54 protein-coding genes and 1 pseudogene (1 of these 55 running past the window's edge) are annotated in these 54,647 nt (G+C 68.4%); 20 read left to right on the forward strand and 35 right to left on the reverse strand.

The window, feature by feature from the left end; all coding sequences use genetic code 11:
- Positions 1-133: pseudogene (locus Q8N10_RS02500) on the forward strand (ISAs1 family transposase); the annotation flags it as partial.
- A 404-nt stretch (positions 134-537) separates the two neighbouring features.
- Here the strand turns inward: Q8N10_RS02500 and Q8N10_RS02505 are convergent.
- From Q8N10_RS02505 to Q8N10_RS02530, 6 genes are all read right to left on the reverse strand, one after another.
- Positions 538-1,029, reverse strand: a complete 492-nt coding sequence (locus tag Q8N10_RS02505) for a CopG family ribbon-helix-helix protein (RefSeq protein ID WP_304776961.1) — start codon at positions 1,027-1,029, stop codon at positions 538-540.
- A gap of 111 nt (positions 1,030-1,140) precedes the next feature.
- Positions 1,141-1,869, reverse strand: coding sequence for a hypothetical protein (locus tag Q8N10_RS02510; protein WP_304776962.1), 729 nt, complete (start codon positions 1,867-1,869; stop codon positions 1,141-1,143).
- A gap of 2 nt (positions 1,870-1,871) precedes the next feature.
- Complete coding sequence (locus Q8N10_RS02515; protein ID WP_304776963.1) at positions 1,872-2,687, reverse strand: ABC transporter permease; 816 nt, start codon at positions 2,685-2,687, stop codon at positions 1,872-1,874.
- Positions 2,684-3,577 carry an ABC transporter permease gene (locus Q8N10_RS02520; RefSeq protein ID WP_304776964.1) on the reverse strand — a complete coding sequence of 298 codons (894 nt, stop codon included), beginning with the start codon at positions 3,575-3,577 and terminating at the stop codon, positions 2,684-2,686. The genes Q8N10_RS02515 and Q8N10_RS02520 overlap by 4 nt, the downstream gene beginning before the upstream one ends.
- Positions 3,574-4,626, reverse strand: a complete 1,053-nt coding sequence (locus Q8N10_RS02525; protein WP_304776965.1) for an ABC transporter ATP-binding protein — start codon at positions 4,624-4,626, stop codon at positions 3,574-3,576. Before Q8N10_RS02525 ends, Q8N10_RS02520 begins: the two co-directional genes overlap by 4 nt.
- 12 nt (positions 4,627-4,638) lie before the next feature.
- The gene (locus Q8N10_RS02530) at positions 4,639-5,733 is read right to left on the reverse strand and encodes a PotD/PotF family extracellular solute-binding protein (RefSeq protein ID WP_304776966.1); all 1,095 of its coding nucleotides are present in this window, start codon (positions 5,731-5,733) and stop codon (positions 4,639-4,641) included.
- 261 nt (positions 5,734-5,994) lie between these two features.
- Here Q8N10_RS02530 and Q8N10_RS02535 point away from each other — a divergent pair, with 261 nt between their 5' ends.
- Both Q8N10_RS02535 and Q8N10_RS02540 read left to right on the forward strand, forming a co-directional pair.
- The gene (locus Q8N10_RS02535) at positions 5,995-7,449 is read left to right on the forward strand and encodes an NAD-dependent succinate-semialdehyde dehydrogenase (protein WP_304776967.1); all 1,455 of its coding nucleotides are present in this window, start codon (positions 5,995-5,997) and stop codon (positions 7,447-7,449) included.
- Positions 7,450-7,518: 69 nt separating this feature from the next.
- A complete protein-coding gene (locus Q8N10_RS02540; RefSeq protein ID WP_304776968.1) occupies positions 7,519-9,243 on the forward strand; it encodes a hypothetical protein in 1,725 nt (574 codons plus the stop codon).
- Between the two features lie 25 nt (positions 9,244-9,268).
- Here Q8N10_RS02540 and Q8N10_RS02545 read toward each other — a convergent pair whose 3' ends face one another.
- Both Q8N10_RS02545 and Q8N10_RS02550 read right to left on the reverse strand, forming a co-directional pair.
- A complete protein-coding gene (locus tag Q8N10_RS02545; protein WP_304776969.1) occupies positions 9,269-10,453 on the reverse strand; it encodes an isopenicillin N synthase family oxygenase in 1,185 nt (394 codons plus the stop codon).
- 224 nt (positions 10,454-10,677) lie between these two features.
- Complete coding sequence (locus Q8N10_RS02550; protein WP_304776970.1) at positions 10,678-13,131, reverse strand: TonB-dependent receptor; 2,454 nt, start codon at positions 13,129-13,131, stop codon at positions 10,678-10,680.
- Between the two features lie 138 nt (positions 13,132-13,269).
- On the opposite strand from Q8N10_RS02550, the gene Q8N10_RS02555 reads away from it, so the two are divergent.
- Both Q8N10_RS02555 and Q8N10_RS02560 read left to right on the forward strand, forming a co-directional pair.
- Positions 13,270-14,850 carry a tetratricopeptide repeat-containing sulfotransferase family protein gene (locus Q8N10_RS02555; protein ID WP_304776971.1) on the forward strand — a complete coding sequence of 527 codons (1,581 nt, stop codon included), beginning with the start codon at positions 13,270-13,272 and terminating at the stop codon, positions 14,848-14,850.
- A complete protein-coding gene (locus Q8N10_RS02560) occupies positions 14,847-15,620 on the forward strand; it encodes an MBL fold metallo-hydrolase (protein WP_304776972.1) in 774 nt (257 codons plus the stop codon). Before Q8N10_RS02555 ends, Q8N10_RS02560 begins: the two co-directional genes overlap by 4 nt.
- Here Q8N10_RS02560 and Q8N10_RS02565 read toward each other — a convergent pair.
- From Q8N10_RS02565 to Q8N10_RS02620, 12 genes are read right to left on the reverse strand one after another with little or no spacing between them, the layout of a single operon-like run.
- A complete protein-coding gene (locus tag Q8N10_RS02565) occupies positions 15,617-16,069 on the reverse strand; it encodes a hypothetical protein (protein ID WP_304776973.1) in 453 nt (150 codons plus the stop codon). The two genes, Q8N10_RS02560 and Q8N10_RS02565, sit on opposite strands and share 4 nt — an antisense overlap.
- On the reverse strand, positions 16,066-16,662 hold the full coding sequence (locus Q8N10_RS02570; protein ID WP_304776974.1) for a response regulator: 597 nt from the start codon (positions 16,660-16,662) through the stop codon (positions 16,066-16,068). The genes Q8N10_RS02565 and Q8N10_RS02570 overlap by 4 nt, the downstream gene beginning before the upstream one ends.
- Before the next feature lie 27 nt (positions 16,663-16,689).
- Positions 16,690-17,055 carry a hypothetical protein gene (locus tag Q8N10_RS02575; RefSeq protein ID WP_304776975.1) on the reverse strand — a complete coding sequence of 122 codons (366 nt, stop codon included), beginning with the start codon at positions 17,053-17,055 and terminating at the stop codon, positions 16,690-16,692.
- Positions 17,055-17,612, reverse strand: coding sequence for a chemotaxis protein CheD (locus tag Q8N10_RS02580; RefSeq protein ID WP_304776976.1), 558 nt, complete (start codon positions 17,610-17,612; stop codon positions 17,055-17,057). The genes Q8N10_RS02575 and Q8N10_RS02580 overlap by 1 nt, the downstream gene beginning before the upstream one ends.
- Positions 17,609-17,998, reverse strand: a complete 390-nt coding sequence (locus Q8N10_RS02585; protein ID WP_215338423.1) for a response regulator — start codon at positions 17,996-17,998, stop codon at positions 17,609-17,611. The genes Q8N10_RS02580 and Q8N10_RS02585 overlap by 4 nt, the downstream gene beginning before the upstream one ends.
- Positions 17,998-19,047, reverse strand: coding sequence for a chemotaxis response regulator protein-glutamate methylesterase (locus Q8N10_RS02590; RefSeq protein ID WP_304776977.1), 1,050 nt, complete (start codon positions 19,045-19,047; stop codon positions 17,998-18,000). The genes Q8N10_RS02585 and Q8N10_RS02590 overlap by 1 nt, the downstream gene beginning before the upstream one ends.
- Positions 19,044-19,922, reverse strand: coding sequence for a protein-glutamate O-methyltransferase CheR (locus tag Q8N10_RS02595; RefSeq protein WP_304776978.1), 879 nt, complete (start codon positions 19,920-19,922; stop codon positions 19,044-19,046). The genes Q8N10_RS02590 and Q8N10_RS02595 overlap by 4 nt, the downstream gene beginning before the upstream one ends.
- Positions 19,919-20,386 carry a chemotaxis protein CheW gene (locus tag Q8N10_RS02600; protein WP_293496933.1) on the reverse strand — a complete coding sequence of 156 codons (468 nt, stop codon included), beginning with the start codon at positions 20,384-20,386 and terminating at the stop codon, positions 19,919-19,921. Before Q8N10_RS02600 ends, Q8N10_RS02595 begins: the two co-directional genes overlap by 4 nt.
- 2 nt (positions 20,387-20,388) lie before the next feature.
- Positions 20,389-22,740, reverse strand: coding sequence for a chemotaxis protein CheA (locus tag Q8N10_RS02605; RefSeq protein WP_304776979.1), 2,352 nt, complete (start codon positions 22,738-22,740; stop codon positions 20,389-20,391).
- A gap of 29 nt (positions 22,741-22,769) precedes the next feature.
- A complete protein-coding gene (locus tag Q8N10_RS02610; RefSeq protein ID WP_304776980.1) occupies positions 22,770-23,141 on the reverse strand; it encodes a response regulator in 372 nt (123 codons plus the stop codon).
- Positions 23,138-23,446: an STAS domain-containing protein gene (locus tag Q8N10_RS02615; RefSeq protein WP_304776981.1), complete on the reverse strand. Its 309-nt coding sequence runs from the start codon at positions 23,444-23,446 to the stop codon at positions 23,138-23,140. The genes Q8N10_RS02610 and Q8N10_RS02615 overlap by 4 nt, the downstream gene beginning before the upstream one ends.
- A complete protein-coding gene (locus Q8N10_RS02620) occupies positions 23,446-25,089 on the reverse strand; it encodes a globin-coupled sensor protein (protein WP_305663862.1) in 1,644 nt (547 codons plus the stop codon). The genes Q8N10_RS02615 and Q8N10_RS02620 overlap by 1 nt, the downstream gene beginning before the upstream one ends.
- A 408-nt stretch (positions 25,090-25,497) precedes the next feature.
- Between Q8N10_RS02620 and Q8N10_RS02625 the strand changes: the two genes are divergently transcribed.
- The gene (locus tag Q8N10_RS02625; RefSeq protein WP_304776983.1) at positions 25,498-26,754 is read left to right on the forward strand and encodes an acyl-CoA dehydrogenase family protein; all 1,257 of its coding nucleotides are present in this window, start codon (positions 25,498-25,500) and stop codon (positions 26,752-26,754) included.
- Entirely contained in the window at positions 26,754-27,836 is a 1,083-nt protein-coding gene (locus Q8N10_RS02630) for an acyl-CoA dehydrogenase family protein (RefSeq protein WP_304776984.1), read from the forward strand. The genes Q8N10_RS02625 and Q8N10_RS02630 overlap by 1 nt, the downstream gene beginning before the upstream one ends.
- Here Q8N10_RS02630 and Q8N10_RS02635 read toward each other — a convergent pair.
- Positions 27,833-28,147, reverse strand: coding sequence for a GNAT family N-acetyltransferase (locus Q8N10_RS02635; protein WP_304776985.1), 315 nt, complete (start codon positions 28,145-28,147; stop codon positions 27,833-27,835). The two genes, Q8N10_RS02630 and Q8N10_RS02635, sit on opposite strands and share 4 nt — an antisense overlap.
- A 160-nt stretch (positions 28,148-28,307) precedes the next feature.
- Here Q8N10_RS02635 and Q8N10_RS02640 point away from each other — a divergent pair, with 160 nt between their 5' ends.
- The 3 genes from Q8N10_RS02640 to Q8N10_RS02650 all read left to right on the forward strand — a co-directional run bounded on the left by Q8N10_RS02640 (position 28,308) and on the right by Q8N10_RS02650 (position 31,041).
- Complete coding sequence (locus tag Q8N10_RS02640; protein ID WP_304776986.1) at positions 28,308-28,835, forward strand: Spy/CpxP family protein refolding chaperone; 528 nt, start codon at positions 28,308-28,310, stop codon at positions 28,833-28,835.
- Positions 28,836-28,912: 77 nt separating this feature from the next.
- The gene (locus Q8N10_RS02645) at positions 28,913-29,644 is read left to right on the forward strand and encodes a response regulator (protein ID WP_304776987.1); all 732 of its coding nucleotides are present in this window, start codon (positions 28,913-28,915) and stop codon (positions 29,642-29,644) included.
- Positions 29,641-31,041 carry an ATP-binding protein gene (locus Q8N10_RS02650; protein ID WP_304776988.1) on the forward strand — a complete coding sequence of 467 codons (1,401 nt, stop codon included), beginning with the start codon at positions 29,641-29,643 and terminating at the stop codon, positions 31,039-31,041. Before Q8N10_RS02645 ends, Q8N10_RS02650 begins: the two co-directional genes overlap by 4 nt.
- Positions 31,042-31,219: 178 nt before the next feature.
- On the opposite strand, the gene Q8N10_RS02655 is transcribed toward Q8N10_RS02650, so the two are convergent.
- Entirely contained in the window at positions 31,220-31,780 is a 561-nt protein-coding gene (locus Q8N10_RS02655) for a metallophosphoesterase family protein (RefSeq protein ID WP_304776989.1), read from the reverse strand.
- A gap of 94 nt (positions 31,781-31,874) precedes the next feature.
- Positions 31,875-32,456 (reverse strand): TetR/AcrR family transcriptional regulator, encoded by a 582-nt coding sequence (locus Q8N10_RS02660; RefSeq protein ID WP_304776990.1) that lies wholly within the window; start codon positions 32,454-32,456, stop codon positions 31,875-31,877.
- Between the two features lie 94 nt (positions 32,457-32,550).
- Here Q8N10_RS02660 and Q8N10_RS02665 point away from each other — a divergent pair, with 94 nt between their 5' ends.
- The 5 genes from Q8N10_RS02665 to Q8N10_RS21000 all read left to right on the forward strand — a co-directional run bounded on the left by Q8N10_RS02665 (position 32,551) and on the right by Q8N10_RS21000 (position 36,960).
- Positions 32,551-33,291: a crotonase/enoyl-CoA hydratase family protein gene (locus tag Q8N10_RS02665; RefSeq protein ID WP_304776991.1), complete on the forward strand. Its 741-nt coding sequence runs from the start codon at positions 32,551-32,553 to the stop codon at positions 33,289-33,291.
- A 109-nt stretch (positions 33,292-33,400) separates the two neighbouring features.
- Positions 33,401-34,510 (forward strand): S-(hydroxymethyl)glutathione dehydrogenase/class III alcohol dehydrogenase, encoded by a 1,110-nt coding sequence (locus Q8N10_RS02670; protein WP_304776992.1) that lies wholly within the window; start codon positions 33,401-33,403, stop codon positions 34,508-34,510.
- Between the two features lie 2 nt (positions 34,511-34,512).
- Complete coding sequence (gene fghA / locus Q8N10_RS02675; RefSeq protein WP_304776993.1) at positions 34,513-35,337, forward strand: S-formylglutathione hydrolase; 825 nt, start codon at positions 34,513-34,515, stop codon at positions 35,335-35,337.
- Between the two features lie 57 nt (positions 35,338-35,394).
- The gene (locus Q8N10_RS20995; protein ID WP_370690190.1) at positions 35,395-36,105 is read left to right on the forward strand and encodes a carboxylesterase family protein; all 711 of its coding nucleotides are present in this window, start codon (positions 35,395-35,397) and stop codon (positions 36,103-36,105) included.
- Complete coding sequence (locus Q8N10_RS21000) at positions 36,106-36,960, forward strand: carboxylesterase family protein (RefSeq protein ID WP_370690191.1); 855 nt, start codon at positions 36,106-36,108, stop codon at positions 36,958-36,960.
- Here the strand turns inward: Q8N10_RS21000 and Q8N10_RS02685 are convergent.
- Entirely contained in the window at positions 36,957-37,454 is a 498-nt protein-coding gene (locus Q8N10_RS02685; RefSeq protein WP_304776994.1) for a hypothetical protein, read from the reverse strand. The genes Q8N10_RS21000 and Q8N10_RS02685 overlap by 4 nt on opposite strands.
- 241 nt (positions 37,455-37,695) lie before the next feature.
- On the opposite strand from Q8N10_RS02685, the gene Q8N10_RS02690 reads away from it, so the two are divergent.
- A complete protein-coding gene (locus Q8N10_RS02690; RefSeq protein WP_304776995.1) occupies positions 37,696-38,007 on the forward strand; it encodes a hypothetical protein in 312 nt (103 codons plus the stop codon).
- Between the two features lie 189 nt (positions 38,008-38,196).
- Here Q8N10_RS02690 and Q8N10_RS02695 read toward each other — a convergent pair whose 3' ends face one another.
- A complete protein-coding gene (locus Q8N10_RS02695) occupies positions 38,197-38,592 on the reverse strand; it encodes a hypothetical protein (RefSeq protein ID WP_304776996.1) in 396 nt (131 codons plus the stop codon).
- 80 nt (positions 38,593-38,672) lie between these two features.
- On the opposite strand from Q8N10_RS02695, the gene Q8N10_RS02700 reads away from it, so the two are divergent.
- The gene (locus tag Q8N10_RS02700; protein WP_304776997.1) at positions 38,673-39,659 is read left to right on the forward strand and encodes a YafY family protein; all 987 of its coding nucleotides are present in this window, start codon (positions 38,673-38,675) and stop codon (positions 39,657-39,659) included.
- Complete coding sequence (locus tag Q8N10_RS02705) at positions 39,653-41,371, forward strand: hypothetical protein (protein ID WP_304776998.1); 1,719 nt, start codon at positions 39,653-39,655, stop codon at positions 41,369-41,371. The genes Q8N10_RS02700 and Q8N10_RS02705 overlap by 7 nt, the downstream gene beginning before the upstream one ends.
- Here the strand turns inward: Q8N10_RS02705 and Q8N10_RS02710 are convergent.
- The gene (locus Q8N10_RS02710; RefSeq protein WP_304776999.1) at positions 41,368-42,183 is read right to left on the reverse strand and encodes a PIG-L deacetylase family protein; all 816 of its coding nucleotides are present in this window, start codon (positions 42,181-42,183) and stop codon (positions 41,368-41,370) included. The two genes, Q8N10_RS02705 and Q8N10_RS02710, sit on opposite strands and share 4 nt — an antisense overlap.
- A complete protein-coding gene (locus Q8N10_RS02715; RefSeq protein WP_304777000.1) occupies positions 42,180-43,211 on the reverse strand; it encodes a serine hydrolase in 1,032 nt (343 codons plus the stop codon). The genes Q8N10_RS02710 and Q8N10_RS02715 overlap by 4 nt, the downstream gene beginning before the upstream one ends.
- A gap of 175 nt (positions 43,212-43,386) precedes the next feature.
- Between Q8N10_RS02715 and Q8N10_RS02720 the strand changes: the two genes are divergently transcribed.
- The gene (locus Q8N10_RS02720; protein WP_370690192.1) at positions 43,387-43,986 is read left to right on the forward strand and encodes a GNAT family N-acetyltransferase; all 600 of its coding nucleotides are present in this window, start codon (positions 43,387-43,389) and stop codon (positions 43,984-43,986) included.
- Positions 43,987-44,044: 58 nt separating this feature from the next.
- Here Q8N10_RS02720 and Q8N10_RS02725 read toward each other — a convergent pair whose 3' ends face one another.
- Positions 44,045-46,555 (reverse strand): TonB-dependent siderophore receptor, encoded by a 2,511-nt coding sequence (locus tag Q8N10_RS02725; RefSeq protein ID WP_304777001.1) that lies wholly within the window; start codon positions 46,553-46,555, stop codon positions 44,045-44,047.
- A gap of 728 nt (positions 46,556-47,283) precedes the next feature.
- Between Q8N10_RS02725 and Q8N10_RS02730 the strand changes: the two genes are divergently transcribed.
- Entirely contained in the window at positions 47,284-47,781 is a 498-nt protein-coding gene (locus Q8N10_RS02730; RefSeq protein ID WP_304777069.1) for a RidA family protein, read from the forward strand.
- 159 nt (positions 47,782-47,940) lie between these two features.
- On the opposite strand, the gene Q8N10_RS02735 is transcribed toward Q8N10_RS02730, so the two are convergent.
- The 7 genes from Q8N10_RS02735 to Q8N10_RS02765 form a co-directional block, all read right to left on the reverse strand.
- Entirely contained in the window at positions 47,941-49,011 is a 1,071-nt protein-coding gene (locus Q8N10_RS02735) for a sensor histidine kinase (protein ID WP_304777002.1), read from the reverse strand.
- 198 nt (positions 49,012-49,209) lie between these two features.
- On the reverse strand, positions 49,210-50,220 hold the full coding sequence (locus Q8N10_RS02740; RefSeq protein ID WP_304777003.1) for a DUF2891 domain-containing protein: 1,011 nt from the start codon (positions 50,218-50,220) through the stop codon (positions 49,210-49,212).
- Positions 50,201-51,151: a DUF979 domain-containing protein gene (locus Q8N10_RS02745; RefSeq protein ID WP_304777004.1), complete on the reverse strand. Its 951-nt coding sequence runs from the start codon at positions 51,149-51,151 to the stop codon at positions 50,201-50,203. The genes Q8N10_RS02740 and Q8N10_RS02745 overlap by 20 nt, the downstream gene beginning before the upstream one ends.
- Complete coding sequence (locus tag Q8N10_RS02750; RefSeq protein WP_304777005.1) at positions 51,148-51,813, reverse strand: DUF969 domain-containing protein; 666 nt, start codon at positions 51,811-51,813, stop codon at positions 51,148-51,150. The genes Q8N10_RS02745 and Q8N10_RS02750 overlap by 4 nt, the downstream gene beginning before the upstream one ends.
- A 124-nt stretch (positions 51,814-51,937) precedes the next feature.
- Positions 51,938-53,059, reverse strand: coding sequence for a PHB depolymerase family esterase (locus Q8N10_RS02755; protein ID WP_304777006.1), 1,122 nt, complete (start codon positions 53,057-53,059; stop codon positions 51,938-51,940).
- A 106-nt stretch (positions 53,060-53,165) separates the two neighbouring features.
- Positions 53,166-54,068 carry an NAD(P)/FAD-dependent oxidoreductase gene (locus tag Q8N10_RS02760; protein ID WP_304777007.1) on the reverse strand — a complete coding sequence of 301 codons (903 nt, stop codon included), beginning with the start codon at positions 54,066-54,068 and terminating at the stop codon, positions 53,166-53,168.
- Between the two features lie 2 nt (positions 54,069-54,070).
- On the reverse strand, positions 54,071-54,647 hold the 3' portion of the coding sequence (locus Q8N10_RS02765) for a transglutaminase family protein (protein ID WP_304777008.1). It continues 200 nt past the right edge of the window; 577 of the gene's 777 nt are visible here — the last part of the coding sequence; the start codon falls outside the window, past its right edge; it ends in the stop codon at positions 54,071-54,073.

Raw genomic sequence — 54,647 nt, forward strand, 5'->3', positions numbered from 1 at the left:
CCTCGCCCTCATCCGAAAGCTCGCCCTCAACATCATCCGACAGCACCCCGCCAAGGGATCCATCAAGACCAAAATCAAGCGGGCCGGATGGGATGACGCCTTCCTCTTCTCAATGCTCGGTCATATGCGATAGCCCTGCCCCTCCGGGGGAGGGGGACCGCGGAGCGGTGGAGGGGGTTGGGGCCGCGCCAATCCAACGGCCTAAGCCCCCTCCGTCTCGCGGCCGCTGGCCACGATCCACCTCCCCCGAACCGGCCTGCGGCCTGGGGGAGGAATTGGGCGGAGCTGCCCTGCATCGGCGTGTTCGGATGAATTGCTGCCCAGGCTTTAGGCAGGCGGCGTGAACTCATTGGGTGTTGAGCGCCGCGCCATATCCGCCGCCCGCGCCGCGCCTACCCTGGAACCTCGCCTGGAGGTTCGCATGACCCCTCGAAAAGCCGCCCCGAAGCCCGACAAGCCGCCGGCCGCCGTCCCGTGGGTCGTGCTGCTGCGCTCGGCCCTGTTCCAGGCCATGACCGTCCGGGCCGACCGGCTGGGCTAGCGGGCGCCGGCCCGGCGGCGGAGGGGAGCCGCGGGCTCGCTCGTCCCATGGGCATGCAGGGGCGGCAGCAGCGACCGCGTCGTCACCAGCTTCAACTGTTGCACCGCGCGCACCCGCCGCAGCCGGTCGCACAGCTGTTGCAGCCGCACCGCCGAGCCCTGGACCAGCAGCACCTCCAGCGAGCGATCCTCCTCCAGGAAGACGTGCTGCGAGGAAATCACCTCCGGCAGGTACTCGCTCTGCACACGGGCGAGCGCATGCCGCACGCGGCCGCTCTCGGCGCGGTAGATCAGGGTGATGGTTCCGGCCATGACACCGTCGGCCAGGCCGTCCTCGGTGTCGGCCAGCTCATGGCGGATCAGTTCGGCGATCATCTGCGAACGGCTGGGCAGGCCCCGGCGCGACACCATGGCGTCGAGCTGGGCCAGCAGCTTGCCGGGCAGGCTGATGCCGATGCGGGCGAGTTGCGGAAGCAGGTCCTGGTCCAAGGCGTAATCCAACTCTGACTGACGCGGGGCGACCGCAGCTTAACAGTCGCATGGCGGGTGCGGACCGATCAACGCGCCAGGGTCGATTTGGCGGACTCTCGGTTGGCAGCCTCAGGAGAGGGCAGCCGCCGGGGTGTCGCGGTCGATCAGGGTCCACTCCGCCGGGTCCACCGCGCGCAGGTCGGTTCCCTCCAGCCACGGGTAGGACGACAGGGTCACCCGGCGTGAGCCGCCCGCGACCTTGCCGTAGCAGATCGGCATCGAGAGCGCGGCGATGGCCGCGTCGCGGTTCCCGGCGGCCAGCGCCTCCGTCACGTGGACGGTGAGCGACTGCGCCGGCGCCAGGGACGTGGCGCGGTCGCGGATCTCCAGGAAGTGCTCGCCGGCGATCACCAGCAGGCCCTTGGCCTCGCCGGCCAGGCGGTAGGCTTCGAGCGGGGCTGCGGCGGGGGCCTCCTGGCGCCAGATCTCCTGGTATTCCGAGTGGATGCCGTCCTCGATCATGACGCCGTCCTTCACCGCGAAGGTCGCCTCGTCCACCGAGTCGTTGGGCGGCTGGTAATCGAGGTCGCGCCGCCAGAGGCAGACGTTTCCGGTGGCGGTCAGCTCGCCGGCGAAGCCCTGGACGGCGGCCATGTCGATCAGCTCGGCGTCGGTATAGTCGGCGAAACCCGTGGCGCCCTCGCGCCGGGGCCGGTCGGCCTTCACTCGGATATCGGCGTACCAGGACCTGGTCTGCAGCCAGAGGACCCGGGTCGTCTCGTCGCGGTAGCCCGCGGGCGTGGTGATCACCTCGCGGCGCCACAGGCCGGTGAGCTCGGGGGGGACATGGGCCGACATGGTTACGCCTCCAGGGGCCGGTGGCGGCCCATGAGCTTGGGCAGGTCGCCGACGGCGGCCAGAAGGCTGAAGGCGGCGAAGCCCAGCAGGATGAAGATCACCGCGCCCACGCACATGGTGGGTTCATAGCCCGAGCGCAGGCTGGTGAACACGCGGATCGGCAGGGTCTGCACCGAGAAGCCGGCCACCATGTAGGCGATCAGGTACTCGTTCAGACTGAGGACGAAGACGTAGACCAGGGCGCAGAGGATGTAGGGGGTCATGGCCGGGCGGACCACCATGCGGAAGGCCTCGGCGTCGCCGGCGCCCATGGTGTGGGCGGCCTCGATCAGGGCCTTCTCGATGGACTGGAAGCCCACCGACAGCATGGCCACCGGGATGCCCAGCAGGATCACCGAGTGGCTGAGGATCACGTTCTCGATGCGGCCCACATGGCCCGCCATGCCCCAGAAGGCCGAGAACATCAGGGCGGTCACCACGCCCGGTAGGAGGAACAGTCCCGAGCCCACGCCGGCCAGGGCCTTGGCGGCCTTGGAATTGTAGCGCCAGACGGCGTAGGCGATGGGCAGGGCGACGATCACCGCGATCACAGCGGCCAGGGCGCTGATGGAGAGCGAGGTCTCCAGAGACTTCATCCAGCCGGCGTCGGTGAAGAAGGCCTTGTACCATTTCAGGCTGAGCTCGCTGGGCGGGAAGCTCATCCGCCGGCCCTCGTTGAACGAGACGCCGATCACCACCACCAGGGGCGCGGCGATGAAGAGGGCGACCAGGGCGAGGAAGCCGCGGCGTAGGATCGTCGAGACCAGGCCTTCGTTCATGACGCGGGGCTCCCGGCCCGGGTAAGCAGGCGAACCAGGCCAAGCAGGCCCACCATCAGCGCGACCAGGGCCACGGCCTGGGCGGCGGCCAGCGGCAGGTTGCCGGTGGTCATGGCGCCGTTGGAGATAAGGATCCCCACCGTCCACTGCTGCGGCCGCCCCAGCACCAGCGGGGTCAGGTAGGAGCCGACGGTGAAGATCACCACCAGCAGGCCCGCCGAAAGCAGCGGCCCCTTCACCATCGGCGCCACCACGGTGAGGAAGGCGCGGGCGGGCGAGGCGCCCATGGTGGTGGCCGCCGCCGGTATGTCGTCGTCCAGCTGCGACATGGCCGGATAGAGGAAGAGGATGATGTAGGGCAGGACCAGATAGACCAGGCAGACCATGACGGCCGCGAAATTGGGATAGAGCGAGTGGACGGAGTCCATGATCCCCAGCGCCACCAGGGCCTTCACCAGGCCGCCGCCGCCCGATAGCAGCACCTGGAACGAGAAGACGATCAGCACCTCCGACAGGGACAGGGTCGAGAGCAGGCCCACCAGCCAGGTGATCTGGGCGCGGCGCTTCATGCGGCTGATGAAATAGGCGACGGGGAAGGCCAGGGCGACGCTGATCACCGCGGTGGTGAGCGCGAGCGTGAAGGAGAAAAGGGCCACCTTCAGGAACTGCGGATTGAGCAGCTGGCGGTACTGGGTCAGCTCCAGGCCGGCCCGCCACAGGCCGCCGTCCTCCCGGTGCGCGAAGCTCAGCTGCACCAGCAGGAACAGCGGGATCAGGCACAGGACGATCAGGAACAGGGTGGGCAGGGAGAGCAGGCCGGCCAGCACGACCTGGTCGCGGCTGCGGGGCTCGGTGTCCTTGGCCCTGAGCGGGACGGCGAGGTCGGTCATGCGGCCAGAACGCGGCACTGGTTCCGCGGCAGGCGCAGGTGGGCGATATCGCCGGTCCCGGCGCCCATCCAGTCGCGGGGCTGGACGACGCTGAGGACGTCGCGGCCATCGCAATCGAGGTGAACCTCGACGCTGGAGCCCATGTCGCGGATGAAGGTGATCCGTCCCGAGACGGTGTTGTCCCCCGCGCCATTGGCGGCGGTCAGCTGGATGTCCTCGGGGCGGATAGACAGGGTCGCCAGGCTGGCCGTGGCCGGCTGGGACATGGGGGCGACCTTGAGGATGTTGGCCCCGAAGCGGACCGTCTCGTGGTCCAGCACCTCCACCGGCAGCAGGTTGGACAGGCCGATGAAGTTGGCCACAAAGGTGTTGGCCGGGGCGCGGTAGATCGACAGCGGACTGCCGTACTGCTGGATCTTGCCGTCGCCCATGACGGCGATGCTGTCGGCCATGGACATGGCCTCGCGCTGGTCGTGGGTCACCAGGATGGTGGTGATCTGCAGGCGCTTCTGCAGCAGGCGCAGCTCGATCTGCATCTCTTCCCGCAGCTTGGCGTCCAGGGCCGAGAAGGGCTCGTCCAGCAGGAACACCGGCGGCTCCTGGGCCAGCGCCCGGGCGATGGCGACCCGCTGGCGCTGGCCGCCGGAAAGCTGGCTGACCGCCCGCTTCTCCATGCCCGGCAGACGCACCAGGGTCAGCAGCTCGTCGACACGGGCCTTGCGCTGGCGGGCGTCCTGGCCCTGGAGACGGAGGCTGAAGGCGACGTTCTCGCCGACCGACAGGTGGGGGAAGAGGGCCAGCGACTGGAAGACCATGCCGAACTTCCGGACATTGGCCGGCTGGCGGGTGATGTCGCGGCCGTTGAGCGCGATGGACCCTTCGCCCGGCGATTCCAGGCCCGCGATCATCCGCATGAGGGTGGTCTTGCCGCAGCCGGAGGGACCCAGGAAGCAGACGAACTCCCCCTGCGGGATGGACAGCGAGACGTCGTCGACGGCGAGGTGGGCGCCGAAGGCCTTGGTGACCTTGCTGATCTCAAGTCCGAACATGGCGCACGCTCCTCAGCTGGAGATCATCTTGGTGAAGTTGGTCGCCATGAAATCGAGGTGCTCGGCGCGCGCCTTGGTGTTGATGGTGATGGGCGGGATGTCGCTGGAGACCTTGTTGAACTCGGCGTCGGTCAGATCCATCAGCTCGCGCTTGATGAGCGGCGGGGCGTTGACCTTCCGCGCGATCAACTGCTGCGCCTCGGGCGTGCACATGAAATTTATGAAGGCGTCGGCCTGGGCGACCTTGGTGGACGCCATCGGCTGGCACCAGCAGCCGAAATCGATCACCGCGCCCTCCTTGGGGAAGATGATGGAGAGCGGCGTGCCGCTGGCCTTCAGGGTGGCGGCGACGTCGGCGAAATAGACGCCGCCCTTCACCTCGCCGTTCTCCAGGGCGGTCTGCATGGTGCCCTCGGAATCCCACCACAGCTTGGTGTTGGGCTTCAGTTCGGCGAGCTTGGCGATCACCTGCAGGATGCCGGCCTCGGTGTTGAGGATTTCGCCCCCGCCGAAGTAGGTGGCCGCGGCGATGTCGAAGATCGGGCTGGTGCCGGCGCCGGCCAGACCCCAGGCGTCGCGATAGGCCGGGTCCCACAGGGTGGTCCAGCTGGTGGGGGCGGTCTTGATCTGGTCTGGATTGACCACCAGGGCCAGGAACCAGCCGAGCGCGCCGACGCCGTCGATCCCCTTCGGACCGGTGGAGACGTACTGGGCGGGCAGGTTGCCGAGATTGGTGAGGGGCTTGGGGTCGCGTATCCGCCAGAGGTTGGCGTTGCGGCCGCGGTTGATATCGACCGCGGTGGAGATGCAGAGGTCCATCGGGGCGATGCCGGCCTTGTTGGCCTCGATCAGCTGCAGCAGGAACTGAAGTCCGGCCGGCTGGGGGATCGACTCGACCTTGATGCCGCTGGCCTTTTCGAAGACGGGGTAGACGTACTTCGACATCGCCTCCTCGAAGTTGCCGCCGTAGCTGGAGACCTTGAGTGTGTCGGCGCCGCCGCCTGACGCCTTGGGGGAGCAGGCCGCCAGGCTCAGCCCGGCCGCGCCCATCAGCAGGCCCCGTCGGTTCAGCAAGCCCGGTCGTCGGCCGTCTTGGTCTGCGTCCATAGCCACGCTCCATTCCTACCCTCTGACAGTCGATCCGCGCCGGAGGGCTGGCAAAGCCTGCCGGACGTGGCCGCGGGGCCCTGTCCCGATTGCCCTGAACCCGTGCAAGGAAGGGGCGCTCGGCGACTACGTTTCGAGCAGTTCGTACTACTGAGCAGGCGCCGCGCCAGAGACTCCGGTTCGATGAGCAGGCGGGAGCGGCGCGGCCGGCTCAGGCGCGGAAGGATGGCCTCGACACCTGTTCAAGCGAGGCTCCGCCCCATGCCCTACGACACCGAAATCGACGCCGCCGACCGGCCGCTGCTGATCGACAATGTCTGGCGCGCCGGCGGGGGCGGGGAGTGGCTGCCGGTCCTCAATCCGGTAGACGAGAGCGTGCTCGGCCGCTTCGCGGTGGCCACCACGGCGGATCTCGACGAGGCCCTGGCCAGCGCCCAGGCGGCGTTCCTGAAATGGCGCGATGTGGGGCCGCTGGCCCGCGCCCAGGTCCTGCGGGGCGCCGTGCTGCTGATCTTGGAGCGGGCCGACGCCCTGGCCACCGCCCTCACCCGAGAACAGGGCAAGCCGTTTTCCCAGGCGCGAATGGAGATCGAGGGCTGCGCGCGGGCCTTCGACTGGGCCGCCGAGGAAGGTCGGCGGACCTATGGCCGGGTGATCCCCTCCAACACGCCGGGCCTGATGTGGACCACAGGCCGCTTCCCCGTGGGGCCGGTGGCGGCCTTCACCCCCTGGAACTTCCCCGCCTCCCAGGCCGCCGCCAAGATCGGCAGCGCCATCGCCGCCGGCTGCTCGATCATCCTGAAGGGGCCGGAGGACGCCCCCAGCGGATGCGTGGGTCTGGCCCAGGCCCTGGTGGACGCAGGGCTTCCGCCCGGCGTCTTCACCCTGGTGTTTGGCCGCCCGCCGGAAATCTCCGAGCACCTGATCGCCTCGCCGATCATCCGCAAGGTGTCGTTCACCGGCTCGGTCCCGGTGGGCAAGCACTTGGCGGGGCTGGCCGCGGCCCAGATGAAGCCCTGCACAATGGAACTCGGCGGCCACGCGCCGGTGCTGGTGTTCGGCGACGTCGATCCGGTGGCCGCCGCCAGGACCCTGGTCATGGGCAAGTTCCGCAACGCCGGTCAGGTCTGCATCTCACCGACCCGGTTCATGATCGCCCAATCGATCTACGAGCCCTTCGTGGAGGCCTTCGTCGAAGGCGCCAAGGCGCTCGTCGTGGGGAACGGTCTGGACCCCGCCACCGAGATGGGGCCGCTCGCCAACGACCGCCGCGTGGCCTCGGTGGAGGCCATGGTCGCCGACGCCGTGGCCAAGGGGGCGACCCTGCGCACCGGCGGCGAGCGGATCGGCAACACCGGCTACTTCTACCGGCCCACGGTGCTCACCGACGTGCCGGAGACCGCGAAGGTCCTGCACGACGAGCCCTTCGGACCCATCGCCGTGATGGCGCCCTTCGCCGACCGGGAAGAGGCCATGGCGCGGGCCAACGCCACGCCCTTCGGACTGGCGGCCTACGCCTTCACCCGCAGCCAGGAGGACGCCGCCTTCGTCGCTCGCCGCTTTGAAAGCGGCATGGTGGGGATCAACACCTTCATGATCGGCGGCGCCGAGGCCCCCTTCGGCGGGATCAAGGAAAGCGGCTATGGCCGCGAGGGCGGCATGGAGGGCATCGACGCCTACCTCACCACCAAGGTGGTGGCCCAAATGCCAGGCTAGGGCCGGAACCCCACGCGAGACAGATCGCCGACCCGCGGTTTATGAATGACGCCCAAGCCGGGGGCGTGCGTGGACCACGAGAGCATCAACACCGTCGATCTCGCCATGGATACGGCCGGCGAAACCGACGCCGCCGCCGGCGCCCTGCTCGAGGTTCAGGCCCAGCTGACCCGGGCCCAGCTCCGGCAACTCGGCCTGCAGATTTACAACGACCGCCTGCTGCTGGCGATGCGCCTGCTGATGGCGGCGGCCGCGGTCGCCGCCGCCGTGGCGGTCGGGGTCTGGCTGTGGCTGGCCGCCCATGATCACGGGCTGGTGGTGGAGGAGTTCTCGGCCCCCGGCGATCTCGCCGCCCAGGGCCTGAGCGGGCGCACCGTGGCCGCCCGCGTCCTCGACCGCCTGATCACCCTGCAGGAGGCCACCGTCTCACTGAGGGCGCCCGACAGCTACGACACCAACTGGGGCAAGGACCTGTCGCTGCAGATCGGCGGCAGCGGGGTTTCGGTCAACCAGCTGGACCGCGCGGTCCGCGACGCCCTGGGGGACCGCACCCACATCACCGGAGAAGTCTACCGGCCAGCCCCAGGGCAGGTGACTGTGGCGGTCCGCGCCGGGTCCCGCGCGGCGGTCAGCTTCACCGGCCGTGAGGACCAGATCGAAGGCCTGATCACCCAGGCCGCCGAAGGGGTCTACGCCCAGACCCAGCCGTTCCGGTACGCCAATCACCTGAGGAACACGGGCCGCTACGACGCCGCCATCGCCCTCTTCCGCCATATGTCGACCCGGGGGGCGGCTCAGGAGCGGGCGTGGGCCCAGGCGGGCCTAGCCTACACCTATCTTCTGGTGGGCGATGCGTCGGCGGCCACCAAGGCCGGGGAGAAGGCGACCAGGCTCGATCCGGACCTGCCCGCGGCCTGGCTCAACCGCGCGGCCGGCGACTACGCGCGGGGCGACACCGAGGCCTTCCTGTCGAACAACCGCAAGGCTCTGGCCGCTCTCCAGGGCAAGCCGAGGTCCATGGAGGCCCCGGTGGCGGCCGCCATGCGGGCCTCGCTGTCGGAGAACATCGCCGCCGACCTGGGAGACTTCGAGGCCGCCGCCCGCCATGCAAAGGCCCTTGGCGAACTGTCTGAGGGCCTGACGATCGTCGGCGGCGAGGCGCCCTTCCTGCGCGCCGCCGACCTGGCGGCGGCTGGGGACGTGGCCGGGGCGCGGTCGGTCCTTGCCGACTACCCCGAGGCGACCGACGCCTGGATCGTGGTGCAGCCCTATCTCTGGACCCCGCACCTGCCCGGGGTGGCGATCGCCGAGGCCACCGGCGACTGGGTGGCCGGCTTGCCTGCTCTGAAGGCCGCCGTCGCGGCCGCGGAGGCCGGCGACGCGATGAGCCAGATGAAGGCTCGGGTCTATCTGCGGCCCTGGCTGGCCTACGCCCTGGCGAAGACCGGCGACGTGGCCGGCGCCCAGGCCCTGGTGGCGGGGTTCCCAGCCGGGTGCGTGCTGTGCGCCCGAATGGCGGGCCGGGTCGCCGACCTGGCGAACGATCGCGATGGGGCGAACAAGGCCTTCGCGCGCGCCGTCAGGCTGGCGCCCTCATCCCCCTTCGCCGCCACCGACTGGGCCGCCATGCTGTTGCGCCGGGGCGACGCCGCCGGTGCGGTGGCCAAGGCCCAGGCGGCGGTGAAGGCCGGCCCCCGGTCTACCTCAACCCTGTCGCTGCTGGTCCAGGCCCTGGAAGCTCAAGGCCGCAAGTCCGAGGCCGAGGTCGTCCGCCGCAGGCTCAAGGCTCTCTAGGGTCAGGGCTAGACCCGTTGCTCGGCTAGCGGGCGGCTTCGACCTTCGGGGGACTGGGGAACTCGTTCACCGCCTTGCGCTTGAACGGGTTCTCCTTGTGGATCGGGAAGTCGATCTTGAGCTCGCCCAGGCAGATCTTCTTGCGCAGGTGCTTGGCGCCGTTGACGCTGAAGCCAGCGAGATGGTCGCCCGCCACGATGCGGTTGTACTTGGCCGGGACCTCGCCGGAGACGAACTGGGGCAGGGGTTCGATCACCGTGTGGTAGTCCACCGCGAAGAACAGCGGCATGGAGAAGCGCTCCTTGCCGGTGTTCACCACCCGGTGCTGGGTGGCCTTGAAGCGGCCGTTGGTCCAGCCCTCGATCAGGTCGCCGACATTGACGATGAAGGTGCCGGGGATCGGCGGGGCGGAGACCCACTCGTCGGCGGCGTTCATCACCTGCAGGCCCGGCCCGCCCTGGTGCAGGATGGTGAAGCACTCGAAGTCGGAGTGGGCGCCGATGCCCAGGTTGTCGTTGTCCATCGGCCGGTCGTTGGGCGGATAGTGCAGCAGCCGCAGCTGCGACGGCGGCTTCTTCGTCAGCTTGGCGAAGAAGTCCTCGGGCAGGCCGAGCGCCACGGCGAAGGCGTGGAACAGGCTGTCGCCCACCTTCGTCACCGCGTCGTAGTAGGCCACCACCTCCTCACGGAAGCCGGGGATGAAGTCCGGCCACTGGTTGGGCACCAGCATCAGGTTACCGGCCAGGAAGTCCGGGTCGTCCTCCGGCAGCTCGATGGAGACGTCGAAGGCCGCGTGCAGACGCGGCTTGGTGAGGTAGTCGTGGTCGGGATTGGGCTCCACCAGGCGGTACAGCTCCGGGTCGCCGTCCTCATCCTTGTCGCCGTCCGGGATCCAGCCCCGGGTGCCCGGCGAATTGGAGATGTGGACCTGCTGCTTCAGGTCCTTGGGCGAATAGTGGAACTGTCGCGAGAGCTCGTAGGTGCGCTCGATCATCGCCTCGGGGATGCCGTGGTTCTTGATGTAGAAGAAGCCCACCGTCTCGCAGGCCCGGCCGATCTCGGCGGCGGTGGCCTCCAGGGCCGCGCGATCGGTCCCGCGCAGGGCCGAGATGTCGATCACCGGAATAGATGAGAAGGCCAGCAGCTTGGCGCCCATCTCGGCGGTGGCGGGCTCGGCTTCGGCTTGGCGGATCATCGACTGGGGGCTCATCACCGGCTCCTGGCGCTCTGTCCAAAGGACCCTAGGCTTCCTGCGCGGTCTGTAACCTCAAGACTGCGAGAAGCCTGAGTTTCGGCGCCACCGTAACACGTTTTGCCCAGGTCGTACTCAGTGGCGCCGCCGGGGCGCCCAGGATTTCCAAGCGTCACAAGCAGAAACCCCGACCCAGGCCTTCGGCCTGAGTCGGGGCGGTAGGGCGCGAGTAAGGGGAGCCTTTAGAAGCTCCGCTCGAAGCGGATGCCGACCCGCCGCGGCGGCAGGACGGCGTAGAAGAAGCCGCGCTGATAGACAGCCGCGCCGGTGTCGTCGCTGACCACCTGGTTGTAGGCCGGGGTGTTGCGCACGCCGGTCTTCACGAAGGTGTCGAACAGGTTGTCGGCGTAGAGCGTCGCCTTCCACATGTCGGCCTGGTACTCGACCGAGAGGTTGTGGACGGCGTAGGCGGGCAGGGTGACCCCGCCGCCCTTGTTCCCGGCCCGGGTCAGGACGTCGCCGGCCGCGGTGACGCCGTAGCCGAAGGCCAGGTTCCCCTCGAACATCGGCATCTCGTAGCGGGCGTAGATGCTCCCCTGGTCCTGCGGCGAGCCGGGCAGACGGTCGCCCGCCGCGCCCGCGGCGTATTGCAGGGTACCCTGGAAGCCGGGCGCGGTGATGAAGGGGATCAGGTTCGGCGTGCCCTCCGTGAACTCCGTGAGGTTGTGCATGTAGCTGCCGCGCAGGGTGAAGCCCTCGAACAGGTCGGCGGCGAAGTTGACCTCGACCCCCTTGGACTCCGCGTCGCCGCCGTTGATGGTGATCGGCTGCAGGCCGTTCTGGGTGGCCGAGTCCACCTGCGGCTTCTTCCACTGGATGTAGTAGAGAGCGCCGTTCAGGGTCAGGCGCTTGTCGAACCACTGGCTGTGGAGCCCGAGCTCGTAGTTCAGGGTCTTGTCGGGGTTGTACTCGGTCTCGTTGGGCAGGGCGCAGACGATCTGGTTGACCGGCAGGGGGTTGGGGCAGGCGGCCACGCCGTTGTCGCTACCGATCCGATAACCCTCGCTGATGGTCAGGTAGGTCATCACGTCGTCGCTGAACTTGTAGGAGGTGTTGAACTTGAACAGCCAGCCCTTGTCCTTCTGGCTGACCGTCGAATAGTTCACCACCAGGGCGTCCACCGGGGTCCGCCCTTGCACCGTGGTCGCCCAGAGCGGCAGGTCGACGCCGCTCTCGACCTCGAGATCATAGGTGTAGTAGCGCCCGCCCACGGTGACCTGGAAGGCGTCGTTGAACTGATAGCTCAGCTCGCCGAAGCCCGCCGACTCGGTGAGCTTGCGGTTGTTGACGCTGTAGTACTCCACCGAGTCCGGCCGCAGCGGCCCTGTGGCGAAAACCGACTTCAGATAGGCGTCGTAGAAGGGGGTGAACTCCTTGCTGAAGGCATCCTCGGTCTTGCGGTTGTAATAGGCCCCGACGATCCAGCTGAGCGGGGAGTCGCCCTTGGAGACCAGGCGCAGTTCCTGGGTGAAGCCCTTGTCCTCACGCTGCTCGTTGGTGAAGGCGGTGAAGCTGGGGAAGGCCTCGTAGCTGTACTCCAGGCCGATCAGCAGGTCGGTCTGGTCGCGCCGTCCGTCCGCCTCATATCGCGAGACGCCCGTGGCCGAGGTGAGCTCGGCGAAGCCCAGATCGAAGGAGCCCTCCAGCGCCAGGAGCTGGTTGGTCATCTCGTTGGGCTCGGTCACCCGCATCAGCGACGACCACTTATCGACCTTCACCGGGAAGCTGGTGACGCCCAGGCCGCTCACCTGGCGGCCGCCCACCTGGGCGTTCTGGTAATAGTAGGTGAGGTTCAGGTCGATGGCGTCGGTGGGCGCCCAGCGGAAGCCCAGGCGGCCCGAGAGGGTCTTCTCGGTGTTCACGTCCTTCTTGCGGTGCAGGTTGGCCCGGACCGCCGTGGGATTGGTGAAGTCGGGGTCGGGATCGGAGACTCCGACCTGGTTGACCAGGAAGGGCTGGTCGATGAAGCCCTGGTCGTTGAGCCAGTCGATGTTGAAGCGGACCGCGAAGCTGTCGCCGATCGGCGCATTCACCGTGAAGCCGACGTCGGTGCTGGGGTTGCGGCCGTGGGTATAGCCGTAGGCGTCGCCGCGGACATTGCCTTCCCACGCGCCGAGGCGCGGCCGGGTGGGGATGTAGCGGATCGCCCCGCCCAGGGTCCCGGCGCCGTAGAGGGTGCCCTGGGGGCCCAGCAGGAATTCGACGCGTTCGATGTCGTTGAGCTTGAGGTCCACGAACAGCGGGATGTCGCCCACATAGGTGGCGACCGTGCCGCCGCCGTCATTGTTGTTGTCGTTGGAGCCCAGGGCCGTGGCGTTCAGGCCGCGCACGATGATGTTGTTGCCCTGGCGGGCGCCCTGGTCGACGATGAAGATGCCGGGCACGAACCGAGTGATCTCGGCCAGGTTGTCGAAGCCCTGTTCCTTGATCTCCTCGCCGCCCACCGCGGCGATGTTCACCGGCGTGTCCTGGATCGTGGTGTCGCGGCGGGTGGCCGTGACGATGAGCTCGGAAACGCTCGCCGCATCGCCCGCGTCGGCGGCGAAGGCGGCCTGGGGCGCGAGCGCCACCAGGGGCAGGGCCAGCGCGCTGATCGAGCTCAGCAGCGCTGTTCGGGATATCGATCTTAGGAACATATTCCCCTCCATCTACAGATTGAGGAGAGGCTCGGTTGACGGCGGCGTGCACCTCAAGTGCAATGGTGCGGTGCAGCGCCGTTATGCCCATTCTGGCCAAACCGTATGCGCTCACCGCATGGAAAGAGGGCGTGCAAGGTGGCTGAAACGCCCGGTTTGCTGGATTTGGCCGAGGCGCAGATGTCCAAGGGCGCCTATGAGCAGGCGCACAAACTCTGTCTTTCCGCGCTGGGCGAGGACGCCGCCGACGGCCGCGCCTGGTTCCTGCTAGGGGTGATCGCCGCCGATCATGACAACCCGCTCCGGGCGGCCGAACTGTTCGCCAAGGCCGTGGACCTGGCGCCCGGCGCGGCCCGGCACCACGCCTATCTGGCCCGCACCCTAATCGCCCTCAACCGACGCCCCGAGGCCATGGGGGCGGCGGATGAGGCGGTGGCCCTGGCTCCGACCGACGGCCTGACCCTGGACACCATAGGGGTGGTGTTCACCCGGGCCGGCGACCATGCCCGGGCCTTGCCGTTCTTCGAGGCCGCCGGGGCCGCCACGCCGGACAATGCGAGCTTCCTCTACAATCTGGCCGCCTCGCGCCAGTTTGCCGGCGACTTCGAGGGCGCCGAGAGCGCCTATGCGCGCGCCCTGTCCCTGGCGCCGGACCTCTACCGCGCCTGGTCCTCGCGGGTGCAACTGGCCCGCCAGACGCACGAGCGCAATTTCGTGGGCGAGCTTGAGGCCCTGTTTGATCAAGGCTCGCCCGATCCGGACCGCGCCCTGCACCTGGGCCATGCGCTCGCCAAGACCCACGAGGATCTCGGCGATCATCCGGCGTCGCTGGCGTGGCTGAAGAGGGCCAAGGCGGCCAAGCGCCGGGTCATCGGCTACAGGCCAGATGACGACGCGGCCCTGTTCGAGGCCGCGGGCCGGACCTTCACCGCCGGGACGGTCGCGACGGGCGACCCTTCGCGGGAGCCGATCTTCGTGGTGGGCCTGCCCCGCAGCGGCACCACCCTGATCGACCGCATCCTCTCCAGCCACCGCGACGTGACCTCGGCCGGCGAGCTCAGCAACTTCGCGCTGCTGCTGAAGCGGGCGGCCGGCACGCCGTCGAACCTGGTGATGGACGTTGAGACCTTTCAGGCGGCGGGCGGTGTCGACATGGCCCGCCTGGGCGCCGACTACGTGGCCAGCACGCGGCCCCTGACCGGCGCGACGCCGCGCTTCACCGACAAGATGCCCCTCAACATCCTCTATGCAGGCCTGATCCACCAAGCCCTGCCCAATGCGCGCATCGTCTGCCTGCGCCGCGATCCGATGGATGTCTGCCTTTCCAACTTCCGGCAGCTCTTCGCCACCACCTTCTCCTACTACAACTACGCCTTCGATCTGGAGGATGTGGCCCGATACTATGTGGGCTTCGATCGGCTGACAGCCCACTGGCGAAACGTGTTGCCCGCCGACCGTTTCACCGAGATCGCCTACGAGGACGTGGTCGCCGACCAGGAGGCGCAGACCCGGCGGCTGCTGGCGTTCTGCGGTCTGGCCTGGGACGAACGCTGCCTGTCCTTCCACGAGAACGCCGCCCCGGTGGCGACCGCCAGTTCGGTCCAGGTGCGCCAGCCGCTCTACGCCTCGTCGGTCGGCCGCTGGCGGCGCTACGGCGAGGGCCTGGCGCCGATGCGCGCCATCCTCGCCGAGGCCGGCCTGGTAGGAGACGCCCCATGAGCTTGCCCATCGCTGAGCGGTGGTTCGAGCGCCGTGACCTGGACGCCGACCTGACCCTGATCTGGGAGCCCCACGTCCACCCGCTGCTCCGCTGCAACATCTGGCGGCTGCGGGGGCGGGACGCCGACCTGCTGGTGGACACCGGCATGGGGATCACCACCCTGCGGGAGGCGGGCGCCGACCTGTTCGAAAAGCCCCTGCTGGCCGTCGCCACCCACGCCCACGGCGACCACGTCGGCGGCCTGCATGAGTTCGACTGCCGCCTGTGTCACGGGGCGGAGGCACAGGCCCTGAGTGAAGGCCGGGACTCCTACTCCCTCGATCTGGCGGACTTCAGCGCGGACGCCCAGGCCCGGCTGGCCAAGGCCGGCTATGACATCTCCGACGGCCTGCTCACCGCCATCCCCCATCCGGGCTACCGCCCCGCCGCCCACGTGCTGAAGGGTTACGAACCGACCCGCGTCCTGGCTGAGGGTGATGTGGTGGACCTGGGGGACCGGGCCTTCGAGGTGCTGCACCTGCCGGGCCATTCGCCGGGCAGCATCGGGCTGTGGGAGGCGGCGACGGGTACGCTGTTCTCGGGCGACGCTATCTATGACGGGCCGCTGCTGGACGAGATCGCCGGGGCCGATATCCCGGCCTATCGGCGCACCATGGAGCGGCTTCTGAAGCTGCCTGTGCAGGTGGTCCATGGCGGCCACGACGACAGCTTCGGCGCCGAACGCCTGGCGCAGATCGCGGTCGCCTACCTCCGCCGGACGGAAGCCTAGCTGGCGTCGAGGCGGTCAGTGATGGCCCAAAGTCCGTCGACCACGGATTTCAGCTGGGCGGCGTCCTTGTCGTCCTTGCTCCAGATCAGGCGCAGGGCGTTCACGTGCACCCCAACCGAACCCCAGTCCTGGCGGTTCTTGGTCCGCAGGCGGTCGGTCAGTTCGCACAGGCTGTAGGAGGCGTCGCACAGGGTGCGCATGTCGAACATGCCGGCGATGTCGAGGACGATGGCGCTCTCGACATAGATTTCGTCGGCCGAGGCGGTCTTCTCGGCGACCATGACCTCCATGCGGCCGATGGTGACCCCCAGGGACTTCTTGGCGTCGCCGGCCTGGGCGGCCAGCTCGCGGCGCGCGCGCTGGGTGGCGATGTCGGCGGTCATGCCGCCGGGCTTGGCCAGCTGCTGCGACAGGCGGTTCTGGACCTTGATGAACTCGGTCTTGCTCAAATTTGCACCCGTGCAGGCTTCATAAGCATGTCGACTTCGTTCTGATCCATGTTCGGATCGGTGGCGGCGCCGACGTGGGTGGACAGATCGTCCTTGCGGCGGCCCTTGATCCCGAGGGGAGGGCCAAGGTTCTTGAAGCGGCGGTCGGGACCGACATAGTTCTCGGCCTTGACCATCTGGCGTTCGTCCCGGGCGACCCAGAATATCCGCTGCAGCAGGATCTCGGGCGTGAACGGCCGGGTGAGGATGAAGTTGGCCCCGGAATCGCGGCTCTTCTCCACCATGCTGCGCGGGGCGTGGCCGGTCAGCATGATGACGGGGGTGAAGATCAGCTCCGGCGGCGCGTCGCGGCGCAGCCAGCGGACGAAGTCGTAGCCGTCCATGTCGGGCATCTGGGCGTCGGTGATGATCAGGTCGAGTTCCTGATTCTTCACGTAGTGCATGGCCTCGGCGCCCGAGCCGCACTTGAACTGCTTGCGAACCCCGAACCCACGGACCATCGCGCTCAGGGCCTCGAGCGCTTGTGGATTGTCATCCACCAGCAGCACGACCGAGCGATCGAGGTTGATCCGGATGTTGGGGTCTAGGGCCATGGCGATCGGGGGTTTCGCGTTGGGGGCTTAGAACAGGTCGAGGTCGCCGGACTCGGCGTCGGTGAGGCCCTTGGCCTCACGCGTCACCTGGGCCAGGCGCAGGGCCAGGTCGCCGAGGGTCACCCCGGCGATGGCGTCGGAAAGGTCGTAGGCGCCGCCGCTCTGGGCCTGGGTCGACAGTCGCCGCGTGAAGGTGGCGAGGGCCGCCAGGTGCTGGGTCAGCACATCGACGGTCTGGGCCTCGTGCAGGGCGATCTCCAGGGTCTCGCCGCGACTGGCGCGGACAAGCTGGGTGACCAGCATCTCCAGCCGGTCGCAGAGCGCTCCGGCATGTTCGAGCTCGTCGGCCAGGGAGGCGAGGACTCGCGGGGTCTGGGCGGTGGATTGGCTCATCAGAACAGCTCCAGGTCCCCATCGTCCTCGACCACCGGAACGGGTTTCGGCGGCGTCTTCAGACGCGCCACTTCGTTGGTGTCAGTGACGGTGCGTTGTTGCGCGCGGCCGGTGGTCGGCCAGTACTGCACCCGCCGGGCGCCGAAGCCCCCGAGGCTGCCGCCCACCACCGGAATGCCTTCGTCGCGCAGGAATTTCTCGGCGAAGGCGGCGTTGGAGGCGCCCACGTCGGACAGGCCGCCGAACATCCGGGCCCCGCCGAACAGCTTGGCCTCCATGCGTTCACGGCGACCGCCGTTGCGCAGAAGTTCGTTGATCAGCAGCTCCATGGCGAAGGCGCCGTAGCGGCGGCCCTCGTCCAGGCCTTCCGCCTTACCTTCGGGCAGCAGGAAATGGTTCATGCCGCCGATGCCGGTCTCGGTGTCGCGCAGGCAAACGGCCACACAGGAGCCGAGAATCGTCGTCAGCATGACGTCCGGGTCGGAAGTCACATGGTGCTCCCCCTGGACGACATGGACCCGCTTGCCGGGACGGTTCGAGACGTTCTCAACGATCATGAAAGGGGCCCAAACACCGCTTCGATTTTTTCTTTTAGGGTCTGCGTTGTGAACGGTTTGACCAGATAATTATTGACGCCGAATTGAACCGCGCGCTGAACCAGCTCGCGATCGGCCCGGCCGGTCAGCATGATCACGGCCACTTTCGAGGTGGGGCCATGGGCGCGGATGGCGCGCAGCAGGCCCAGACCATCCAGCTTGGGCATGTTGAAGTCGGTGATCACCAGGTTCACCGGCAGGCTCAGCATGGCGCGCAGGGCCTCCTCGCCGTCGGGCGCTTCCCGCGTCTGGGTGATCCCAAGCGCGTGCAGGCTGGTGCGGATCAGCGACCGCATGGTCTGCTGGTCGTCGACGATGAGGGTTTTCAGGGCGGACGCGGCAGGCATCACACGCTCCTTTGAGACTCGGCCGCGGCCGAGCAGACATTGAGAATGGCCGGGCCCATGCGCGACAGGCCGACCTGCTTTTCCACCGCGCCGATCTCGAAGGCCGCCTTGGGCATGCCGTAGACCACGCAGCTGGACTCGTCCTGACCGAGGGTCCGCGCGCCGGCCTTGCGCATGGCCGCCAGGCCCGCGGCGCCATCCCGCCCCATGCCGGTCAGGATCACACCGACGGAGGGACGGTTCAGCTTGGCGACCGACTCAAACAGAACATCCACCGACGGCCGGTGACCGTTCACGGGGTCGGACTCCCGCAGACGGCAGACCGGGTGGGCTGAGGAGACCACCTCCAGGTGCGCCACGCCGCCGGGGGCGACATAGACGTGGCCTGGCATCAGCCGCACCCCGTCATGAGCCTCGGCCACAGTGGCGCCCGAGATGCGATTCAGGCGCTCGGCGAAGCTCTTGGTGAAGGTCGCCGGCATGTGCTGGGTGATCACCGTCGGCGGGCAGGTGTCAGGGAAGTTCGCCAGGATGGTCATCAGGGCCTCGACCCCACCGGTGGAGGAGCCGATCGCCAGGATCAGTTCGCCCGCCGCGGCGTAGTTCTTCTCGCGCTCCACCGGGGCGACGGGACCGGAATAGGGCCGAACCCGGGCGCGGGCCGCGGCCTTCACCTTTTCCGGAAGGTCGGCGAAGGCCTCATGCGGGGACACGCCGTCACCGGGTACGGGCTTGCCGACGCAGTCGACCGCGCCGAGTTCCAGGGCCTCGATGGTGATCTCAGCGCCCTTCTGGGTCAGGGTCGAGACCATGACCACCGGCGTCGGGCGCAGGCGCATGATCTTTTCCAGGAACTCGATGCCGTTCATGTGCGGCATCTCGACGTCCAGGGTGACCACGTCGGGATTGAGCTTCTTGATCTGCTCGCGGGCTTCCAGCGGATCGTTGGCGAAGCCCAGGACCTCGATGTCCGGGTCACGCTTCAGGGCCGCGGCGATGAGGCCGCGCATGGTCGCCGAGTCGTCGACGACGAGAACACCAACGCTCATCGGCCGCTCCTCAGGGAATAGGTGGTGAGACCGGTGGTCTCGAAGATGTTGGTGGCGGCGCCGGTCACCCGCTCGGAGTGGCCGATATAGAGGGTGCCACCCGGGTTCAGCATGGGGGCGAAACGGCTCCAGATGCGTTCCTGGGTCGGTTCGTCGAAATAGATCACGACGTTGCGGCAGAAGATGGCGTCGAACTTCCCCTTCATCGGCCAGTCGCCGATCAGGTTGAGCTCGCGGAAGGCCACCAGGGCGCGCAGTTCGTCAGCCACTTCCCAGCGGCTGTCCTGTCCGCCCGAGGTGGGCTTCTTGAACCAGCGGCGACGCAGTTCGACCGGAACCGGGGCGACAGCGTCCTCGCGATAGATGCCGGCCTTGCCCTCGGCGACCATGTTGGGGTCGATGTCGGTGGCCAGGATCTTGACGTCCAGGTTGGCGGCTTCCGGCAGGGCCGAGAGCACCGTGATGGCCATGGAATAGGGCTCCTGGCCATTGGAGCAGGCGGCCGACCAGAGGCGGATCTTGCCGCCCTTGCGGGCGCGGTCCACCAGGGGCGGCAGGACTACGTCGCGCAGGTGGTCGAAATGGTGCGGCTCGCGGAAATAGCGGGTCACGTTGGTGGTGAGCGCCGCCATCATGGCCTGGCGTTCGTCCACCTCGCGGACGTCTTCCACCAGGGCGCAGTACTCGCGGAACGAGCGCAGGCCGAGGGACCGCAGGCGCTTGGCCAGGCGCGAATAGACGAGCGCCGCCTTGCCTTCGGCCAGGGCGATGCCGGCGTGGGAGTGCAGGATCTGGGCGATCTGCTGGAAGTCCTCGTTGGTGAAGAGGAACTCGCCCTCGACGAGGTTGCCGTTCTTGCTCGGGAAGCTGCTCATGCGGCCTCCGCTTCGATTTCCGGCAGGACGCGGTCCAGCGAGATCAGGCTGACCATGCGGCCCTCGATGGCGAACAGGCCCTTCACGAAGGTCTTCACCTGGTCGCAGGCGACGTCCGGGGTTGGCTGCACCATGTCCTCGGTGACGTTGATGATGTCGCTGACGGCTTCCACCAGCAGGCCCAAGGTCCGGTGGCCCTGGTTGACCACCATGATCACGTGGCGGGCGCTGGGCTCAGCCGTGGTCAGGCCCAGGCGTGCGCCCAGGTCGACGATCGGCAAGACGGCGCCGCGCAGGTTTATGACGCCCTTCATATAGGCGGGAGTGCGGGGCAGGGGCGTGGCGGTCGTCCAGCCGCGGATTTCCCGCACCTGCATGATGTCGACGCAGAATTCCTGGTCGCCGATCCGAAAGGCGATGAGCTCCCGCGAGGGGCTCGTGGAGGTGGTGAGGGGCGCGGTCATACTTAGCTGGCCATTCGCTTTTCACTGGGACGCGCCGCCGGCTTGCGGCGCTGCGTGGTCACAAGGGCGTCGACGTCGAGGATGAGGGCGACGCGACCGTCACCCAGGATGGTCGCGGCGGCCACGCCGTCGATCTGCTGGTAGTTGGCTTCCAGGCTCTTGATGACGACCTGGCGCTGACCCTGGATGGCTTCCACCAACAGGGCGGCCTTGCCGCCGCCTTCGCTCTCCACCAGGACCGCGACCCCGGAGGCGGGGTCGATGGCGGTCTCGCGGAAGCCGAGGGCCACGCCGACGTCGATCAGGGGCACGAAGAGGTCGCGGATGCGGATCACCGCGTCCTTGCCGCCGATGTAGTGCACGTCCTCGGTGCGCGGGGTCAGGCTTTCGACGATGGCCGAGAGCGGGGCCACCAGGGTCTGTTCCGCCGCGGTCACCACCATGCCGTCCAGGACGGCCAGGGTGAGCGGCAGGGACATGGTGAACTTCGAACCCTTGCCGGGCTCAGAGGAAATGGAGATGCGTCCGCCCAGGCCCTGGATGGAGCGGCGGACCACGTCCATGCCGACGCCGCGGCCGGAGATGTCGGAAATCACCTCGGCGGTGGAGAAGCCGGGCAGGAAGATCAGGTTGTCGATCTCCTCGTCCGACAGCACCTGGTCCTCGGTGATCAGCCCACGGTCGACGGCGATGCCGCGGACGCGGGGGCGGTTGATGCCGCGGCCGTCGTCCTGCAGCTCGATGACGATGCGGCCGCCGCGGTGCAGGGCGCGCAGGCGCACCAGACCTTCAGCGGGCTTGCCGGCGGCGGCGCGGCCCTCGGGATCTTCCAGGCCGTGGTCGATGGCGTTGCGCAGCATGTGGGTGATCGGGTCGGCCAAGCGCTCGATCACGGTCTTGTCGACCTCGGTGCCTTCGCCCTCCATCACCAGCTTGACGCGCTTGCCGGTCATGTCGGCCACTTCGCGGGCCAGTCGCGGCATCCGTTGGAACACCGACTTCACGGGTTGGGCGCGGATCGCCATGACGCTGTCCTGGATTTCCCGGGTCAGCAGTTCCAGGTCCTCTAGACCCAGGGCGACGTTGGAGGACCGCGCCAGTCCGCTCTCCAGGACTCTCTGCGACAGCATGGCCTGCTGGATAACCAGCTCGCCGACGGCGTTGATGAGGCGGTCGACCCGGTCCAGGTCGACGCGGATGGTGACGCTCGCCGCGGCCGTGGGCGCGGCGTTGGCCGCAGCGGCCGGCGGGGCCGCGACAGGCGCCGGGGCCGCGGGCTTGGGAGCCGGGGCCGGCGCGACGCTCTGGGCGCGGGCGATCAGGGCGGCGACGTCTTCGGCTGGGGCCTCGGCGGGCGCCTCGGCGACGATTTCGGGGGCGGCTTCCGATTCGGCGGGGGCCTCGCCGCCGCCTACGCGGGCCAGCAGGGCGGCGATATCCAGATCGGCGGTGGCCGAGGCGGCGGCGGCGCGATCGTCGTCGCTCAGGCCGTCGTCGGCGGCTTGCGGCGCGGCGGCGGCGGGATTGGCGCCCTCGCGGGTGATGATCAGGTTGCAGTCGTCCTCGACGAATTCGAAGACCTCGCGGATCGAGGCTTCGTCAGAGTCCGTGAACAGCTGAATGCGCCAGCTCACATAGGCCTGCTCGGCGGCGAGCTGGTCCAGGGGGGGCAGGGCCTCGTCGATCAGGGTGACGCGGGTCTCGCCCAGGCGGGCCAGTTCGCGCAGCACCAGGCCGGCTTCGTTGGCCTTGGCGTACATCTCCGACTTTGGAGAGAATTCGATCATCCAGCACGACAGGCTATCGCCTTGCGCCGCCTCGGTGACCGGAAGCTCGGCCTGCGCCTCGGCGTTCTGGGCGTCCAGGTCGATGAAGCCGCCAGGGGCCTCGTCGCCCTCGATGCTGAGGGTGAGGGGTACGAAGCCGAAGTCCTCGTCGCCGCCGCCGCCCAGGTCGTCATCTTCCTCTTCGCCGCCGATCAGGCCGCGCAGTTCGCTGTAGGCGCCTTGAGAGCGGCCTTCTTCCACCTTGCCGCCGTCGCGGGCGGCGGCCACATGGTCGGCCAGGACGTCGAAGGCCCGCAGCAGGGTCTTGGCGACGTCGTCGGTCAGCTCCATATTGCCGGAGCGGATCTCGTCCATCACCGTTTCGAAGACGTGGGCGAACCGGATCAGGTCTTCCAGCCCGAAGGCCCCGGCGCCGCCCTTCACCGAGTGGACGGCGCGGAAGACGGCATTGATCGTCTCGTCGTCAGCCTCGCCCGACTCCATGGCCAACAGGCCCTGCTCGGCGTCGGTCAGGAGTTCATCGCACTCCTGGAAGAACGTCTGTTTGATGCTCTCGAACGGATCCAACGGAACGCTCCGAAACGGCTTCTAGAGGGTCAGGCGGCGACGCGGCGAACGGCGTCGACCAGCTTCACTGGGTTGAACGGCTTGACGATCCAGCCGGTGGCGCCGGCCGAACGGGCCCGCTCCTTCTTGGCCGCATCGCTTTCCGTGGTCAGGACCAGGATCGGCGTGGCGCGGTGATCGGGATTGGCGCGGACGCCCTCGATCACGCCAAAGCCGTCGAGGCGGGGCATGTTGATGTCGGTGATCACCACGTCCACCATGCCGGCGTTGGCTTGGAGGACTTCCAGGCCGTCGACTCCGTCCACAGCCTGGATGACGCGGTAGCCCGCCTCAACCAGTGCATGGTTCAGCATCTCCCGCATGGTGCGGCTATCGTCGATGGTCAGTACGGTCTTGCTCACGAAAGTTCCCCTTCCGGCTCGAATTGAAGCTCGGGTTCACCGAACGCAGCCAATTGCTCTGAAAACGCCAAAGACGGTTGATCCACCGTTAAGCAAACGCCGTCCTCGGACCAGATTTTGCGCGCAGACATCAAAACCTGCAGGCAGAGACCACCCATGCGGGTGACCTGAGACGCATCAAGGTCCAGCGGACGCCCGCGCAGGGCCATCAGCTCGGCCCGCAGCGGCTCGGCCGCTTGCAGGTCCAGGACCGGGGCCAGGCTGACGGTCGCCCGTTCCGCGAGGGTTGTGGCTTCGGTGGACATCAGAATTCTTCCCATTCATCGGCGCCCGATTGCGGCGCGGGTTTGCGGAGCGCGGCGCCGTCACGGGCCGAGGTGCGTACCTGGGGCGCGCCGTGGCGGGCGGCGAAGGCTGCGGCCGGCGGCCGGCGGGCGGGAGTCGCGGTGGTGACGTTGCGCAGGACGGCGGGCGGCGGCGCGTGCTGGGCGCCGACTTGGAACATGGCCACCGATCCCGCGAGCCCCTGGGCTTCCTGGGCCAGGTTGTGGCTGGCGGCGGTGGATTGCTCCACCATGGCCGCGTTCTGCTGGGTCACCTGGTCCATCTGATTGACGGCTGTATTGACCTGGGCGAGGCCGACCGCCTGCTCCTGGGCGCTGGCGGCGATCTCACTCACCAGGCCATCGATTTCGGCGACACGGCTGACGATGCGCTGCAAGGCCTCGCCGGTCTGGCCGACCAACTGCACGCCGGAGCTGACCTGGGCGGTGGACGCGCTGATCAGCGCCTTGATCTCCTTGGCGGCTTCGGCGGAGCGCTGCGCCAGGGCGCGCACTTCGGAGGCCACGACCGCGAAGCCCTTGCCGGCGTCTCCGGCCCGGGCGGCTTCGACCCCGGCGTTCAGGGCCAGCAGGTTGGTCTGGAAGGCGATCTCGTCGATCACCCCGATGATCTGGCTGATCTGCTGGGCCGAGTTCTCGATCTGGCTCATCGCCGACACGGCCTGCTGCACCACAGCGCCGCTGGTCTGGGCGTCGCCGCGGGCGGCCAGCACCACCTCGGCGCAGGCCTTTGCGCCGGTGGCGGTCTTGCGGACGGTGACGGTGATCTGGTCGAGCGCCGCAGCGGTCTCTTCCAGGGTCGCGGCCTGCTGTTCGGTGCGGCGCGAGAGGTCGTCGGCGGCGGTGCTGATCTCTCCGGCTCCGGCGTGGATGCCCGAGACATTGCCGGCGATGGCCCCCATCACTTCTTCCAGGTGGTTGATGGCCTTGTTGAAGTCGGCGCCGAGCTTGGCGTACTCGCCGGAGAAGTTCTGACCCATACGGTGGCGCAGGTCGCCTTCGCTCAGGGCCTGCAGGGCGCCGGCCAGGCCGTGGACGGCCTTCTTCTGCTCCAGGTCGAGTTCGCTGCGCAGGCTGGCGGCCTCGACGTGCTGGTGTTCGACGATCTCGTTCTGGAAGGACAGCAACAGGTCCATGTCCAGCAGGGCGGCCTTGATCACCGCGCCGATGGCGTCGCAGGCCTTGTCGCGCTGGGCGGTCTTGCCGCCGAACCCCTTCGGCCAATGGGTCGCCAGGATAGAGCGCACCATCTCGTCGAGGATGCGGGCATAACCGCCGATGGCCCACTCGGACTTGAAGCCGATATTGACGTGGGCCTCGGCGATGGCCCGGACGTCCTTCAGATAGGCCTCGTCGTAGTGCGCGCTGAGCACGCCGCCCCAGCGGCCGATCTGGCGCTGCTGGGCCTTCGCCATGTGTTCCGGGCCGCCGAACACGCTGCGGGTCTGATCGTGACGGCCAAGCTGTTCGTAGAAGGCGGCGATCGCAACCGGCAGCGCGCGCTCCACCACGGCCCGTGCGTCCACCAGGGCGGCGCGGGCCTTCGCGTCCAGGCCGATGAAGTCGAGGCGGCGGTCGAGGGCGATGGTCTTGTTGTCAGCCATGCGGACGCCGGGCGTTCGGAGCAGCCGCGGCCGGGCTGAGGTCGGATTTGAGTCGGCGAGTCGGAGAACGCGACTCTGCGAGCTTGGCGAGACTCAGGGGCATCGTGGTGATGCTCATGCAGGGCGAGGAATACTTCGACATACTATGAACGATCATCGATGAGCCCCCGCTGATCTTTTTGCCCGGATCGAATGCTTTGGAAGCGGAAGGCGCGCCAAGGCCAGGTCGATCGGACGTCTCAATTGGGTACGGTGTTTGGCTTGAAGAAATGGTTACCGGAATCTTGGCTCGCCCTGGCCCAAGGTATGCTTCCCCAATAAAAGCCGCGACTTGGGATCCGCCGCGACAATCTGGCACGCGCATCCGGGTTCGAGACTTGGGTGAAGGTGGGTTCCGCGAGGTCAGACTTGCGGACCGAGCCGGACGGTGCTGGCCTGTCGGCCAACAAGACGCCGCTGGAGGAAAACGCCATGGACCTGAGGCTGACGCCCGATATGGAGGCGTTCCGTGACGAAGTGCGCGCCTTCCTTACGGCCCACAAGGACCGGTATGCGCCGGGGGCCGGGGCGGATCGTCCCCGCGAGGCGGCCATGGAATGGCAGGCCCTGCTGATCGACAACGGCTATGCGGCTCGGACCATCCCCAAGGCCTATGGCGGCTATGGCGCGGAGCCAGACATCCTCAAGTCCCGGATCATCGCCGAGGCGTTCACCGCCGCCGGCGCGCCGCGGGGTTTCGCCAACCAGGGCATCTCCATGCTGGTTCCCACCCTGCTGGAGGTGGGGTCGGAGGAACAGAAGACCCGCTGGATCGCGCCCACCCTGCGCGGCGAGATCGTCTGGTGCCAAGGCTATTCCGAACCGGGCGCAGGTTCGGACCTTGCCAACCTCCAGACCAAGGCGGTTGAGGACGGCGAGGACTTCCTGATCTCGGGCCAAAAAATTTGGACGAGCACGGCGGCTCAGGCCGACATGATCTTCTGCCTGGTGCGGACCGAGCCGCAGGCGCCCAAACATGACGGGATTTCCTACATCCTGTTTCCCATGACCACGCCCGGCATCGAGGTCAGGCCCCTGAAGACCATGACCGGGTCGGCGGAGTTCAATGAGGTGTTCTTCACCGACGTCCGGGTCCCGCAGAGCGCGGTGGTGGGCGGGCGGGGGCGGGGTTGGTTCGTGGCCAATGCGACGCTCAAGCATGAGCGCGGCATGCTCGGGGACCCCAATGCGACGGAGGCGAGGTTCGCGGCCCTCATCGACCTGATGAAGACCGAGACGGTGGACGGCCAGAGGCTGATCGACAACCCGGTGATGGCCGACCGGCTGATGGCGCTTCAGGCGCGGGTGATGACCATGAAGTTCAATGGCTTGCGGACCCTGACCGCCTCCATGACCGGGGAGAACGCGGGCATGGCGGCGATGGTGGTCAAGCTGCAGGGGTGCGAGCTGAACCACCAGATCGCCGCCCTGGCCATCGACGCCCTGGGGGAGCTGGGGGTGCTCTACGAGGACGGGCCGCACCTGCGGGCCAAGGGGAGCTGGCAGCGCAACTACATGTTCGACCTGGGGCTGATCATCGGCGGCGGCACCGCCCAGATCCAGAAGAACATCATCTCCGAGCGGGGCCTGGGCCTGCCGCGCGAACCCAAGCTGGCGGTGGTCTGATGGATTTCTCCCTCACCGACGACCAGAGGATGATGCAGGAGAGCCTGAGCCGCACCCTGGCCGAGGCGGCCCCGCTGGAGCGGGTTCGGAAATTCGCCGGCGATCCCGCCGACCAGGCCGCCGATGTCTGGGTGGCGCTCACCGATTTCGGCCTGCCGGGCATCGTGATCCCGGAGGCCTATGGCGGCCTGAACCTCACCCTGCTGGACGCGGCCCTGATGTCCGAGGCGCTGGGACGGGCCGTGACACCAGTTTCCATTCTGGGCGCGGTGCTGGCGTCCCTGGCCCTGCGGCTGGCGGGGTCGGATGAGCAGCAGGCCAGATGGCTGCCGAGGCTGGCGTCGGGCGAGGTGATGGCGGCGGTCGCCATCTCCGAGGCGGTGGCCGGCGCGCGGGATGGCGCGGGGGTCGCGACGGCGGGCGGCAAGATCACCGGCAAGGCGCTGTTCGTGCCCGACGGCCTGACCGCCGACCTGCTGATCGTCGCTGACACCAGCGGCGGCCTGCATCTTGTCGAGGGGACGGCGAGTGGGCTCGCGCGGGAGATCATGACCGGCATCGACCAGACGCGCCGCATGGCCGAGCTGACCTTCGACCAGGTGGCCGCCGAACCCCTGACCGGCGGCCAGGGCGTGCTGGCCCGCCTGCGGGACGCCGGCTGGATTCTCCTGGCCGCCGACACCCTGGGCGCCTGCGACGTGATGATCGAGAAGGCGGTGGCCTACGCCAAGGAGCGCCGGCAGTTTGGCCGGGTCATCGGCTCCTTCCAGGCGGTCAAGCACCTCTGCGCCGAGATGGCCGCCGAGCTGGAGCCCTGCCGATCCCTCGTCTGGTACGCCGGCTACGCCTTTGACGCCGCGCCCGAGGAGAGCTCGCTGGTGGCCGCCCACGCTAAGGCGCACCTGTCGGAGGTGTCGCGCTTCATCGCCCGCACCTCCACCGAGGTGCATGGCGGCATGGGCATCACCGACCTGCTGGGCCTGCATTTCTGGTTCAAGCGGGTAGGCCTCAACCGCCAGCTGCTGGGCGGTCCGGAACGGGTCCGGGCCCTGGCGGCGCAGATGCAGGGGCTGACGGCCTAGGGGGTGGCCAGTCCTTCCCGCATGTCGGGGTGGACGAGCTCATGGAGCTCCGGCCGCTTGGCGATGTAGGCGTGGAAGAAGCTGCAGGTGGGCTTCACCCAAAGCTTGTTCTCCTTGGCATAGGCCAGGCCCGCCTGGACCAGCCGACCGGCGACCCCCTTGCCAGCGAAGGCGTCGGGAACGACCGTGTGCGGGAAGGTGATGGTGTCGCCCTTCAGCTGGTACTCGGCGAAGGCGGTCTCCCCGCTCAGCTTGACCTCGAAGCGGTGGGTCTGGGTGTTCATGGTCACGGTCAGGTCGTCGTCAGCCATGAGGCTCTCCCAGCTAGGCTTGACGGGCGCCCAAGCACGGCGGCCCGGGCGGCGGCTACAGCCACTACCGTGTCGGCTCTGTTTCATTTGTGAGCCTGTGACTGAAATCAAGGCGGGGCACGTCCATGCGAGTTTGGGTGGAAGTCTCAGGAGGAATTCCATGATCAGATTCGCAGCCCTCGCGGCCATCAGCCTGCTCGCCGGCCCCGCCGCCGCCCAGCCCCCCGGCCCGCCGCCCGGCATGGGCGACATGCACGCCATGCACGGCGCCGGCGCCCCCGCCGCCATGAAGGCGCGAATGGCCGAGCACATGGCGCAGATGGACAAGGACATGCACACCATCCTGCGCCTGCGTCCTGACCAGGAAACCGCCTGGCGCGCCTTCCGCGACGCCATGCATCATCATGCCATGCCGCCCATGGCGATGGCCGCGCCCAAGCCCGCCATGACCACGCCGCAGCGGCTGGACGAGATGGACAAGAAGGCCGCCGAGCGCCAGGCGCTCCATGCCAAGATGGAGGCCGCGACGCGGGCCTTCTACGCCGCCCTGGCTCCCGATCAGCAGGCCGTGTTCGACGCCCTGCATCGGATGCACGGCGCCGGCGCCATGATGCACGGGGCCGGACCCATGATGGGGCGCAAGATGATGATGATGCACGGAGGCCCCGGCGGTCCGTCCCACGACTGAGGCTGCGGCCGGTCACAGCGACGAATTGTGGCGGGGGTGCGATAGTGACGCCACTATTGGCCAGCACTGAAGCTTGCATGACCCCCGCCGCCAACGCCTTCCCCACGCCGCAGATCCTCGTCGTCGATGACGATGCGGAGCTGCGGGGCGGGATCGCCGACTATCTCTCCCAGCATGGTTATGGGGTCCTCCAGGCCGGCGACGCCCTGACCATGGAGCAGGTGCTGGCCGGGGCGCCCATCGACCTGATCGTCCTCGATCTGATGCTGCCGGGGGAGGACGGTCTCTCCATCTGTCGGCGTATCTCGGAGGCGGGCGGGCCGGCCATCATCATGCTGTCGGCCATGGGCGAGGAGATCGACCGCATCCTGGGCCTGGAGCTGGGGGCCGACGATTATCTGGCCAAGCCGTGCAGCCCGCGCGAGCTGCTGGCGCGCGTGCGGGCCGTGCTGCGCCGCGGGGAGGACGCCCGCGGTCCGGGGCCGCTGCGCGGCAAGGCCTACTACTTCCTGGGCTTCACCCTGGACGGGGTGCGCCGTCAGCTGCGGGCGCCCAACGGCGTGAGCATCCTGCTGACCGCCGGCGAATTCTCCCTGCTCAGCGTCTTCCTCGACCACCCGCAGCGGATTCTGTCGCGGGACGAGCTGATCGAGAGGGCGCGGGGGACCGAGGCCGATGTCTTCGACAGGGCCATCGACGTGCAGATCAGCCGCCTGCGCCGCAAGCTGCATGACTGCGCGAGTGGCGAGATCATCAAGACCTATCGAGGCGCCGGCTACCTGTTCGACGCCAAGGTGACCCGCCCGTGAGGCCTAGGGGGCGCAATCGCGCACCCATCGCCCTGCAGCTGGTGGCCCTGCTGGTGGTGAGCCTGATCGCCGCCCAGGTGGTCACCTTCGCCGTGGTGGTGCTGATGCCCCCTCCACAGAGGGCCGTCTACCGGCTGGAGGAGGTGGCCCAGGCGCTGAAGGGCGGCTCCCTGGCGCCGCGCTTCGGCCGGCCCCTGCTGCGGGAGGTGCAGGCCGCGCCGCCCCCCGAGTCCGTCAATCCGCCTTTCCCCGGCGAGCACGCCCGCCGCCAGTTGGCGGCCCTGCTGGGGGTTCGGGAAGCTGACGTCCGCCTGACCCAGCACATGACCTTCCCCGGCCGGCTGCACCGCACCCTGGGCATCGGCGGCGCGGCCATGGAGATGCGCCACGAACGGATCATGGCCGATGAGTTCGGAGCCGGCAGGCGGCCGATGATGGCCTTCCGGGAGATGGGCCCGCCGATGTTCGGCGAGTTCAGCGCCGCGGTGCGCCACAGCGACGGCCAGTGGGTGGTGGTGCAGCCCCAGCCCGAGCCCTTCCCCAATGACTGGCAGAGGCGGGTGCTGTCTTGGCTGGCCGGGTGCCTGATGGTGGTCGCGCCGCTCGGCTATCTGTTCGCCCGCCGCATCACCGCGCCTCTGGGCCAGTTCGCCCAGGCCGCCGAGACCCTGGGGCGTGATCCCAGCGGACCGCTGATGGCGCTGTCGGGGCCAGCCGAGATCGGCGCGGCGGCGCGGGCTTTCAACGACATGCAGGTGCGGCTGAAGCGGTTCATCGACGACCGCACCGCCATGGTCGGCGCCATCTCCCACGACCTGCGCACGCCGCTGGCCCGCATGCGCTTCAAGCTGGAAAGCGCGCCGGGGCCAGTGAAGGCGGCGGTCCTGGCCGACATCGCCCAGATGGAGGCCATGATCACCTCGGTCCTGGGCTTCATCCGCGACGCCAGCGCCGCCCGGCCGCGCGAGCGGCTGGATCTGCTGTCGCTGCTGGAGTGCCTAGTGGACGATGCGGGGGATCAGGACCTGACCCTCACCGACGGCAGCGCGCCGGTGACGGTGGAGGCAGACGCCCTCGGACTCCAGCGCCTGTTCGGCAACCTGCTGGACAATGCGGTGAAGTATGGCGCACGGGGCCGAGTCCGCGTCTTCCAAGATGACGGCCACGCGGTGGTGGAGATCGCCGACGACGGGCCGGGCCTGGAAGCCGGCGAGGTGGAGCGGGTGTTCCAGCCCTTCTACCGGGCCGAGGTCGCCCGAACCCTCGACGGCGGCGGGGTGGGGCTGGGCCTGGCCGTGGCGCGGTCCATCGCCCGCGCGCATGGCGGGGATGTGACGCTGGTGTCTTCGGCGGCTGGGCTGGTGGCGTGGGTGCGGTTGCCGCTGTCGGTGGGGTGACACGATCCAACAATCGTCATCCCCGGGCTTGTCCCGGGGACCCATGATCTCCCCCTCCCAGCAGGTTGCGCGGCCGACGCCACGGCGTCTTGCTGAGCCTCGCAGATCATGGGTGGCCGGGACAAGCCCGGCCATGACGATCAAAGGGGGGGCGGGTCTCGGCTTCGGCCCCGGCGTCCTAGGCGACCCAGATCACTTGGCCGTGGCTGCCTTCCCGACTGACCTTGAGGCGAAGCAGGCTGGGCCTGGCGCCCTCCGCCGGCAGCACGGCGCTTCCTGGATTGAGCGCGGAGCCGCCCTGGCCGAACCAGGCTTCGTCGGCGCGATGAGTGCCGGCGTGAAGCAGGATGTTGAGCGGCCCGCCGAACAGTCGCTGGCAGACCTCATGGGCGCGGTCCGCCGCGATGAAAGGATCAACCTCCTCGGCCAGACCAGCGGCCTTGGCGTCAAACACGCAGCCTAGTCTGTAGCCGTCGCCCTCCAGGACAAGCACGTGCCGGCGGGTGCGTATGTCGTCGTCATCGTCAGCCCCCCGAACTCCCAGGACGGGCGCGATTTCCTGCAGCTGATCGAGACCTGAGCGCTGTCCCATGTCGCCCAACGTGACGATGAGATCGGCGCCTTGCAGGCGAGGGAAGAGCGCTGAAGGGAATTGCGGCCCGCCGTCATGGATATGGCAGTCGGCGAGGACCGCGATGTTCGTGCCCTCGAACGGTAGTCTCCAGACAGAGTCCAACATAGCCCATCCTCCAAGGGACGCCCGACTCTCAGCACAAGTCCGCGAATGCGCAACTCCGGATCTCGGCGACGGGCATGCCCAGGCAGCTCTCCGCCTATCCGCGCGGGGCGGTCTCCAGCATGGCGGCCAACTCATCGGCGGCGGTCTCGATGGCGGCACCGCTGCGTTCGACGCGCGACTGGATGAGGGCGCCCTGCAGGGCCGAGACGCAGAGGACCGACAGGCGCTCGGCCCGGGCGGGGGAGAAGCCGTCCGCGGCCAGCTTCTCCCGCAGGATGGCCAGGCGGGCGCCGTAGGCCTTGCGGCCCGCCTCGGAGACGGCTCGGTTACGGGGGGCGAGCTCCAGCAGGACGGTGGTGATGGGGCAGCCGTCGCGGAAGCCCGACTTGCGCATCCATCCCGCATAGAGCCGGCCGTGGGCGCGCATCAGGTCCGCCGCCGAGCGATGCTCGCGGGCGAGCTTAGCCATGGTCTCGGCCACGCGCAGCCCAGCCTCCTCGACGGCCGCGACGGCGATCGAAGCCTTCCCCTCCGGGAAGTAGTGATAGAGCGACCCCTTCGGCGCGCCGCTGGCGTCGACGATGTCATTGAGGCCGGTGCCCGCGAAGCCCTGCCGGCGGAACAGCCTGACGGCGGCGTTGATGATCGGTGTGCGATGCTTGGGGACAGCCGGCACGGGCAGCTCCTGCAGGACTATTTTCCGGCGAAAGTTATATTGATTGGTCTACATCAGCCCATCACCGTCCCGCGAAATCAACCGCGAGGACAAGATGTCAGACCTGATCCAATACGAGTTCCATGAAGGCGTCGCCGTCATCACGATGGACGACGGCAAGTTGAACGTCATGTCGACGAACATGCTGCAGGCGCTGGGCGAGGCCCTCGACCGGGCCGAACGGGATGAGGCCATCGTCGTCCTCCGCTCAGGGCGCAAGGGCGTCTTCTCAGCGGGCTTCGATCTGAAGATTTTCGCGGCCAACGATTCCGAACGCAGCCTGGAGATGGTGCGGGCCGGCGCGGAGCTCGCCCTGCGACTGCTGACCTATCCCTTGCCGACCCTGGGGGTGATGGAGGGCAACGCCTTCCCGATGGGGACCTTCCTGCTCCTGGCCTGCGACGCGCGCATCGCCGCCCGGGGGCCGTTCCGGATGGGCCTGAACGAGGTGGCGATCGGGATTTCCCCGCCGGGGTTCGCCATCGAACTGGCGCGCAGCCGGCTTCACCCCGCCTGGCTGAGTCGCACCGTCACCCTGGGCGAGATGTACGAGCCGGACGAGGCGGTCGCGGCCGGGTTCCTCGACAGGGCCGTCGCAGCCGATCAGGTGGAGACGGCGATCGAGGAGGTGCTGACCGCAATGCGCGCGGTGCATGCAACCTCCCACGCCTTGGCCAAGCAGCGCCTGAGGCGGGCGACCGGTCTGGCGATGCGCGAGGCCATCGACCGGGAGCTCACCCTGGAGGCCTATGCCTCATCAACCCACCTCAGCGCCGTGGTGCTTCCGGGCCGATAGGCAGGCCGACGTTCGTCGCCAATGGCGCCCGGCGGATTTTGACTGTCCGGGCGCCTTGCCTCCCCGGCGGCGGGCCGACATGGTCCCCGCACGTTCTGGAGGATTCCCCATGAAGACCCGCGCCGCCGTCGCCTTCCAAGCCAAGCAGCCCCTGGAGATCGTCGAGGTTGACCTGGAGGGGCCCAAGGCCTTCGAGGTGCTGGTGGAGATCAAGGCCACGGGGATCTGCCACACCGACGCCTACACCCTGGACGGCCTGGATTCCGAGGGTATCTTCCCCTCCATCCTGGGCCACGAGGGGGCCGGCGTGGTGCTGGAGGTGGGGCCCGGCGTCACCAGCGTGAAGCCGGGCGACCATGTGATCCCGCTCTACACGCCGGAATGCCGCCAGTGCAAAAGCTGCCTGTCGCGCAAGACCAACCTGTGCACGGCGATCCGGGGAACCCAGGGCAAGGGCCTGATGCCGGACGGCACCAGCCGGTTCTCCTACAAGGGCCAGGCCATCGCCCACTACATGGGCTGCTCGACCTTCGCCAACCACATCGTCCTGCCCGAGATCGCGGTGGCCAAGATCCGCGACGACGCCCCCTTCGACAAGGTCTGCTACATCGGCTGCGGCGTCACCACGGGGGTGGGCGCGGTGGTCAACACGGCGGGCGTCGAGCCCGGCGCCAATGTCATCGTCTTCGGCCTGGGCGGCATCGGCCTGAACGTCATCCAGGGCGCGCGGATGGTGGGCGCCGGCATGATCGTCGGTGTCGACATCAATCCCGACCGGGAGGCCTGGGGCCGCAAGTTCGGCATGACCCACTTCGTCAATCCGAAGGCGATCAGCGAGGACATCGTCGCCCATCTGGTGGCCCTGACCGACGGCGGCGCCGACTACACCTTCGACTGCACCGGCAACACCACGGTGATGCGCCAGGCCCTGGAGGCCTGCCATCGCGGCTGGGGCGAGAGCATCATCATCGGGGTGGCCGAGGCCGGCAAGGAGATCGCCACCCGGCCGTTCCAGCTGGTCACCGGCCGGGTCTGGAAGGGCACCGCCTTCGGCGGCGCGCGGGGCCGCACCGACGTGCCGAAGATCGTCGACTGGTACATGGACGGCAAGATCGAGATCGACCCGATGATCACCCACGTCATGCCCCTGGAGGACATCAACAAGGCCTTCGACCTGATGCATTCGGGCGAAAGCATCCGCTCGGTGGTGGTGTTCTAGGGGTGGAGGTTGTCAAGTCGCACCGCGTCCACGGCGGGACCCTCAGCTATTGCCGGCACGCCAGCGAGGCCACCGGCACGCCGATGACCTTCTCGATCTTCATTCCGGCCGGGGAGGGGCCGTTTCCCCTGCTGGTCTGGCTGTCGGGCCTGACCTGTACCGAGGACAACTTCACCATCAAGGCCGGCGCCTATGGCGCGGCGGCCGCCGCCGGCCTGGCCATCGTGGCGCCCGACACCAGCCCGCGGGGCGAAGGCGTGGCCGACGATCCGGCCTATGACCTGGGCCAAGGGGCGGGGTTCTATCTGGACGCGACCCAGGAGCCCTGGGCCAAGCACTTCCAGATGGAGAGCTACATCACCGGCGACCTGCTGGCGGTGGTGAGGGCGGGCTTCCCGGTGGACCTCGCCCGCGTAGGCATCTCCGGCCACTCGATGGGCGGGCATGGGGCCCTGACGCTCGCCCTGCGGCACGCCAACCTGTTCAAGTCGGTCTCGGCCTTCGCGCCGATCTGTTCGCCGACCCGGTGCGACTGGGGGCGCAAGGCCTTCACCGCCTATCTGGGGGAGCATGAGGCGGCCTGGGCGCCCCACGACGCTTGCGTGCTGATCGAGGCCGGCGCCGCGAAATTCGACGACATCCTGGTGGACCAGGGGACCGGGGACGACTTCCTGGGCGACCAGCTGAAGCCGGAGCTGCTGGCGGCCGCCTGCAAGGCGGCGGGCCAGAAGCTGACCCTGCGGATGCAGCCGGGCTACGATCACTCCTACTTCTTCATGGCCTCCTTCATCGCCGACCATGTGGCCTGGCATGCCGCCCGTCTCTGAGTCGTGACACCGGTGTCATGACGAGTCTATCTTCTCGGGCAAACCGGGAGGATGACCGTGCACGACCTGTCTCGACGGGCGCTGATCGCGGGCGGCCTTGTCCTGCCGTCTGGCGTCCATGCGGCCAGCGCCTCGCCTGTCGCCAAGACCACTAATGGTCCGGTGCGAGGCGACATCGACCAGGGGATCAAGGTCTTCAAAGGCGTGCGCTATGGCGCCGACACGGGTCCGCGCCGGTTCCGGCCGCCGTTGGCGCCGACGCCCTGGACCAAGGCGCTGGACGCCACGGCCTATGGGCCAAGCGCGCCGCAGGGGGGCCGCGACGACGAGCGCCAGAGCGAGGACTGCCTGTTCCTGAATGTCTGGACGCCGGGCCTGCGGGACGGCGGCAAGCGGCCAGTCATGGTCTATCTGCACGGGGGCGCCTATTCGAGCGGCTCGGGGTCGTCGCCGCTCTATGACGGGGTGCGGCTCTGCCGGCGGGGCGACGTGGTGGTGGTGACGATCAATCACCGCCTGAACGTCCTGGGCTACGGCTTCCTGGCCAGGCTGGCTGGCGTGCAGTTCGCCGACAGCGGCGCCGCCGGGATACTGGACATCCTGCTGGCCCTGGCCTGGGTCCGCGACAACGCCGCCGAATTCGGGGGCGATCCGGGGCGGGTCATGGTGTTTGGCCAGTCGGGCGGGGGGGCCAAGATCGCCACCATGATGGCCATGCCGGCCGCGACGGGCCTCTTCCACACCGCCGCCACGATGAGTGGACAATAGGTGACGGCCTCGGGGCCTCTGCACGCCACCGAACGGATGAGCCTGTTTCTGGCCGCCGTCGGGCTGACCCGGGACCGCGCGCGGGAGGCCGCGACCCTGCCGGTCGTCAAGCTGATAGAGGGCCTGGCGGTGCGCGATCCCTTCACGCCGGGCGGACTCTATTTCGGCCCGGTGTTGGACGAGCGGTCCCTGACGCGCCACCCCTTCTGGCCGGACGCCGCACCCCAGGGGCTGAAGATCCCGATGATCATCGGCAACACCCGTGACGAGGCCCGCGCCTTCGTGGCCAGGACCAACCCGGACCCCTTCGCCATGGGGTGGGACGAGGTGGCCGGGCGGATCGCGCCGGAGATGCGGGTGGATATCGACCCTGACCACGTGGTCGCCGAGTATCGGAAACTGTACCCGGACTATTCGCCCAGCGAGGTGTTCTTCGCCGCCATCACGGCGGGCCGCTCCTGGCGGGGGGCGGTCATCGAGGCGGAGGAACGGGCGCGGGCCGGGGCGCCGGCATGGGTCTTTCAGCTGGACCTGCCCAGCACCGTCGAGGGCGGCCGCCTGCGGGCCATGCACACCGCCGACATCCCCCTGGTGTTCGACAACCTGGCGGCCAGGGGCTCGCCCGTCGCGCCGTCGGCGGCCGCGCAATCGGTGGCCGACGCGATGAGTGAGGCCTTCATCGCCCTGGCCAAAACCGGGAACCCCAACTGCGAGGCCCTGCCGGCCTGGACGCCCTACGACCTGACCCGGCGCGCCACCATGGTGTTCGATGCGGAGACCCGACTGGTGGACGACCCGCGCGGGGCCGAACGCCGCCTGTTCGCCAAGGTACCCTACATCCAGCCCGGGACCTAGATCGCGCGGCGGAAGGGGACGACGACGTCGTCCGCCTCATAGGCCGCCATGGCCACCGGCGGCGGGGCCATGTCCGGCACGCGCAGGATCAGGCCGTTCATGGCGAAGGCCTGGGCCACCAGGCAGGCGGCGGCGGGGAAGGGGGGCTGGCAGGCGTCGGCCAGCAGCCAGGCCAGGTGGGCCTCCAGCCGGGCATAGTCCTCCATCTGGGCGGCGGCGAAGATGGCCACGATCAGCTGCTCGTCGCGGCTGAGGCGGAAGGAGCCCGGGACGGAGAGGGTGACCTTGCGTTTTCCGCGCCGGGCCAGTTCGCGGACGAAGACCGTGAGCGCATTGAGCGCCTCGGCCCCCACCACCCCGCAGGCCCGCTCATACTGCTTCTGCACCAAGGGACAGGCGCCGACCCCGAAGGCCATGGCCCGGAATCCCCAGACCAGCATGTGCTCGCCCTGGCTCAGGTCGCGGAGGTGGGCGGGGGTGGTTTCGCAGGGCATGAACGCGACTCCTTGAGGCGCACCCTGGTTACTGCGTTTGAGAATTATTCGCAACTAAGAACGCCAGGCTCCCCTCTGCGTTTTGTTGCTCGTTTGTTCGACTTCAAGCTTCACCTGTCGTAGGATTCTGAGGTCACTCGGGCCGCGCCTGCCGCCGCTTTGAGATGTACGGAGCGGCGTGTGAGGCCGACTGCCGGCGCGTTCAATCAATCAGCCCGACGGATGGCCATGAGCGGATCGCTTGATCGCTATTGTCGAAGGAAAACGGCCGACATTGAGCAGGCCGCATGCCCGTCTCTACCCAGTGCTCAAGGAACTCGGTTTGCGGCGCGGGGCAAACCTCCCCGTGAAGTCCACGCGCAGTCGTCTGGGCTGGCGGCGGATGAGGGAAGGGCATCTCGACCAAGTCGGTCTGTGCTGGTCGAACTCTTACGATGGTCGCTTCGTGATCGAGTGGATGACCACAGACCCGCGCGTCGTCGCCGACCGGCTACGTCGCCTGGATGAATGGGCGGATCTATCGTGGACCGCCGCGATGGTTCGGCCTGAATGACAGCGACGGGGAGTGGTTTCGATGGAGCCGTGACCTTGCCAAGGAAATGGACACGGCGGAGACTAGGGTGCGCGAACTGGATCGGTATCTGCGCGACGGAACGCCCATGAAGTTCATATGCCTACCCGAAACGATGGCGTTGACGCCGGCTGGAATTGCGTCCGCCAAGGCCGACGAGGCCTAAGTGGTCTAAGCCGCCACCGACTGGCGCTCATCGGCGAACTCGTAGCTGGCCTCGTCCCAGAGGGAGTCCCATTCGGCGAAGCGGGCGTTGGCGTCGCGCAGGCGGGCGTCGTCGCGGACGCTGACCACTTCGCCCTCGGCTTCGTCCCAGACCACGGTGAGATCGGCCAGACGGTGGTCGCCTGAGGCCAGACGGCCCTGGATCTGGAGGCGTTCCACCATCTCCTCGGAGACCCGCAGCTTCATGCGGCCGCCAGCCTGGCGCACTGCGATGTCGGCGTGGGTGATGACCTTGGCGATCATGTCGGCGTTGGCGGCCTCCACCGGGCGGCGGACGTCGAACAGGAACAGCGGTTCGGAGCGGACAGCGCGGGGGCGGCGGAGTTGAGCGACGTTGGGCATGTGTGGCTCCTTTCGTTTCGGCATCATCAAGGTAGGATGCCGGTGCGTCAGAAACGGACGTACAAATCTGGGGGCCGACTTTGCGGCACGAAAAGGCGACTCGGTTACTCGAACTGGCGCGTCTCCTGGCGTCTTCCGCCGAGGGAATGACGCTTGATGAGATCGCAAGTTCCATGGGGGTGGGACGGCGCACCGCTGAGCGGATGCGCGACGCCGTGCGGGACGCCTTCCCGCAGACGGAGGAGATCGAGGACCCCCCTACCAAGCGGTTCAAGATTCCCTCGGGCCTGGACGGCATCTTCCAGGCGCCGACGGCCGATGAGTTCGCCGCCCTGCACGCGGCGGCCGAACAGTTCCGGGCCATGGGCGCAACCGGGCGGGCGGCCGCCTTGTTGAACCTGGAACAGAAGGTGCTGTCGGCCATGCAGGCGGGCGTGCGCCGCAAGCTCGCCCCGGACCTGGAGGCCCTGTTGGAAGCCGAGGCCATCTCCATCCACGCCGGCCCCCGACCCTTCGAGGACGAGAGCGTGCTGGGCGCCATCCGCGACGCAATCAAGTCCCTGCGCCGCCTGCGATTCCGCTACCAGGGCGGCTCGACGCCAGGGCGGGTGCGGGAGATCACGCCGTTTGGGGTGCTGTTTGGGCGGTCCAACTATCTGGTGGGGGCGGAGGGTAATTCGAAGGAGCCGCGCACCTGGCGGCTGGACCGGGTGGCCGACCTGGAGGTCACCGAGACCTTTGGCGCCAAGCCCGAGGACTTCACCCTGCAGGCCTTCGTGGAGCGCTCCTTCGGCATCTACCAGGACGCGGTGGAGGAGGTGCGGCTGCGCATCCTTCCCCATGGCGCCGACGAAGCCCTGGGCTGGCGCTTCCACCCGACCCAGAGGCTGGAACCCCTGCCGGACGGCGGCGTGCTCGCCACCTTCCACGCCGGCGGCATGCGGGAGCTGGCCTGGCACCTGTTCACCTGGGGCGACAAGGTGGAGATCCTGGGGCCCGAGCGGCTGAAGCAGATGATGCGCGACGAGCTGGCGATCGCCATCGCCGCCCACGGCGCGCCATGCTGACCCCGCGCCCCGACGGGCGGGTGGAGAGCCAGGTCCCGGTGCTGCTGCCGATCATGGGGCCGCGCCTGCAGGGTGAGCTGCATCCCGATGGGCGGCTGGAGCTGGCGTTGTGGGGGGCGGGCGATCTGGGGCGGCTGCGGTTCTCAGCCTTCGCCGGGCCTTTCGTCCACGCGCCGAACCTGGTGACGACGCCGAGCGGCGGCGCCTATGCCGCGCAGTCGGACCCGGTGCTGCTGCTGCGGGGCGTGACCTATCGCGGCTTCACGCCGGCGCGGAAGTGCGCGCCCTGGGACCGCACGGCGCACCCCAAATCCAGGGTTTCGCGCAAGGGCGCGCGGCGGCGGATCGACCTGCCCTGGGCGCTCGTGCTGCTGGAGTCGCGGGGACCCGACCTGATTGTCTCGGCAGGCGCGGATCTGGACGAGGCTGAGCGCGGTCTGGGCCTGTCGGTGGAGACCATCGTCACCGAGGCCGAGCACTACGCCCTCCGCTGCGACCGACTTTCCGAGGCTGACCCCGTGCTGCGCTCCATGGTCATGCAGGGAACCCACGCGGCCCTGTCGTCGGTGCGCCGTGACGAACGCGGCCGGTTCGATGGCCTGGCCGCGGGCCTGGCCTATAGCGCCCCTGCCCGGACCTATTTCCGCGACGGCTACTGGACCCTGCAACTGCTCCTGAAGGCCGCGCCCGCCGTGGTCCATGCCCAGATCGACCTGCTGGCGGCCGGTGTCCAGCCCGACGGCGAGGCCCCGAGCGGGGTCATCGTCTCAGGTCCGGAGATGGCCCATGCCTGGGAGGCGCTGCGCAGCACGGTGTTGGGCTTCGACTGGATCCACAGGCGCCGGGCTGACTGGTGGAGCGATCACTTCGATAGCCCACTGTTCTTCATCCTGACCCTGGGCGACTACGTCCGCGCCACCGGAGATGTGGAGCCGGTGGACCGCAACTGGCCCTTCGTGAGGGCGATCTACGAGCGCTATGTCGCCCTGTCGCCGGACGGCCTGCCGGTGAAGCCGCGCCACGATCGTGACTGGGCAGACAACGTCTATCGCTCGGGCCTGGTGAGCTACGACATCGGCCTGTGGGTCGGCGCCCTGGACGCCATCGCCGAGCTGGGGGCGGCGCAGGACCCGGAGCTGGCTGCGGAGGCCAAGGCGACGGCGGTGGAGACGCGGGCTGCAGTGGCGGCCCAGATGAAGCGGCCACACGGCGGCTATCCCGACTATCTCGACGTCCCGGCCGGCGTCGCCGAGGATCACCTGACCCTCGACAGCCTCACCCTGCTTCGGCATGACGCCGTGCCGGAGGCCGACGCGCTGGAGGTGCTGGAACGCGTGCGCCAGAGCCTGGAGAGCCGCCACAACGACCGCCAGGGGTTCGGCGACTGGGGCATGCTCTGCGCCTATCCGCCCTTCAGCCGGCGCGGCGATCTGAGGTCGAAGACGGTGTTCCCGTTCCGCTACCACAACGGCTCCGACTGGCCGTGGCTGGACGGCCTCTATGCTGGAGAGCGGCTGCGGCGCGGCCTGCCCGGCTGGCGCTATCCCATGGTGCGGTGGTGGGAGTTCTGCCTGAGCCAGGGTTGGATGGGCGCGGTGGAATACTTCTCGCCGCCCTGGGGGCGGGGGTCTCTGCTGCAGGGGTGGTCCAGCATGCCGGCGACCGTGGCACTGGCGCACCGGGAGAGGGTGCTGAAGGGTGACCCCGACTAGCGGCTGAACGCCAGCGTGAAATACTCCCGGTCGAACAGGCGGTAGTAGAGCCAGGCCGGGAGCCTGTCGTAGCCGGGCTGGACGTCGGCGATGACCTTGGCCTGGCTGGCGTGGACGTCCAGCAGGCGCCGCTTGGCCGTGGCGAAACGGGCGACCGGGACCGCCACTGTGGGGGCGGGCAGGCCGGCCGCCGGATCGGTGGGATAGTTGTTGCGGAAGGCGGCCACCAGCTTCAGGGCGATCCTGATCAGGGCCCTGGGCAGGGTCGCCTGGTAGAGGCGGCGCACGGAGTTGTCTTCCTGCGCCAGCTCGCGGGCCCAGCGACCGGCGGCGACGTGGTCGGGGTGGCCGTAGTAGCCGACCCGCTCGTCGAAGCTGATCAGGACGCTGGGCTTCCATTGGGCAATCCGTTTACGGAGCACGCCCTTGACCGCCTCGCCGTCGGTGGCGGAGAGGCCGCCGTCGGGCCATTCGAAGACCTCCACCGCATGGGCGCGAAGCGTCGCCCCGGCGGCCTGGGCCTCAAGGCCGCGGACCCGCGCGAGGTCCTCGCGGCCATAGCCCGTATCGCGGGCGGCTTCGCCTCGGGTGAGGTAGATCAAGATCACCTGAGCCCCGTCGCGCGCCATTGCCGCAAGGGTTCCGGCGCTGGTGATCTCGTCGTCGGGGTGGGCCCAGATGGCCAAGACCGTCCTGGGCGCACCCGCGACCAGCAGGCTGCGCGCCCTGGGGACCGCGCCATCGTTCAACCGATTGCGGACCAGCAGGAAGGCGACGCCCAGCAGGACCAGCAGAACGGCGGCGAAGCTCACGGCCGGAAGCAGTCCACCAGTTCGGCCAGCCAGGCCTTGAGGTCGTCCTTCCGCTCGGTCGGCGTCTTGCCGTGACGCACCACCACCAGGTCTAGCTCGGGGACCACCACCGTGAACTGCCCCTCATGGCCGTTGGCGGAGAAGGAGCCAGGGCCGCCCAGGCCCAACCACCAGTGGGCGCCATAGGGGCCGTCGGTGACGCCCTCCTGCTGGAAGGTGGGCGTGCGGGCATAGTCGACCCAGCCCTCGGGCAGCAGGCGCTGGTTCTCCCACACCCCGCCGCGCAGGTAGAGCAGGCCAAAGCGGGCGAAGTCCTGGGCCGTGGCGAAGCAGAAGGACGAGCCGATGAAGGTCCCGGCCGGATCGAACTTGGGGACCGGGCTGGTCATGCCGAGCGGCGCAAACAGCCGCGCGCGCATGAAGGCCTCGAAGTCGGGGCCGTAGGCGTCCAGCGTCCTGGCCAGCACGCGGGCGACGATGTTGGTCGTGCCGCTGGAATAGGAGAAGTGGCGGTCGGGCGCGTAGAGCAGGGGCTTGTCGGCGGCGTAGTGGGCCACGTCGTCCTTTCCCACGCCCCACAGCATGGCGATGGTGTCCGACGGCTTGTCGGGCTCATAGACCTCCGAGAACTCGAGGCCCGAGGACATGCGCAGCAGGTAGTCCAGGGTGATGGCGCCGCGCGGGTCGCCGGCGTCCCTCCACTCGGGCACATCGGCGGGCGCCTGGATGTCCAGCTTGCCGTCCCCCACCAGCAGGCCGGTGAGGGCGTGGGTGATGCTCTTGGCCTTGGACCAGGAGAGGCAGGTCTTGTCCGGCCCGTGCTCGGGACCATAGCGCTCGAAGATCAGCCGGCCTTCCCGGATGATCACCACGGCGTGGGCTTCGCCGAAGGCCAGCTGGTCGAACTGCTCGGCCATCAGGTCATCGAGGCGCAGGCGGTCGAAGCCGGGCGGGAAGAGGCCAAGCGGCCACTCCTCCGTCGGCCACGGGGTCCCGGCGGGCTGGGTGGGCAGGGGCGGCAGGCTCATGGGGAGAGACTGTCCCCAAGCCGCCACCTTCATCAAGAGCTAGAACGGCATCCGCGGCTTTAGGGCCGCGGTGTCGTCCCGCGGAGTCCAGGACAGGTACCCGTGGTATTCAATTGGTCTGGCCTTGCTCGTCAGTGTGGCGAGGAATTCTCCTGGAACACGGTTTGGGGTGTGTATGCCGACGAGCGACATCGATCGGGGCGATGCGGCCCGTGCGGTGGTGGCCGCGCCACGGGGAGCCCTGGCCATTCGCAAGGCGGGCTCTGGCGACATCGAGACCCTGCGCGCCCTGATGCAGCAGGCGATCGATATCCATCTGGCGGCCTACCTACCGCCGGAGGGGGTGGCGGCGTCGTTCGAGATCATGGGGCTGGACACCCAGCTGATCGAGGACGGGACCTATTTCGTGGTGGAGGCCGAAGGCCCGATCACCGGCTGCGGCGGTTGGAGCCGACGGGCCACCCTGTTCGGCGGAGATCACAGCGCCGGGCGCGACTCAGGCCTGGTGGATCCAGCCACCGAGCCGGCCCGCATCCGCGCCATGTACACCCATCCCGACTTCGCCCGCCGCGGGGTGGGCAAGATGATCCTGGAGACCTGCGAGGCCGCCGCCGCCGCCGAGGGCTTCGGCCGCTGTGAGATGGCCGCCACCCTCTCCGGCGAGCCGCTTTACCGGGCCGCCGGCTACAAGACCATCGAGCCTTTCGAGGCCGACACCTCGACAGGGTTCAAGGTGCCGCTGATCCGCATGGGCAAGGCGCTGGCGGAGGCCTGACGCAACGAAAAAGGGCGGCCCCCGGGGGCCGCCCTTCCACGCTCTCCGGAAACCTTGGTCAGAAGGCGTAGGTCACCCGGCCGTAATAGTAGCCGCCGTTGATGCCGAAGGGTGAGTAGGTGGGGTACTGGGCCACGCACCCGCCGCCGGAGGCGACGCAGGCGGCCTGGTACTGGGCCGAAAGCTCGTCGGGGTACTTGTTGAACAGGTTGTTGGCGCCGATCGAGACGGTGACCGCATCGGCGAACTTGTAGGAGACCTCAAGGTCGGTGATCGCCGTCGTGCCGATGGAGGTCTGCAGCAGGGGGCCGGTGCCAGGATCCGAAAGGGCCGAGGACTTGCCGTAGACGGTCTCGGTCAGGTTCACGGTGAAGGCGCCGAAGGTGTAGAGCGCGTTCAGGCCGACCTTGTACTTGGGCGAGGCGGTCTCCAGCAGCGACTTGGCGTTCCCCGCGAACAGGGTCTGGCCGGCCGGATAGGGCACGCTGGGGGTGGTGAGCGGCGCCGGCGGCGCCTTCACCTTGGTGACCTTGGTGGTGTTGTAGTTGCCGCTCAGGGTCCAGTCGATCCGGCCGTAGTCGCCAAGGTCGGTGGGATAGGAGATCACCATGTCGACGCCGCGCGAACGGGTGTCCAGGCCGTTGGAGAAGATGTTGATCCCCGTGGTGGTGACCGTGGGGTCGAGCACATTGCCGTTGGCGAGAATCGCGGCCAGCACCTGCGGCGAGGCCAGCACGCCGCCGCGCGTGCCGTAGAGCGAACTGGAGCCGAAGATGCGGTCGGTCAGCTCGATCTGATAGGCGTCGATGGTCAGGGTCATGGCCGGGAGCGGATGGGCCACGATGCCGATGCTGTAGTTGGTGGATTCTTCCGGCTTCAGGGCGTCGATGCCCAGCAGGCGCGCTGCCGGCGAGTTGGGCGCCAGTTGCACGAAGGCCGAGGTCGGCGAGACGTTGGTGGCCGAATAGAAGGACTCCGCCAGGGTCGGGGCGCGGAAGCCGGTGCTGACGGTGCCGCGGACCGCGATGGCGTCGTTGAAGTCGTAGCGGCCGGTGAGCTTGGCGACGGTGGTTTCGCCAAAGTCGCTGAAGTGCTCGTAGCGCAGGGCGGCGTCGAGCTGCAGGCCCTCGACCGGCGAACCGGCCAGGTCGGCATAGACCGCCCAGCTGTCGCGGTCGTGCTTGCCGGCGTCGGTCAGGGCGAAGCCCGGATAGGACTGCGACCCTTCCTTGTAGCGGGACGCGAGGTCGCCAGCCCCGATTTCGTAGGTCTCGCGGCGGCTTTCGAAACCGAAGGCCGCGGCGAGGGGAGCCGCCATGCCGACATCGAACTCCCTGGAGATGTCCAGGTTGTTGGTCAGCTGGGTGGTGGTCCAGGAGCCGGCGTGGAACGACGTGGGGGAAGAGCCCTTGGTCGTCGTGGTGGAGGTGTCGACATAGAGGCTGGCGTTGATGGAGTCCTCGACGCGGACCTCGATGTCATCGACCCCGTAGGTGGAGCTCAGATCAAAATTCCAGCCGCCCACGACGCCGGAGATGCCGATGGTGCCGGCATAGTCATCCTCGATGATGCGTTCGCGCGGGCTGAAGCCCTGGGGATAGGGGCGGTCAGTGGCACCCATCCGGCCGGTGACGCGGTTGTAGCGGCGATAGTTCTCGTAGGCCGAGGCGTCCTTGTGGCCGTAGGAGGCGAAGGAATAGACTTCCAGGTCATCGGTGATGTCGACGCCTGCGTTGTAGGCTAGGTTGCTCAGCCGGTACTCGGCGTCGCCCGAGATCAGATTGAGGTTGGGGAAGCCGGGGATTTTGCTTTCGACGGCGAAGTGCGCCGCCGAGTAGCTAGGGCTGGCCGGGTTGAAAACGCGCTGGTCGGGCAGGCCGCGGTTGGAGAAGCCGTGGTACTTGGTTTCGGCGGTGAGGTTCAGCCAGCTGTTCTCGGTGGGCGCGGCGCCGAGGTTGAAGGAGATGGCGGCCGTCTTGCCGCCCTCGTCGATGTACTCGCCGCCGGTGGCGGAGATGGAGCCGCCTTCGTTGTTCTTATTGAGGATGACGTTGATGACGCCGGCGATGGCGTCGGTGCCGTACTGGGCCGCGGCGCCGTCGGTCAGCACTTCGATACGGCCGATGGAGGCCATGGGGATGAAGCTGAGGTCGGTGGCCGCCGCGCCCTGATAGGCGCCCGACAGCACGGCGAAGTTGGCGGTGGTGTGTCGGCGCTTGCCGTTGATCAGCACCAGGGCGTGGTTGGGCGACAGCCCCCGCAGGCGCGCCGACAGGGTCAGGTTTGCGGTGTCGCCGCCGAAGGCCTGGGCGTTGAAGGAGGGCACCAGGTTGGCCAGGCCGACGCGCAGGTCGGTCTGACCGGTCCGTGTCAGGGCGGCGGTGTCGACCACCTGGACCGGCGCGGCGCTGTCTTCCACCTTCAGGCCGGTCTGGCGCGTGCCGGTGACAATGACCTCGTCGACCTCCGCCGCCCCGGCGGCCAGGGTCTGGGCGGACGCGGCCCCAGCGATCAGGACGGAAGCCAGCGAGACGCTCGCCAGCCATGCGTTGCGGGTTGTGGATTTCATATTGGTAGGCCCCCTCGTTCAGTTGCGGCTGAAGTCGGCCGCAAGGTTCCCCGCACGCCTGTGTGCTCAGGCGCCGGGATGTTGACGGACGCTCCGGAGATGGGCTGACGCCCTTGGTCTCCGGTATTCGCCCAGAATAATTGGTATGATTTACTCAATATCCGCGCAGAAGGCCGCGAGACGCCCGGCCGATATGGCCGCATCAGAGTCATAATCTAAACTGAAGACGCTCATACCGATGAATTCACGCGTAAATTGAGATCGCCCGCGCGAAACGTTTCCTCATCGTGTTCTTATTGTCTCTCTCGTCAAAAAATATTACCGACGACGTCTTCAGGTAAAATTATCTGACAGTAAGAGGTCCACACGAATCCTTTTTTCTGTCAACGAGACGAGACCTAGTGGTCTCCATGTCGTCATATTTTGGGTGTTCGGCGCAAATGGTGCGCGATATTCGGGCACGGAATCGATGGCGCGCGCCAATTTTCCAGTATGAACTGGACGAAGACCTAATGGGGCCGTGCGGTGGATCACGATAACTGCTACGTAACTGAGCGGTTCGTGCTTGTGGTTTAATCAGACAGGACATTTTCCGAGCGATTTGGGCCCTGCCAAAGGATCAGATCGCGCCGCCGGGCCAAGGGCATGGCTTGAACATCACCGCCCGCCTGACCCAAGGTGGCCACGCCTCGCCGCCCGCCGGCGCCCACATGAAGGAAGACCTCCAAATGCGCAGACTGATCCTGGCCGCCCTCCTGCCTGTGCTGGCCGCCGCCGCCGCGCCCGCCGCCGCCGCTGACGGCATCGTGCGGGTGGGCGCCCCCACCAGCGCCATCCTGCAGGCCGCCGTCGTGCCCGCCGGCTACGACACCATCTATGTCAGCGGCATGACTCCGCCGCCGCTGAACCCCGGCGCGCCCGCCGGGACCCCGGTGCAGTTCGGCGACACCAAGACCCAGACCATTGGCGTCCTGAAGCGCATCGAGGATGTCCTGAAGGGTCAGGGCTACACCATGGGCGACGTGGTGATGATGCGCGTCTATCTGGTCGGTGATCCCGCCAAGGGCGGCGGCATGGACTTCGCCGGCATGATGGAGGCCTACAAGCAGTTCTTCGGGACCGCCGAGCAGCCCAACAAGCCGGCCCGGGTCACCATGCAGGTGGCGGCCCTGGTGGCGCCGGGCATGCTGTCGGAGATCGAGGTCCAGGCCGCCAAGAAGAAGTAGGCCTGGGAAGGATGCGGCGCCGCCCGTGTCATGCGGGCGGCGTCTTGCTGCGTGCTAGACGGCGCCGGCCGCCTTGAGCGCAAGCCGGCCGCCCTGCTGGTGAAGCTGGCCCGCGAGGGCGGCGGCTTCGAGGCCTATGACGCCCGCCAGAAGTAGGCGTCAGGCGGCCTGGGGGATCAAGACTGAGGCGGCGTGGGTGATGGAGACGCTTACCCCTCCGACCGACTGAACCCTCATCGTCGCGCCAAGCTGCTTGACCAGGGCGTCGACGATCACCGTGCCGAGGCCGCCGTGCTTGCCCGGCGCGGCGTCCGGAGTCTTGCCCACGCCATTGTCGGCCACGGTGAGGGTCCAACCGTCGCCGGCGCTCGTGTAGGTCACCATCACCTGGGCGTCGGGCGTGCCGGCCGGGAAGGCGTACTTCACCGCATTGATCAGCAGTTCGGTGACGATCAGGCCGATACTGACGGCCTTGTCGGAGCCGATCTCACCGCCGTCGGCGACGACCTCAAGGATGATCGGCCGGTCCTCGCCGATCATCGACTTGGCCAGGCTGGCGCACAGCTTGGTGAGATAGCCCCCCACCTCGATGCGTTCGACGCCGCCCGAGGCGTGAAGATGAGCCTGAACCTCGGCCACCGACATCACCCTCTGGTGGGCGTCGCTCAGGTGCTGGCGGGTCTCTTCGGACGTCACGGCGCGGGCTTTGATCATCAGGATGCTGGCGATGATCTGTAGGCTGTTGGCGACCCGATGCTGCATCTCCTGCAACAGGGTCTGCTGCTGGGCCAGCAGGTCCTCGGTGCGCTCGAGAAGCTCCTCCTTCTCGCGCTCGATCGCGCGGCGCGCGGTGATGTCCGTGAAGGCCAGCAGGATGGTGGTGTTGGCGCTACGCTCATAGATCACCTTGCGAGCGTTGAGCAGCATGGTGCGCGCGCCCAGGCCTGGGAAGTCATGCTCGACCTCGAACCCGTCCATGGCCACTCGCTCGGGAATGATGGTCTCCAGCAGCACCCGCAGGGCCGCGATGTTCCACTGACCATCGCCGAGCCAGTAGAGCGGCCGGCCTATGGTGTGCTCGGGATCGACCTGGAAGATGGCGTAGAAGGACCGGCTGGCGGCCAGGACCCGGAACTCGGCGTCCAAGACCAGCAGCGGCTCGTGAATCGTGTCCACGATCGCCTGGGCGAGCGTCTGCGCGTCTTCGATTCCCTGCAGGGAGGTCGGCATGAGCGAAAGCAGGTCCGATCCCGGACGCCAGGATTCTTTGCGTTCGACCGCGAAAGCGGCCAACCGCCAAGCTTTACGCCCAATTCGGGCCACTGTCGTGATCTGGTTTTGTGTGTCGGCTGTGGCGCTTAGGGGCCGAGTTCGCCCGGTCCACCGCTGCCAGATGGTGGCGGCGCTCAGACGTATCCTCAGGCAGGTCTAGGCGGTCAGGGCCAGCAGGGCGAAGCTGGCCAGCCAGTGCTCGCCCATATAGTCGCCCGCCACGTGGGGCAGGCTGGCCGCCAAGTGGCGGTCGGCCGCCGCGTGGGCCGCCGCGCGCAGGTGATTGTCCGGATCGAGGCTCTCCGAGATCGCTCGCCAGCACCAGGCGCGGCTGAGGTTCAGGCCATCCAGATGGGCGATCTTCCCATCGCTGCGGTCGCTGACCGTGGCGGGGGTGAACAGGGTGGCGGGCAGCCCCTTGGCGGCGTCCGGCAGGAAGCCCGCGAACCAGGTGCGGAATTCCACGACAGGCAGCAGCCGCCGCATGGCCTCGGCCTCCATCAGGGTCGGGGACAGGAAGTCGTCGCCGGAGGGTTCCCAGGCTGCGGCGTTGCCATCGCCGCCGTACCAGGCCCTCGCCGTGTCCCGTAGCAGACCTTCGAGGGCCACATCTTCCGTGCCGCTGGCGTAGTCGGCCGCGAGCGCCAGGGCGAAGGCCGTGGAATTGTGGACGCCAGTTCGCACCGGATAGGTGGCCTTGAGCAGGTAGCTGCGGAACCTCTCGGCGAAGGCTTCAGCCAGCGGGGCCAGGCGACGGGCCCAGACCTGATCGTCGTGACGGATCAACTCAGCCTGCAGCATCAGCAGCCAGGCCCAGCCATAGGGGCGTTCGAAGCCGCGGCTCGAGGGTCGGTCCAGATAGGCCCGCTCGGCCTCGACCTTGTCGGGGGTGAAGGCGCCGGCGAACAGGTCGTCGATGGCGGCGGCCTCGGGGATTTCCGGGTGCAGGCGGCGCAGGGTGGCGAGCGTCCAGTAGCCGTGCACGCAGGAGTGCCAGTCGAAGCTGCCGAAAAATATGGGGTGCAGGGCGCGGGGTCCCACGGCGTCGCCGGGCCCATCGAGGACGTGGTCCATCTTGTTGGGATATTCGCGGGCGACATGGCCCAGCGCGATGCGGGCGAAGCGCGAAGCGATCTCGGCGGTCAGCTTAGCGGAAGGCGAGGACATACATTAGCACCATGTTGGCGAGCAGCAGGGGGGCGGCCGTGGGGATCTGGGCGCGGATCACCGCGTGGCGGTCCTTCAGTTCCAGCAGGGCGGCGGGCACGATGTTGAAGTTGGCGGCCAGGGGCGTCATCAGGGTCCCGCAGAACCCCGACAGCATGCCGATGGCGCAGACGACGGCCGGGTCGCCGCCGAACTTGACGATCAGGAACGGCAGGCCGACCCCCGCGGTCATCACCGGGAAGGCGGCGAAGGCGTTGCCCATGACGATCGTGAACAGCGCCATGCCCAGGCAGTAGACGGCCACAGCCGCGAGGTGTCCGTCCATGGGGATCGCGGCGGTCACCAGGTCGCCTACCACCTTGCCGACGCCGGCCAGGGCGAAGACCGCGCCGAGCGCCGCCAGCATCTGCGGAAGGAGCGCGGCCCAGCCCACGGTGTCCATCAGCCGGCGGCCTTCCTGGAGCGGGCTGATGGCCGGCTGACGCAACAGGATGAGCGCGGTGATCACCGCGAGCACGGCTCCGAGCGCCAGGGAGATCAGGGTCGCCTGCTTGGCCTGGAACAGGGGCAGGTCACCGATGGAAACGTGCTGCAGACCCAGGGTTCCGATCAGGACGGTGGCGGGAATCACCAGGGCCGGGATGAAGAGCCTGTTCCCCCATCTCTCCGCCGACAGCCTGCGGGCCTCGGGCGAGCCGTCGGGCTCCCCGCGCCCCAGGCCGCCGAGGCCCGAGATCAGGGCCATGCAGAGCACCAGCACCCCGTTGCCGAGGTCTCCCAGCCAGTCGCCCACCAGGAAGCTGACCGCGAACAGACCCCAGAAGCCGGTGTTCATCCAGCGCTTGGGATTGGTGGCGTCCCGTGCGCTGAGCATCGCGAAGGCGGCGAACACCAGACCCGCCAGGAGGTAGACGAAGCCGAGCTTGATCATGCTCCGCGCCCCTTCAGCCTGCGCTCGAAGAGCACCAGCCGGAGCGTGTGGATGGCGAAGGCGACGATGGCTGTCGGGATGGCCCAGATCGACAGCTGCAGGGGCTCGACGACGATGCCGCTCTGGGCCAGGAAGCCCACCATCAGCAGGATGGAGCCGATGGCCAGGAAGATGTCCTCGCCGAAGAACAGGCCGATATTGTCGGTGGCCGCGGTCATGGCCCGCACCTCCTGGCGGGCCTCGTCCGGGAGCTCGCCCGCCTCGCTCTCGGCGGCGGCCTCGGCCATGGGGGCGACGATGGGCCGGATAGTCTGGGCGTGGCCTGCGATGGAGGTCAGGCCGAGCGCCGAGGTGACCTGGCGAAACAGCAGGTAGCCGATCAGCAGGCGGCCAAGGGTCACGCTTCTGAAGCCGGCGATCAGGGCTCGCGCCCGCTCCTGCAGGCCCGCCCGCTCCAGCACCCCAATGACGGGGAGGACCAGCAGGGCGGCGCTGACATAGCGGTTTTCGTTGAAGGCCTTGCCGAAGGCGGCCAGGACCTCCAGCGGCGACAGCCCCGCGGCCATGCCGGTGAGGACGGCCGAGACCATCACCACCAGCAGCGGATTGAACCCGGCGGCGAAGCCCGCCACCACAACCGCCACCCCCAACAGGATCAGCATCAGCCCCTCCGTCGGCGACTCAGGTTTAGGCGCCGGATGAAGAGGTAAGCCTAGTCTGAGCGGGGCGTTGCGTCCGAATGGTCCATAATATGGACTACCTGACCGGTGGCGGCGGCGCGGGCGGCTACTTCATCAGACCGGCGGTGCGCAGAGCGTCCTCGATCACCTTGCCGATGGCCGACACGTTGGGGAGGACGGGCGCGGCCTGGGCCGGCCTGGGCGGGGGCGGCGTGCGGACGGCCCGCGGCGCCTCGACCGGACGCGGCGCGACGGCGGCCTCCGCCTCATGGATCAGGCCCCAGCTGGCGGCGATGTCGCGGGTGGAGGCGACGCCGACGTCCAGCATGTAGGCGCCGCTCACGCCGCCGCCGGCCGACCCGTCCGGCTTCAACGGCACGCCATGGCCCATGCCGGCCACCAGGTTGTGCTCCAGCAGGGCGCGGCCCTTGGCGTCCCGCCAGACGCGGCGGGTGTGTCCGGCCGCCACTTCAGTGTGACTGGGGTCGGGATCCAGGTCGTGGACGCCGCGCCATTGGCTGAGCATCGCCTCCCCGTTGGACGGGCTGACCGTGTGGTCGGCGGAGCCATGCCAGACCGAGATGCTCGGCCAGGGGCCCTTGTGCTGGCTGGCCTTGCGCACCTTGGCGGGCAAGGCGGCCTCGCCGGGACCGCCGTGGCCCCGCATGGCGTCGAAGGCCTCGGGCACGGAGGCCGCGACCCCGTAGGGCAGGCCCGCGATCACCGCACCGCCGGCGAACACCTCCGGGTAGGTGGCCAGCATCACGCTGGCCATGGCGCCGCCCGCCGAGAGGCCGGTGATGTAGACCCGGCGGCGGTCGAGGCCGTGCTGGCCGATCATCGCCTCGATCATCTGGCGAATGGACGCCGCCTCACCCTTGCCGCGCCGGACATCGCCGGGCTCGAACCAGTTGAAGCAGAGGTTGAAATTGTTGGCGCGCGCCTGCTCGGGGAACAGGACGGCGAAGCCCGCGGCGTCGGCCATGGCCGACCAACCCGAGCCCAGGTCGTACTCCGCCGCGCTCTGGGTGCAGCCATGCAGCACCACGACCAGGGGCGCACCCCTGGCCAGGCCGGGCGGCGCATAGGCCAGGGCGCGCAGCGCGCCTGGATTGCCGCCAAAACCGGTGAGCTCGTTCAACCGGTCGGAACCGGCGCGAGACCCGATGGCCGCCCCGGCTTCTCGGAAGGCGGTCATCCGCATCAGGGTGTCGGAGAGAGGACGCATGTCGAACCTTTCAGGCCAGCTAAAGGAGGCTGACAGGAATCCAACGCAGGTGCAGCATGGATCGTTGCTGCAATGCAGCAAAGAGTCTTGTTCGGTGAGTTGGCGGCTATTTCGCCGACATTTCCCGCAGTCGATTGTGCAGCGCGGTGGCGGCGATCGCGGCCTCTCCCTGGGCGGTGCTGATCTGGTTGAGGCCGCGGACCAGGTCTCCGGCCGCGTAGAGGCCGGGCACAGTGGTCTCCTGGTGGTCGTCGACGATAAGGCGCCCATCTTCGGAACGCCGCGCACCAGCCTGGATGGCGAGGTCCGTACGCGGATCAATCCCCAGCGCCGTGTAGACCGCATCGAATTCCACCTTGCCCTGTTCGGTGAAGGCCAAGGCGGTCAGCCGGTCATGGTCGAGGGTGACCTCCTGGATCGGCGCCTCGATCAGGCGAACGCCCGCCTTGGCCAGGCCTTGGCGCTCGCCGTCCGGCAGGTCTCCGGCGGCGCCGGTATGGATCAGGGTGATGTCGTCGGAATAGCTCTGCAGGAAGAGGGCTTCGCCCGCGCCCAGGGCGCCGTCACCGATCACCGCCACGGCCTGGCCAGCCACCTCGAAACCGTCGCAGATCGGGCAGATGCGGACCAGGGATCGACGCACCGCCGCCTCCACGCCGGGCAGTTCGGGCAGGCGGTCGACGACCCCGGTGGCCAGGATGACCGACCTGGCCGACAGGGACCGGTCGGCCGTGATGACGGTGAAGCCGTCGCCGTCCACGCCGAGCCCGGTGACCTGGGCCTCCTCGATCCGCGCCCCGAACGCCTCGGCCTGGCGGCGCGTCCGGTCGAGCAGGTCCACCCCGACGATCCCGCCCGGAAAGCCCGGATGGTTGTGACTGCGGGGGATCCAGGCGGCCCGGCTGTCGCCGTCGTGCAGCACCAGGACCTGGCGGCGAAACCGGGCCAGGTAGATTGCGGCGGCCAGTCCGGCCGGTCCCGCGCCGATGACGATGGCGTCCAGGGTCATGCCTAGATCTTCCCGACGGTGAAACTCTGAGAGATCAGGTTGGCCCTGCCGAAGATGGTCATGAAGGCGATGTCGGCGGCGTCCAGGCCCGTGGCGACCCGCACCAGTCCATCGATGGGCGCCAGGCCTGTCGCGTCGATGAGCCGCCAGCGGCCCCCCAGATAGACCTCGGCCACCGCGTGCAGGTCCGGCGGCTCCAGCTTCCAGGCATAGGCGCTGACGGCGCGGGCCGGGATATCGGCGGCGCGGCACAGGCTGATGGCCAGGTGGGCGAAGTCGCGGCAGACACCGGCGCGGTCGACGAAGGTGTCCATGGCGGTGGTCATGGCGTCGCTGGCGCCGACTTCATAGGTGAGGTGTCCGCCGATCCAGTCGACGATGGCGGCGACCTTGTCGCCGCCATCGAGCTTGCCGAACTCCTCAGCGACGAAGGCCTCGAAGCGGTCAGAGGGGCAGTAGCGGCTGGCGCGCAGGTAGCGCAGGGCCTCGCCGGGCAGGTCGCGGATGGCGGTGGCGGCGCATCCCTTCAGGTCCGACGCGCGGGCCAGCAGCTCAACATTGGCGGTGTAGGCGATGGTC

This window comes from Phenylobacterium sp. (assembly GCF_030693625.1).
Classification (GTDB): Bacteria; Pseudomonadota; Alphaproteobacteria; order Caulobacterales; family Caulobacteraceae; genus Phenylobacterium; species Phenylobacterium ferrooxidans.

What these genes read in the sequence shown, in the direction of transcription:
- Q8N10_RS02730 (WP_304777069.1), top strand. Translation starts at nt 47,284, where the DNA reads ATGCGCAGACTGATCCTGGCCGCCCTCCTGCCTGTGCTGGCCGCCGCC.
- Q8N10_RS02640 (WP_304776986.1), top strand. Translation starts at nt 28,308, where the DNA reads ATGATCAGATTCGCAGCCCTCGCGGCCATCAGCCTGCTCGCCGGCCCC.
- Q8N10_RS02620 (WP_305663862.1), bottom strand. Translation starts at nt 25,089, where the DNA reads ATGGCTGACAACAAGACCATCGCCCTCGACCGCCGCCTCGACTTCATC.
- Q8N10_RS02735 (WP_304777002.1), bottom strand. Translation starts at nt 49,011, where the DNA reads ATGCCGACCTCCCTGCAGGGAATCGAAGACGCGCAGACGCTCGCCCAG.
- Q8N10_RS02525 (WP_304776965.1), bottom strand. Translation starts at nt 4,626, where the DNA reads ATGTTCGGACTTGAGATCAGCAAGGTCACCAAGGCCTTCGGCGCCCAC.
- Q8N10_RS02755 (WP_304777006.1), bottom strand. Translation starts at nt 53,059, where the DNA reads ATGCGTCCTCTCTCCGACACCCTGATGCGGATGACCGCCTTCCGAGAA.
- Q8N10_RS02750 (WP_304777005.1), bottom strand. Translation starts at nt 51,813, where the DNA reads ATGCTGATCCTGTTGGGGGTGGCGGTTGTGGTGGCGGGCTTCGCCGCC.
- Q8N10_RS02600 (WP_293496933.1), bottom strand. Translation starts at nt 20,386, where the DNA reads ATGACCGCGCCCCTCACCACCTCCACGAGCCCCTCGCGGGAGCTCATC.
- Q8N10_RS02585 (WP_215338423.1), bottom strand. Translation starts at nt 17,998, where the DNA reads ATGCCTGCCGCGTCCGCCCTGAAAACCCTCATCGTCGACGACCAGCAG.
- Q8N10_RS02645 (WP_304776987.1), top strand. Translation starts at nt 28,913, where the DNA reads ATGACCCCCGCCGCCAACGCCTTCCCCACGCCGCAGATCCTCGTCGTC.
- Q8N10_RS02685 (WP_304776994.1), bottom strand. Translation starts at nt 37,454, where the DNA reads ATGCCCTGCGAAACCACCCCCGCCCACCTCCGCGACCTGAGCCAGGGC.
- Q8N10_RS02725 (WP_304777001.1), bottom strand. Translation starts at nt 46,555, where the DNA reads ATGAAATCCACAACCCGCAACGCATGGCTGGCGAGCGTCTCGCTGGCT.
- Q8N10_RS02615 (WP_304776981.1), bottom strand. Translation starts at nt 23,446, where the DNA reads ATGTCCACCGAAGCCACAACCCTCGCGGAACGGGCGACCGTCAGCCTG.
- Q8N10_RS02560 (WP_304776972.1), top strand. Translation starts at nt 14,847, where the DNA reads ATGAGCTTGCCCATCGCTGAGCGGTGGTTCGAGCGCCGTGACCTGGAC.
- Q8N10_RS02570 (WP_304776974.1), bottom strand. Translation starts at nt 16,662, where the DNA reads ATGGCCCTAGACCCCAACATCCGGATCAACCTCGATCGCTCGGTCGTG.
- Q8N10_RS02745 (WP_304777004.1), bottom strand. Translation starts at nt 51,151, where the DNA reads ATGATCAAGCTCGGCTTCGTCTACCTCCTGGCGGGTCTGGTGTTCGCC.
- Q8N10_RS02670 (WP_304776992.1), top strand. Translation starts at nt 33,401, where the DNA reads ATGAAGACCCGCGCCGCCGTCGCCTTCCAAGCCAAGCAGCCCCTGGAG.
- Q8N10_RS02575 (WP_304776975.1), bottom strand. Translation starts at nt 17,055, where the DNA reads ATGAGCCAATCCACCGCCCAGACCCCGCGAGTCCTCGCCTCCCTGGCC.
- Q8N10_RS02595 (WP_304776978.1), bottom strand. Translation starts at nt 19,922, where the DNA reads ATGAGCAGCTTCCCGAGCAAGAACGGCAACCTCGTCGAGGGCGAGTTC.
- Q8N10_RS02635 (WP_304776985.1), bottom strand. Translation starts at nt 28,147, where the DNA reads ATGGCTGACGACGACCTGACCGTGACCATGAACACCCAGACCCACCGC.
- Q8N10_RS02760 (WP_304777007.1), bottom strand. Translation starts at nt 54,068, where the DNA reads ATGACCCTGGACGCCATCGTCATCGGCGCGGGACCGGCCGGACTGGCC.
- Q8N10_RS02520 (WP_304776964.1), bottom strand. Translation starts at nt 3,577, where the DNA reads ATGACCGACCTCGCCGTCCCGCTCAGGGCCAAGGACACCGAGCCCCGC.
- Q8N10_RS02715 (WP_304777000.1), bottom strand. Translation starts at nt 43,211, where the DNA reads ATGAGCCTGCCGCCCCTGCCCACCCAGCCCGCCGGGACCCCGTGGCCG.
- Q8N10_RS02665 (WP_304776991.1), top strand. Translation starts at nt 32,551, where the DNA reads ATGTCAGACCTGATCCAATACGAGTTCCATGAAGGCGTCGCCGTCATC.
- Q8N10_RS02720 (WP_370690192.1), top strand. Translation starts at nt 43,387, where the DNA reads ATGCCGACGAGCGACATCGATCGGGGCGATGCGGCCCGTGCGGTGGTG.
- Q8N10_RS02535 (WP_304776967.1), top strand. Translation starts at nt 5,995, where the DNA reads ATGCCCTACGACACCGAAATCGACGCCGCCGACCGGCCGCTGCTGATC.
- Q8N10_RS02740 (WP_304777003.1), bottom strand. Translation starts at nt 50,220, where the DNA reads ATGTCCTCGCCTTCCGCTAAGCTGACCGCCGAGATCGCTTCGCGCTTC.
- Q8N10_RS02590 (WP_304776977.1), bottom strand. Translation starts at nt 19,047, where the DNA reads ATGAGCGTTGGTGTTCTCGTCGTCGACGACTCGGCGACCATGCGCGGC.
- Q8N10_RS02545 (WP_304776969.1), bottom strand. Translation starts at nt 10,453, where the DNA reads ATGAGCCCCCAGTCGATGATCCGCCAAGCCGAAGCCGAGCCCGCCACC.
- Q8N10_RS02530 (WP_304776966.1), bottom strand. Translation starts at nt 5,733, where the DNA reads ATGGACGCAGACCAAGACGGCCGACGACCGGGCTTGCTGAACCGACGG.
- Q8N10_RS02550 (WP_304776970.1), bottom strand. Translation starts at nt 13,131, where the DNA reads ATGTTCCTAAGATCGATATCCCGAACAGCGCTGCTGAGCTCGATCAGC.
- Q8N10_RS02630 (WP_304776984.1), top strand. Translation starts at nt 26,754, where the DNA reads ATGGATTTCTCCCTCACCGACGACCAGAGGATGATGCAGGAGAGCCTG.
- Q8N10_RS02695 (WP_304776996.1), bottom strand. Translation starts at nt 38,592, where the DNA reads ATGCCCAACGTCGCTCAACTCCGCCGCCCCCGCGCTGTCCGCTCCGAA.
- Q8N10_RS02515 (WP_304776963.1), bottom strand. Translation starts at nt 2,687, where the DNA reads ATGAACGAAGGCCTGGTCTCGACGATCCTACGCCGCGGCTTCCTCGCC.
- Q8N10_RS02655 (WP_304776989.1), bottom strand. Translation starts at nt 31,780, where the DNA reads ATGTTGGACTCTGTCTGGAGACTACCGTTCGAGGGCACGAACATCGCG.
- Q8N10_RS02705 (WP_304776998.1), top strand. Translation starts at nt 39,653, where the DNA reads ATGCTGACCCCGCGCCCCGACGGGCGGGTGGAGAGCCAGGTCCCGGTG.
- Q8N10_RS02580 (WP_304776976.1), bottom strand. Translation starts at nt 17,612, where the DNA reads ATGATCGTTGAGAACGTCTCGAACCGTCCCGGCAAGCGGGTCCATGTC.
- Q8N10_RS02510 (WP_304776962.1), bottom strand. Translation starts at nt 1,869, where the DNA reads ATGTCGGCCCATGTCCCCCCCGAGCTCACCGGCCTGTGGCGCCGCGAG.